Origin of the sequence: Microbacterium panaciterrae, from assembly GCF_039541635.1 — a bacterium.
GTDB classification, from domain to species: domain Bacteria; phylum Actinomycetota; class Actinomycetes; order Actinomycetales; family Microbacteriaceae; genus Microbacterium; species Microbacterium panaciterrae.
Genome location: NZ_BAABGP010000013.1, coordinates 170,718 through 214,203 on the forward strand (window position 1 = coordinate 170,718; position 43,486 = coordinate 214,203).

A 43,486-nucleotide genomic window follows, 5' to 3' on the forward strand; every position below is an offset into this window, starting at 1 on the left:
GCGACTGATCCTGCGAGGATTGAAACGTCGCTGTCCTGGGATGCGGTCACTTATGCGGAGAACAACGCAGCGCCCGCGACACTGCTCGGCGGGCCTCTCGGTCACGCCTGGCGCGAGCTCCGCGCAGGAGGGTCCCTCGAATTGCGCGGTGGAAGCGTCACGAACCTCCGCTCCCTGCACTCAGCTGCGCGGGAGGTGCGCACCCGCACCCTCACCGCACCGGCTCCGCCGAACGCCGAGGTCGTGCTGTTCTGGAATCTGGACCAGGATGACGCAGACGGTAAGGGCTTGCAGGCGCCGCTTGCCGTGCTCTCGACCGACAGCGCCGGCAATCGCAAGATCGTCCTCATTCTCGGAATCGCCAATGCGGGAAACGAGGTCAGGCTTCAGGCCGCTCAGCTCGCACTCGGAGATCCCCGCGTGCTGCTCCTCGACACTGACGACCACGGCCACGGCTGGATCTCCCTTCTCGGGGATGGCACGCTTTTGGTCCAGCGCACGCCGGGTAGCCTGATCGAGCCGGCCACGCTGCAGGCACTGATGAGGCAGCGCACTGGACCGGCCGCGCCGGTCTGGCTCGCACCAGACGGCGTTGTAGCATCAGCCGGTGTCATGCTGCACGCCGGGCGACCGTACCGCGTTCTGAACGGGTACCCGCGGGAGGACGCCGCCGCTCTGGGTACCGAGCTTCCAGTTACAGCCCTTGACTCGCCTGTGAGCGCGATGATCGTCGGAACGGGCGGCACCCCCCGGACACTGCTCGCAGAGACGGTTCGCGGGCGCACACCACCAGGTCCGCCTGCACTGCCCAATAACCCGTCGTCCACACCGGCTCCCAGTCCTCGCGGTCTGCGCCTCGACGGTTGGGGCTCCGGTCCGGACGTCGTCATCCCACGCTACGTCCGGGAAGAGGCGACGTTCGTCCTCTCTGATGGCATCGAGGTTCCTCGGCTGCGCTGGGCGATCAAGACCGCAGCCCCAGTCGGAGCACGCGGCGAGTCATGGGGGGAGACGCATTTCGCCCGCGCGCTAGCCTCGGCCCTCGAGCGCCATGGCCAATACGCGGCCGTCGATGCCCTCCCCGCTCGAGCGCGCCCCTCGTCTGCGTCTGACGATGTGGTGCTCGTCCTTCGCGGACCCCGGCCGCTCCCTTCCCCCGCCGCCAGGCACAGATTGCTCTGGATCATAAGTCACCCCGACGAGATCACCGCCTCCGAGGTCGCCGGGTACGACTTGGTCTATGCGGCATCGACCCGCTGGGCCGGGCGCGCGTCCGCGCGGTTCGGGACGCCACTACGACCGCTGTTGCAGTGCACCGACCCGCAGCGGTTCACCCCCGCGGGTCGAGCGAGGGGAGACGAGCTGTTGTTCGTCGGCACGGCTCGCGGCATCGCACGCCCCTCGGTCGTAGAACCGTTGCGCGCCGGGCGTCGGGTCAGGGTCTACGGACCCGATTGGCGGGGCTTCATACCCGGATCCGCGATCGCGGGGACTTTCGTCCCGAACGATGCGCTGCCTGCACTTTACGAGTCGGCCGGGGCCGTCCTCAACGACCACTGGCCCGCCATGCGCCGCGAAGGGTTCGTCTCAAATCGACTGTTCGACGTGGTGGCCGCCGGCGGTCGAGCGATCAGTGACGAGGTCGAGGGGATCACGGACCTCTTCGGCAGCGCCGTTCGCACATACGCCGACGTGCCTGGTCTGCTCGAACTCACCTCTGCCCCCCTGAGCGACCACTTCGGCAGCGACACGGAGACTGCAGCGATCTCCGAGCAGGTGCGTGCCGAGCATTCGTTCGACGCCCGTGCGCGTTCACTCCTCGAAGACGTCCTCGCGTGCCGCTGAAAGGGAGCGGAAGACGAAAGGAGTCGCGACCGCTCCCTGCTTCGCCATTGCGTCCGCGCTCACCGCACAGTGATCGATCCGGCCACGGGGCCGATCGTCTGCGTCGAACCGATCACCTCGAACGCGGCGCCCGCGCTCAGCGAATGCGCACTAGGGGTGCTCAATCCTACGATGTTGGCGTTCACCAGGTAGCGCCCGGAGCCGAGCCGCGCATCGCTCACGCGCATCTCGATGACACGCTCGCCCTCGATCGGTTCTAGCACCGCGCCAGCAAGATCGGTGTTGGAAGCGAGCACCATGTGACCAGATGCGGTGTCGACGCTGAATCCGAGGGCCCAGGAGTCCATCTTCACATCCGAACGCACGCGGATCCGGACGAGGAAGGGCGCCCCGGCTTCAAGCTCATCCACTTTCTGTCCGGACTCATCGCACACCTCGATGCCGAGGACCTTCATCGCCTGCATCGACAGATCACTCTGTCCATCGCGCTGAGAGCCCTCACGCAGGATCTCCCGGAAGCGCTCGACCGCGGTCTCGGGGATGCCGTCGAAGACGACCTTTCCGTGGTCCAGCAGTAGCACCCGATCGCAGAGCTCCTCGATCTGTCCCAGCGCGTGACTGACGAAGATGATCGAGCGGCCCTCTTTCTGGAACTCCTCGATCTTGTCCATGCACTTCTTCTGGAAGGCCTCGTCGCCGACCGCGAGCACCTCGTCCACGAGAAGGATGTCTGGATCCGTGTGGACCGCGACAGCGAACGCGAGACGGACGTACATGCCGGAGGAGTAGAACTTCACCTGAGTGTCGATGAAGTCGCCGATACCCGAGAAGTCGAGGATCTCCGCGAATCTGGACGCGGTCTCCTCGCGGGTGAGCCCCAGGAGGGAGGCGTTCAGGTAGACGTTCTCGCGTCCAGTCAGATCGGGGTGGAAGCCTGCCCCGAGCTCGAGCAGTGCGGCGACACGTCCGCGCTGCCGCACCTCTCCCGACGTCGGCTGAATGATCCCGCCGATCACCTTGAGAAGGGTGCTCTTGCCGGATCCGTTGTGCCCGATCAGACCGAGAGTGCTTCCTGCGCGGATCTGCACGGACACGTCGTTCAGCGCCCAGTAGTCCTCGCGATGGCGACGCCCCGCGCGCCCGAGCGTGACGATGCGCTCCTTCAGCGAAGAGTCTCGGCGCACCGTGAAGCGCTTCGAGACGTCGGCGACGTCGACCACCACCGGGCGGTCGATCACAGCGGGCACGGTGTTCATCATCTCGTCCATGCCGTCACTCACAGTTCCTGCGCGAAGTTGCCCTGCAAGCGCAGGAACACCCGGTGGCCGAGCACCAGGAGGATAAGCCCCACCACAAGTGCGATGATCTGCCGCAGCAGCAGGTCGTCAGGCTGTGGCAGGGTGTCCCCAGCGACCCAGAAAGCCTTCTGAAACCCGATGACCGCCAGGGTGAGCGGATTGTTCGTGTAGATCTCGAGGATCCAGGGATGCTTGATCAGCCCCTTGACCATCGACCAGGCGTAGACGACGGGCGAGGCCCAGAACAGCAGCATGGTCGCCACCTCGACGAGGTACTGGACGTCGCGTAGATAGACATTGAGGGCACCGAGGAGCAGGGCGAACGCCAGGCCGTAGACGATGATCAGTGCCAGCGAGGGAACCACGTACGCCAGCTGCAGGTGAATCGGCGGCTTGCCTGCGACGACCGTCGCCACCAGCAGGACGAGCAGCTGCACGCCGAAGTTGAACAGCGCCGACCCCGTCGACGCCAGCGGGAACAGCTCGCGCGGGACGTAGACCTTTTTGACGAGGCCCGCGTTGGCGAGGATGGACCCGGTGCCGCCGACCGCGATTTCGGTGAACAGTCCCATCGCCGTGAGGCCGGAGAAGATGAAGATCGCGAAGTCCGGGATACCCCTTGCCGCACCGATGAACTGCCCCAGCACGACGAAGTAGATCAGCAGCTGCACGAGCGGTCGCGCGAGCGACCAGAGGAACCCCAATGCGGAGTCCTTGTAGCGCGACTTCAGGTCACGCTTGACGAGGAGGTCCAGCATCTCGCGGTGCGCGAGGATGTCGCGGATCGATCCCACGAAGCCTTGGGGGGTGAACGGGCGAAGCCCCCCGACTTCGCGGAGGGGAAGGGCGCTCAAGCGCGTGTAGCGCTCCGAGGCCGATCCGGGTTGGGCCACAGACATAGGTGCAGTTTACCGATCTGGTCGTGGAGGATGCGGAGACGGCGGGCGGGCTCAGCCGCGTCGCCAGGAGGAGGGATGGCGGAGCCGCCAGAACAGGCCTCTCGCCCGCTGGGTGCGGTGGTACAGGCCCTTGGCGCGATCACGCAGCTGCGGAAGGTGCAGTGCGACGAACATTCGACCGAGATCACGAGCGGTGCCGTAGTCCCATTCGCCGAGTCGGCGTAGTAGCTGGATCTTGTCCATGGTGGTGCCCGGCATGGTCATGGACAGCTGATCGAGATTGTAGCTGAGCGCCGTGTAACTCATCGAAAGGTACTCGGATCCGGCGATGGTCCGGGTGTGATAGCCGCGCTCACCCGCCGCGTACGACGGCATCCTCTCCAGTACGTGCGCGAGCCCTCCGTCCTGATAGGCGTCGGCGCCGCCGAAGTCCTCGTAGGTCCATGCGTGCTCGACCAGCAGCCGCAGGGCGTCCGGCCGAGCGAAGTACATCGACCCGAACGGCGCGAGCGGCGACCCCTCGTCCAGCGGCACGCGGATCCCGAGGTCTCGGCACCAATCCGCGAAGGGGGGCTTGTTCTCCCACCACCCGTGACCGATAGTGGGATGCCCGAGATGGACCGTCGGCGGGTAAGCCAGCCCGAGACCCGGCTCGTTCTGGAAGAGCGCCACGACGTTGGCCGCGTACCCGGCCGAGTTCAGGAGGTTGCCGAACTGCTGCTCCTTGAAGTGCGCACCGACCGCCGGGCCGTCCTGTGGCGTCTTCTTGGAGTGGATCTTCACCAGCAGCTCGTACCCGCCGTCGAGGATCACGTCGCGGCACCCGACGAGGAAGGCGCCCTGGTCCCTGCCGTTGTTCGACTCCAGGAGGCGGACCTCGACGTCGCCCCGACGAGATCGGTCCGCGACCCGACGACGGATCTCAGCCGCACCGTTCTCATCCGGTGTCGTGATGAGGAGGTCGTACTCGCCCGGCAGGTAGTCTGCGCGATCGAGCATCTCCTCCGTCATCTCCGGGTAGAAGATGTGCGCGATGACGAGCGTGCGCAGCGGCGCCGCAGGGTCGTACGAGACGTCGTCCTCCGGGAGGACGGACATGAGCGCCGCACCGGCGTTCATCACGCGAGGCGCCACGTTCCGCGCCATATCCGCGTAGATCAGGTCGATCGGATAGCCGTACTCTGCCGCGGCGTCCAGAGTCCAGCGACTGACGACGCCTGCCTGATCCAGGTACGGCGGCCACTGGAAGAACGCGCGCCGCTTCAGCGTCGGGCACCCGGCCTCGAGCAGTTGCCGCGCGTACATCACCGGATAGTTCTCCGGCGTGTCGAGAAGCAGCGGGAAGGACACGTCGCCCAGGAACCCGTGCTGCGTGAAGTGCTCGGTGAAGACGCCCTCATGTTTGACGACGGCGTCGGAATACGTCGTCAGCTCCGGCAGGTCGTGCCAATACGCTGCCCACTCCGGCGACAGGAGCATGTCGCGGCGCACCGCGATCCAGTAGGACTGCAGGTGATACGGGAGGTAGCCGGTGTGCGTGAACGGATGCGGCTCCACTCGCGCGTGATCGGTGAGCCCCCAGAAATGCACGGGCCTTTCATCCATGCGCTCGAAGACCTCGGAGAACGAGCGCACGGGACCGTACCAGGTGTCGTTCGCGATCACGACCTCGTCGTAGTCGGCGATGCCGCCGCCCACATGGTCGAGACCGTGCTTGTAGCCCCAGATGTCGTAGCCGCGGTTCTCCCGCTCCACGACCTCATCGCTCACCGCGGAGAGACGCTCCCGACCGCGTGCGGTCAGTGCGCCGTTGACCACGACCAATATGCGGGTCATGTGCCGACGAAGCCCCGTCAACGCATGCAGCACGTAATCCTCGACGTCCCCACGGGGGTCGTAGACGACATAGATCAGCAGTCGTCTTCCGTCGACGGGGAAGGCGTTGGCCGGGCGGGGATGTGCCGGGATCAGCTCGCTCGTCGCCGTCATCGATCTCCCCCGTCGTCTTTGTGCTCGTTGCGCACGGCCGCGAGGACCCGCTGCCCCATCAACCCGGCGTTGCGCGCGGTGCGGTACAGGGGCTGGGTCGCTGCAGCGATTCGCGGATGGTTGAGGTTGATGTACATACGGATGAGGGCCACAACGCCCCCGTATCCGGTCCACCCGGCGCGGCGCAACAGGTGGATCTGCTCCACCGGGTAGCCACGCGTGGTGAACGATAGCTCGTCGAGTTTGAACTCAAGCGCGGTGTGCGATATCTGCGCATGCTCGCGGTTCATCACAGTGCGACAGTGGAAGCCCGCCTCCGCGGCCGCGAGGCCGAGCAGGCGCTCCTGCACACGCGTGAGCTCGACCCAGCGAGCGCGACGGGCGCGATGGTAGTCGCCCACCGTCCAGTCGTGCTCAGCGAAGATCCTCAGCGCGGACGGGCGACCGATCCACATGCCGCCATAGGGCGCGAGCGGCGAGACCTCGTCTAAAGGGACCGCGATCCCGAGCACGCTGGCGAGATCCTCTGCAGGCTCGCGGTACGCGCCCCACCCCCGCCCCATCGTGCCGTAGCCGATGTGGACGATCGGGGGGAACACCATCCCTAGTCCGGGTTCTCCACGGAAGAGATCGAAAATACGCTGCACGTACCCCGGACCGCTCAGCAGGTTCTCCAGCTGATATCGCCGACCGTACTCCCTGACGTTGAGTGACTTGCGCCGCGGCTCCCGACCATGCACCCGGATGATCAGGTCGTAGCGATCGGACAGCAGAATGTCCCGGCACCCGATGAGCAGGGCGCCCATGTCTCGCCCTCCCGGGACCCAGGTGACCCGCACCTCCGCTTTTCGCGCCCAATCGCGGTCGCTCGCCCTCAGGCGTGCCTTCAGCTTCGCAGCCTTGCGCCCGTCGGTCGTCGTGACGATGAGATCGAATGCCCCGGGGATCTGTCGGAGCCGCTCGGCGAGCTCATCTACAAACCCCAGGTGCGGGACGTGCGCGAGGACGACCACACGCAGCGGGGAGCCTTCCGAGGGCTGAGCGTCGATCGCGGGCGGCGTCTCGGGAAGGATCTCGAGCATGCCGGCAAGCGCGTTGAGCGCCGCCGGCGGAGTCGTCCGGGCGACCGCACGCCACAGGAGCTCGACCGGATAGCCGCGCTCTGCCATCTCCGCGATGATGGGGCGCACGAGCACGGCGAATCTGTCGAGAAGCGGCGGGAACTGCGCGAACACGGACCGCAGCAGCACCGGACAGCCGGCATCGAGGAGGATTCCCGGCGCGAGGATCCCCGGATTGCCGCGGGGCCCCAGCTCCGCCGGATACGCCACGGCGCCGCTCGCGCCGCCCCTGATCAGGGCCTCGGCGAAGGCGTCCTCGCCGTCCTGCTTCGATGCGGCCCAGTACTCGCGCCAGGCGGCGGAGCCGACGGTCGCGGTGCGAACCAGGGTCCAGGTCCACGGAGCGAGGGCGCGCGGGAAGCCCTCCGCCGGGAAGGATTCGGGGGTGCGGTCCGTCGTTTCGATGAGCCTCCAGACCTGGGCCGCCGACGACTCCATCCGCGAGAGGACCTCGTCGAAGGCGCCGATCGGGCCGAACCAGCTGTTCCCCGTGAACAGCACCTCGTCGAACGACGTCACGTCGACGGTCTGGAGTGCTGATCGGTACGCGCGCGCATCGACCGCCGCACCGTCGAACCGGACGATCTCGTCGACGAGCCCGTCGACCGCACTGAACTCTTCGGCGGCCAGCCAGGGCTCCACGATCGCCACCAGCCGCATGCCGAGCGGACGCAAGGCGGCGAGCTGATACCTCGTGGCGGCGTCGGCGTCGCCTCGCTCGGAGTGCAGCGCGAAGAGGATGACCCGTCGCGCTCCCGAACGGAGCTCCCCGCCGTCCGGGACCTCGGCGGCGGAGGCCGTCATGCGCTCTGCGCGGGCAGCTGGCGCCCCTGCGCGAGAGCCTTCAGGAGATACGCCCCGTAACCGCTCTTCACCAGGGGCTCGGCGCGCTCTATCAGCTCCTGATCGGTGAGGAAGCCCATGCGCCAGGCGACCTCCTCCGGGCATCCGATGGAGAGCCCCTGACGCTTCTCCACGGTGCGCACGAACTCGGTGGCCTCGGCGAGAGAGTCGAAGGTCCCCGTGTCGAGCCACGCCGTTCCCCGGGTCAGCAGCTGCACCTTCAGCTTGCCCCGCTCGAGGTATTCGCGGTTGACGTCGGTGATCTCGAGCTCGCCGCGGGGCGATGGCTTCAGGCTCTTCGCGATCTCGATCACGTCGTTGTCGTAGAAGTAGAGCCCGGGGACCGCGTAGTTGCTCTTCGGCTGAGCAGGCTTCTCTTCGAGGGAGACGACCCGGCCCGCGTCGTCGAACTCCACGACGCCGTACGCGGTCGCGTCGTCGACCCAATACCCGAAGACGACACCGCCGTCGAGCTCGGTGTACTGGCGCAGCTGCGTGCCCATACCCTGCCCGTAGAAGATGTTGTCGCCGAGCACGAGGGCGGCCGGCTCCGAGCCGATGTGCTCCTCGCCGAGCACGAAAGCCTGGGCGAGTCCGTCGGGCGACGGCTGGGTCTTGTAGGTGATCGAGACGCCGAAGCGGGACCCGTCGCCGAGCAGACGATGGAACGCCTCGGCATCGTGCGGCGTCGTGATCATCAGGATGTCGCGGATGCCCGCCAGGATCAGCGTCGAAAGCGGATAGTAGATCATCGGCTTGTCGTAGACCGGGACGAGCTGCTTCGACGTCCCGAGGGTGATCGGGTGCAGTCGCGAGCCGGTGCCGCCGGCCAGAATGATTCCACGCATGCGTCCATTCTCCCTTATGACCTCGCAGATCCTGTGAATTCGCCGCCGCCAGGGGGCATGACGATAAGAGGCTCACCGCTACCCTGGAAGCCATGCAGAGACTGCTCGTCACCGGCGGCGCCGGCTTCATCGGATCGAACTTCGTGCACCACGTCGTGGAGAACACCGATCACCACGTCACCGTGCTCGACGCCCTCACCTACGCCGGCAACAGGGCGTCGCTCGACGGTCTGCCGGAGGATCGGGTGCGATTCGTGCGGGGCGACATCACTGACGCGGAGCTCGTGGATTCGCTCTTCGCCGAGTCCGACGCGGTTGTGCACTATGCGGCCGAGTCGCATAACGACAACTCCCTGCACAGCCCGCGCCCGTTCCTGGACACGAACATCGTCGGCACGTACACGTTGCTCGAGGCGGCACGCAAGCACGACAGACGCTTGCACCACATCTCGACCGACGAGGTCTACGGCGACCTCGAGCTCGACGACCCGGAGCGGTTCACCGAGAACACGCCGTACAACCCGTCCTCCCCGTACTCGTCGACGAAGGCGGGATCCGACCTGCTCGTGCGCGCCTGGGTGCGCTCCTTCGGTGTGCAGGCGACCATCTCGAACTGCTCCAACAACTACGGTCCGTACCAGCACGTGGAGAAGTTCATCCCCCGCCAGATCACGAATGTGATCCGCGGCATCCGTCCCAAGCTCTACGGCGCGGGCGAGAACGTGCGCGACTGGATCCACGCCAACGACCACTCCTCCGCGGTCCTCACGATCCTGGAGAAGGGCCGGATCGGCGAGACCTACCTGATCGGCGCCGACGGCGAGCGCAACAACAAAGACGTCGTCGAGCTGATCCTCGCGCAGATGGGGCAGCCCCGCGACGCCTACGATCACGTGACCGACCGCGCCGGCCACGACCTGCGCTACGCGATCGATTCCACCAAACTGCGCACCGAGCTCGGCTGGACGCCCCAGTTCGCCGACTTCGAGTCGGGCCTGCAGGCCACGATCGACTGGTACCGAGCGAACGAGGCGTGGTGGGCGCCATCCAAGGACGCGACCGAGGCTTTCTACGCCACGAAGGGGCAGTGATGGCGGTCAAGTTCGGCAAGCAGCTCCAGGTCGTCGAGACCCCGATTCCGGGGATGATCGTGCTCGAGCTGCCAGTGCACGGAGACGCACGCGGCTGGTTCAAGGAGAACTGGCAGCGCGAGAAAATGACTGCTCTGGGCCTTGAGGATTTCGGCCCGGTGCAGAACAACATCTCGTTCAACGATGCCGTCGGCACAACCCGAGGAATACACGCCGAGCCGTGGGACAAGTGGGTCTCGGTCGCCACGGGGCGCATCTTCGGCGCCTGGGTGGACCTTCGCGAGGGCCAGAGCTTCGGCACCGTCTTCACGATCGAGCTGGATCCGTCGCGTGCGATCTTCGTGCCACGCGGGGTCGGCAACTCGTACCAGACCCTTGAGCCGGACACGGCGTACACCTATCTCGTGAACGACCACTGGTCCCCCGATGCGACATACTCCTTCCTGAACCTCGCCGACGAGACGGCGGCGATTGACTGGCCGATCCCGCTGGTCGAGGTGGAGATTTCGGAGAAGGACAAGCACCACCCGCGCCTGGCCGCCGTCATCCCGATCGCCCCGCGCAAGACGCTCGTGCTCGGCGCGAACGGACAGCTCGGGCTCGCCCTGCGTGCAGCGCTCGGCGACGCCGCGCACATCGAGTACGCCACGCGTACCGACCTCGACCTGGCGGACGCGCGACTCGGCACCGCACGCCGGTGGCGCGACTACGGCACGATCATCAACGCCGGCGCTTACACGTCCGTCGACCTCGCAGAGGCCCCTGACGGCCGCCGCGAGGCGTGGGTCGCGAACGCCGAGGGCCCGGCTCGCCTGGCGCGCATCGCCACCGAGAACGGCATCACCCTCGTGCACGTCTCGAGCGACTACGTCTTCGACGGCACAGCCGATCGTCCCTACCGCGAGGAAGACGCCCTGGCGCCGCTGGGAGTCTACGGACAGACCAAGGCCGCCGGCGACGTTGCTGTCGCGACCGCCCCGCGACACTACATCCTGCGTACGTCGTGGGTCATCGGCGAGGGCAAGAACTTCGTACGCACCATGGCAACGCTCGCCGAGCGCGGCATCGATCCGAAGGTCGTGGACGATCAGACCGGTCGCCTCACCTTCACGGACGATATCGCGCGCGCAATCGTGCACCTGCTCGCCTCGGAGGCGCCATTCGGCGTCTACAACGTCACAGGATCCGGCGAGCCTGCGACCTGGGCGGACATCGCGCGCGCCGTGTTCTCCACGATCGGACACGACCCGACCAGGATCACTGGTGTGAGCACTGCCGAGTACTTTGCCGCGGCAACGGCACCCGTGTCCCCGCGCCCCGCAAACAGCATGCTGTCGCTTGACCGGATCCTTGCGACGGGATTCACGCCCTCTGAGCAGTTCGCGGCGCTGCGCGACTACCTCTCCTGAAGTCCGATCTGTTCGGGAAACTCGTCCCGACCGGCTCCGCGACTCGAGACGAACGCGGAGACGCGGCCGCCGACTGTGCGAGCAAACCGTGCGGACGGCTGTTCCACGAAGCGCATGAACAGCCAAGCAACGATGAACGACGAGGCGATTGCGACCGGTAGCGCCCAATACGCCGTTCCTGGGGCGAGGTGCACCGAGGCGATGAGGATCGGAACGTGCACCAGGTAGAGGCTGAAAGAGATCCTTCCGAGGAAGAGCATCGGCGCCGAACCGAAAAGCCGGGCGAGCGGCGATCGTTGCGTGAGCGCCAAGACGATGAGCGCCGCGCCGATCACGACGAGTCCCTGCGTCCCTGCCCGTACCGTCGTCGATACGCCCGGGAGGACGACCCGCACGGCGTCCGGGACGCCCATCAAGAGAAGCCCGCACAGCGCCAGAGCGCCGATGACGACCGGGCGGCGCGGCACCACATCCCGCGATACCAATACCGCGACGACGCCGCCTGCCAGGAACACCGAACCGTAGGTCAGCGCCGGCACTCCGAATGCGTTGCCGACCCCGACAGCCACAGCAGGCACCAGCAACCCCAGCCCCGTCCATCGTCTGATCCACACGACGAGCAGGAAAGCCAGTGGCAGTAGCAGTGAGAACAAGAGCTCCCAACGCAGTGTCCACAAGGGGTTGTTGAGCTTGGTGTCGCCCGTGAGGAAGAAGAACGAGTTGAGCACATCGCCCGCCGACAGCGCTGGGAAGCTGTACGTTTTCCCCCACTCGCTTGGCGCCTGATCCGGACGCTGCGCCGTCAGCACGATCAGGATCACCGCGAACACCATGGCGGCCGCCGACGGCAGCCAGAGCCGGAGGACGCGTCTCGGGTAGTAGCTCCACAGGTTGAGCCCTCGTCCGCCCAGCAACGGAGCGATCAGAACGAAGCCGCTGAGCACGAAGAAGACGATGACCGCTTCGGGGCCCATCACGAAATAGCGGAGTGGCGTGTTCGCAAGCGCGTCGACGAACCGAGAGTCCGGGACGCCACCGCCGAGCACCACCTGAAATCCATTGCCCCATGGGCTCGCCAGCACCGCGTGGTAGAAGACGACGATGACAGCAGCCAGCCCGCGCAACCCGTCCAACGCGGTGAACCGGCCGGTCTGGTCGACCGCTCCGCCGCCCTCACTCAACGCCTCGCCTCCTGGTCCGGCCTGGTCTGACGAACGGCGGTACTGGACGCATCGGCGCCGTCGGACGAGCGCGGCGGATCAGAAGGAGCGGCACGAGAGCAGCGGGTTGGTGCCGGGCGCGTCATTGATCGCATACGCGCATACCGTGTGGCTGGTCGGCCCCGCAGGGATGATCGCAGAAAATCCGTGCAAGGGCCCTGACGAGGGATATGCAGCGCCGACGTCGGCCCGGTCTTGATCAGCGACCTTGGGGACTCCGACGCCATCGATGTAGAAATGCACGGCGATCGGTGCGGAAGTGTCCGGGTCGATCGCCCAGCCGGTGACTTGGACGCCCCCTGCGGTAGCGACCGCCGACTCGAATACGCCGAACGGGGATGCCGACGACACCGGAGCCACGAACTGACAGCCGAGCGTGACATTCCCTCCCTTTCCGTCGTTGATGGCGTACGCGCATACCTGGGCACCACCCGGAGGGATCGGACGCTGAATGGAGAATCCATGCGCAGGTCCGTATCCGGGAAAAGCCGCAGCGATGTCCCACCGATTCTGGTCGGCCACATAGGGGGCGCCACTGCCTCCCATGTACACGTGCACAGCGATCGACGAATTCGTGTCAGGGTCGAGTGCCCAACCTCGAAGCGTCACTTGGTCGCCTGCCACGGTAATGCCGTCCAGCCGACCGATCGGTGTGGTACCCGGGTCTGTGGCAGGAGGTACGAATCGTTGTGCGCAAGGCGCGAGCAACGAATTCGTACCTGTCGACACGTTGATCCCGTAGATGCAAATCGTCTGATTACCCGGGGCCGCGTTGACGGTTGCCTGATAGCCGTGATTGGTGCCGTATTGCGGGATCACCCGGGCGAGATCAGATCGCGAGAGGTTGGCGACCGTCGGGGTGCCCGCCCCTCCGACATAAACATGAACCGCGATCGGATCGGTGGTGTCGGGATCGAAGGCCCAACCGCTGACGCTGACGGTCCCCTTGCCCGCGCTGACGTCGTCGACGGCGCCAAAGGGCGAACCTCCGAACGACGAGGTCGAAACGCACCCTAGCAGTTGATTATTGCCTGCACCCACGTTGATCCCGTATGCGCAGACGCTTACCGTACCCCAGATGGGTGCAGGAACGGTGAAGTCGAAGCCGTGATTGATGCCGAGGCCTGGGTAATGCGTCGACAGATCCGGTCGGGCGAGGTTTGCACTTGTCCGGTACCCGTTCCCGTTTACGTAGACATCGACAGAGATCGAACTCGAGGTATCGGGATCCAACGACCAACCCCTTACCTTGATACTTCCCGGGGTGGACGTGACTGCGTCGACAAATCCGACCGGATTGTTGGCGGACGAGCCGCCCTGTGTCGACCCGAACCAGTCCGTGAAGTAGTTGTAGAAGTTGCGGTTGCCGTACGCTCCGCACGTGTCGCCCTCGCCGTAACCCGCAGCCAATGCGGAGGCGTTGGGCTGATACGGCGTGTAGTAGTACAGCGCCGACGTCGCTTTGTTCGCCACATAGACCGGTGAGCTGCCGCAGGCCGTGTTGGGGTTGTACAGGATGTTCCAGGTGTTGCCGGGGGCGTACCAGGTGAAGTAGCGCCCCGCCATGTAGATCTGCATCTGACGCGCAGCCCCATACACCTGCTGGAAGAATCCCGCAAAGGACGGATCACAGGGCGCCGTGTCCGGACAGGCCTGCCCCATCGCCTGCGCGTACCGCCATGCGCTCGGCCAGGTGTGCGTGACCAGTCCCGATTCCTTCTGCAGCATGACGATCAGCACCTGCGGATTGATCCCGCAGGATTGAGAGACGCGATACACGATGGTGGCGGCGGACTCGCCTCCCGCAGCGGTGTAGCCCTTGCAGTATGCATCCGCGGTCTTGTTCGGCGTGTCCTGGCGAAAGTCCTTGAGGCAGATGATCGGACCGTACTGGTCCGACCCGCCCAGGCAGTTCGGCACCTTCGCGTTGAAGAAGTCCTGGATCTGCGCCGCGGTCATCGTGGAGTTGTTGGTGAACACCGCATCGCTGATGATGTTGCCCGCGTTGAACCCGGCGAGCGTCGTCGGTCGGATCGACGTCGCCGCATCCGCGACGCCGTGCGAGACGCTGACTGCCGGCCGGACGGAGGCCGATGCGGGTGTTGCGTCCGCCACCGCGGGAGTGAGCACCGCAAGTGCGAGGGCGACGATCGCGAGCATGCCGATCGTCCAGCGTCGGGGCGCCTGAGCGCGCGCAGGACCCGGGGCATGTCCAGTCATGTGACCAGTGTGGCGGATGTGGCGGAATATCGCCACAACGACGCGATTCACAGATCCGCGTGCAGCGCCCAGACCCGCTCGGCGGATCCGTTCCACGAGTAGGCGCGCGACCGGTCGGCCGCCAGCACCGACAGCCGCCGGGCTCGCTCCCCCGCGGCCTCGTGCACGGCATCGGTGAAGCCGTCGCCCTCGACGATCAGCCCTCCGTCGGCCAGAAGGTCGCGGTGCACACCGCCCTCGGCCGCGATCACCGGCACGCCGATCGCGAGCGCCTCGAGCATCCGCCACGGCCACGCGACGGCGGGATCCGAAGCCACGAGTGCGATGGCACCACCCAGCAGCGCCGCTCGGTCGTCCACATCGGGTCGCCCGAGCACGTGCACCCGGGGAGCATCCAGCCCGGCCGCGCGCGCGGCCTCGGCGATCGCGGCCGCTGCACCGTCCGGCGCGTCCAGCACAAAGGCATCGGCGTCCGCGGCGATGGCTGCGGCGAACGCAGGTTCCAGCGTGGCCGCGGTTCCGGTGGCGACCAGGTAGCGACCGGGGGCGCCCAGAGCGACCCGGCGCTCCGGCGCGTCGTGCGGGATCGCGAATCCCTCCGGGGCGGCACCGGGGATCACGCGGATCCGGTCGCGCAGCTTGGCGAGATCGCCCAGTCGCTCGGCCATCGCGTGCGTCGGCACGACCACGGCGTCGGCGTGCTTGACGGCGCGCTTGAGCATCGCGCGCTGCCACAGCACGCTCGTGCGCGACAGCTGATCCGGTGCGGTCCAGGCGCGCAGATCCCAGAGCGTGACCACCGTCTGGTCGTTGTCGTGGAGGCGGTCGTGCTTGGCGAGCGGGGCGAACAGCGACGGCGCGTGGATCATGCCTCCGCCGACGCCCGCGATCACGCCGAGCTGCCAGGCCGCACCGACTTCTCGGCGTCCGAGCGCAAGCCGGTGCACCGTGTCGGCCCCGTCGAAGACGGCCGCAGGATCCCCACCGGGCACGATCGCCTCGACCGTGCAGCGGTACGGTGCCGTCGCCGCCAGGCCCACCAGGAGGAAGCGCGCAGCCTCGGCCTGATCGGGATCGACGACGTCCGTCGCCTGATCGAGCACGACGCGCAGCACAGCCATGCTCAGAGCCTAGCCAGCGCGGGTCGCCTGGCCCCTGAGGCGCTCCATAGAGGTCAGGATCGCGTCAGTCGGTCGGCGTGGGCGACGGTGCGGGGTGCAGTGCGGTCTTCACCATCTGGTGGATCTGGTTCCAGTCGGGGTTGAACTCGTCCACGCCCCCGGCCGGCGTCAGCTCGACGGACTGCACCGGCTGCTGCTTCGCCTTCATCATGAGGTCGATGAACTCAGGCAGCTTGTCCTGCGGGATGTCGGTGTCGACCAGTTCGGTGCCCGCCGTCGCCAGCGCGTCGAAATGCGAGAGCACGTTCTGCGGCGTGAACTGCTTGAGGATCGCCTCCTGCAGCTCGCGCTGACGGCGCATGCGGTCGAAGTCGCTGGTGGTGTACCGCGAACGTGCGTACCACTGCGCGGTGTCGCCGTTCATGTGCTGCTGCCCGGGCTCGATCCAGCCGATGGCCCACGTGTCGACGTCATCCGCGCCGGAGCCTGGCGGCGGACCGCCCTCGGGCAGCCTCTCCTTGACGTTGATGTCCACGCCGCCGAGCGCGTCGACGAGCTGGGCGAAGTGGTTCATGTCGAGGAACACGTAGTACGGGACCTTGATCCCGAGCACGCCTTCCGCCGCATCCCTGGTCGCCTCGATCGACGGCGCCCACGGGTGGCCCTTCACCGCCGGGTAGTACGGGGTGCCGGTGTGGCAGTCCTGCACGGCGTTGGTGAGCTGGTTGATGCCGGATCCCCAGCCGCAGGTGTCGTCGGGGTGCGCCTGGAATCCGTTCGGGTAGGCGTCGTGCATCGGCCCGGGCGAGAACGGCACGTTGGGCATGTCGCGCGGGATGCCGAAGATCGTCACCTTGCCGGTCTCGGCGTTCACCGACACCACCGAGATGCTGTCGAAGCGCATGGAGTCTCTGCCCTGGCCGCTATCGGCGCCGAGCAGGAGGACGTTGTAGTACCCGTCGCTGGGCGGCAGGCTCGGTCCGCCGGATCCGAACAGCGTGCTGATCGCGGTGCGGCTGGATCCGACGATGTTCGCCGCCGTGGCCGTCGCGCTGCCGCAGAGCGCGAGCACGAGCACCGCGACGAGGGGGATGGCGATCTTCGCGTAGGTCTTGGTGCGCACGAGCCGCACCAGCCGGAGCGCGTCGATCGTGAGCACGATCCAGAGCGCGACATACGCGAAGCAGAGCACCTGGATCAGCGTCAGCACCAACCAGGACACCCAGCCGCCACCCAGCGTCAGCCAGAGCAGCGCCTGGTGCCAGAGCAGCGCCGTCAGCACGCCGACCACGACCAGGGCCCACATCAGCAGCGTCGCGCCCAGACCGAACCGGCCGAGGCGACGGTTGCCGGCGAGCACCTGTGCGGATCCGGGGATCAGCACGTTCAGCACGACCAGCCACCAGCCGCGGCGGGTCATCACCTCGGGAGACCCGAAGTCGGGGTCGCGCATCGGGCGGGTGCGGATCAGCCGCGCACCTGACGCCGGGCCCCCGCCGGGCCTTGTCAGCAGCTGGGTCACAGGCTGTCCTTCAGCCGTCGGTTCTTCTCCTCGACCTGCGCCTCGAGTTCGCGGGCGTAGGACTCGATGCGGTCGGCGATCGCCGGATCCGAAGTCCCGAGGATCCGCGCGGCGAGGATCCCCGCATTGCGGGCTCCGCCGATCGAGACTGTCGCGACGGGGATGCCGGCGGGCATCTGCACGATCGACAGCAGCGAATCCATGCCGTCCAGGTATGCGAGCGGCACGGGAACGCCGATCACCGGCAGCGCGGTCAGCGAGGCGAGCATGCCGGGCAGGTGCGCGGCGCCCCCGGCCCCGGCGATGATCACCTTGAGCCCGCGCTCCCTGGCCTCACGACCATAGCGGTGCAGCTTCTCCGGAGTGCGGTGCGCGGACACGACCTCGACCTCGTGCGGGATCCCGAAGTCGGTCAGGGCCTGCGAGGCGTCGCTCATCACGCGCCAATCGGAGTCGGATCCCATGACGACGCCGACGAGGGGCGCGGCGGAGGCGTGCAGTGTCCCGGTCACCGGTCCAGGCTACGGGTGACGGCTGGGAGATCCCCGCTGCGCCGCGCCCTCACGGCGTTTTCGGGAATCACCGCGTTTCGTCTCGGTCGTCGCTGGCGCTTCGTCCTCGCTCAACGACCCCGAAGGTGCGGTCAGGCGAAGGCGGCGGCGGCTGCGCGGGCACGGACGCGGGTCGTCTCGAGGTCGGCTCCGGCGACGTTCACATGCCCGACCTTGCGGCCCGGGCGCGGTGCCTTGCCGTAGGTGTGCACCTTCGCATCGGCGCCGGCGGCGAGCGCGGCGGGGATCCGGTCGACCATGGCGGCACCCACGGGTCCGCCGAGGATGTTGACCATGACAGACCAGGGCGCGATCGGCGTCGTCTGGCCCAGCGGAAGATCGGCGACGGCGCGCAGGTGCTGTTCGAACTGGCCGGTCACGGCGCCGTCCTGACTCCAGTGCCCGCTGTTGTGCGGACGCATCGCGAGCTCGTTCACGAGGATCCGCCCGTCGTCGGTCTGGAACAGCTCGACGGCCAGCATGCCGGTGACCCCCAGCCCCTCGGCGATCTCGGCGCCGATCCGGGCGGCCTGCGCCGCGTGCTCCGCGTCGACGCCGGGCGCCGGGGCGATGACCTCCGCGCACACCCCGTCGCGCTGCACCGTCTCCACGACGGGGTAGGCGACGCTCTCGCCGCTGGGGCGCCGTGCGATCTGCTGGGCCAGCTCGCGCACGAACGGCACGAGCTCCTCGACGAGCAGCGCGTCGCCCTCGGCGAGGCCGGAGAACCAGTCCTGCGCCTCCGTAGCGTCCGAGACGACCCGCACGCCCTTGCCGTCGTACCCGCCACGGGGGGTCTTCACGACGCCGCGCCCGCCGTGGGCGTCGAGGAAGCGCTGCAGCTCGACAGTGTCGGCGATGCGCGCCCAGTCCGGCTGCGGCACGCCGAGCTCGGTGAGCCGGGCGCGCATGTCGAGCTTGTCCTGGGCGAAGCGGAGCGCATCCGGTCCCGGGTGCACGGCGACGCCGTCCGCGACGAGCGCACGCAGCACCTCCTGCGGCACGTGCTCGTGATCGAACGTGACGACGTCGACGTCTGCCGCGAACCGGCGCACCGTGTCGAGATCGCGGTAGTCGCCCACGGCGGTCGCGGCGAGCTGCGCCGACATGCCCTCATCCTCGGCGAGCACCCGGATGTCGATCCCGAGCTCCACCGCCGGAGCGATCATCATCCGCGCCAGCTGTCCGCCGCCGATCACACCCACACGCAACGCCATCGGGTCTCCGTTCCTCGCACCCCATTCTTCCGTACGCCGGGTGCGGGCAGCGTCGCTCCCCCGGCCAGGGGTCGGCCCTCGTCGCTCAGTCGCCGAACGGGTTCTGGGCGGACTGCGCATCGCGGTGCGCGAGGATCTGCCCCACCTCGATCTGGTCGGCCAGTGTCTCCTGCACGAGCGCGACGTTGGGCACGTCGCGCAGGCGCAGCGGCGCGTCCACCCCGTTCGAGAGCAGGATCGTCCCCGCACCGACCGTGCGCTGCAGCGGTCCGCGGCGCACCGAGATCGTGTAGCCACGAGCGTGCGACATCTCGGTGCTGCGCCGGGATCCGATCCCATCGCGCACGATCACGCGCCGCGTCGTGATGGTGTACCGGCGCGACAGCCACACGCAATACGGCACGATCACGAACAGCAGCACGACCGCACCGGCCGCCGCCCACAGCATCCAGTCGGTGAACGGCTTCGGCAGGTTCTTCGTGAAGAACCCTGTGGCGCCGGCGACGAGGATCAGGATCAGCGCCGACCAGAACAGGTGCCGTGCGTGCGGATGGAACCGTGCGATCAGGCGCTCCTCGGCGGGCACGCCCGGCGGCGGCATCGTCGGCCGCCCGCCCAGTCCCACCGGTTGCGTCACGCGTCCATTGTGACCCGGATCGGCCACATCCGCGCGCCCGTGACAGGTGTGTCCGCGCGTTGCTCACGCGGGCGGCCCGCTCAGACCACGACGGCGACGGCGAACCCGTCCCAGCCCTTGACTCCGACCGTCTGCAGCGCCGTCGCATCGAAACGCGGATCTCGCCCGAGCATCTCCAGAGCGGCTCTCGTGCCGATCACCTTGGTGTCGGTCGACGCACCGTCGACGATCTCGCCGTCTCGGCCGATGTTGTCCAGGACGACGATTGTGCCGGGATGCCCCAGACGGGCCGCCCAGTCCAGATAGAGCGTGTTCGACTCCTTGTCGGCATCGACGAAGACGAGGTCGAAGGGCTCCCCTCCGTCGAGCGTGGGCAGCACGTCGCCGGCGCGACCGACGCGGATCTCGACGCGATCGCCGATGCCCGCCGCGTCGATGCTGCCGCGCGCCACGGCGGCGTTGCCGGGCTCGGCCTCGATCGTGACGACGCGGCCGCCGTCGCCGACCGCCCGGGCCATCCAGATCGTGGAGTACCCGCCGAGGGTGCCGATCTCGAGGACCCGCCGGGCCCGGGAGATCCGCACCAGCAGGTGCAGCAGCTTGCCGCTGACCGGGGCGACCTCGATCGCGGGCATCCCCGCCGCCCGCTGCGCCGTCAGCGCGGCGTCGAGGGCCGGGTCGTGTCCGACCAGCATCTCGGCGAGGTAGTCGTCGGCGGCGCGCCAGTTCGCAGGGGTCGGATCGGCCATGGGTTCAGCTTCGTCGCTCGGGTCGCCGCGATCAAGACCGTTCCGGATCGGACACCGCCGGCAGCGGCGCGGGAAGCGCGCGCGGGCGGGACGCGGCGAGCGCGGGCTGACGGCGGAACTGGCCGGTCAGCAGCAGCACGACGACCACCAGCGCGCAGGCGATCCAGCCGGACGCGCCCAGCGGGCTCACCAGCCCGAGCTGCGGATGCGGCGGGCTGAGCAGCAGCGACAGCCCCGCGGAGGCGTTCAGCATGCCGTGCGCGAACACGGACGGCCACAGCGATGCGGAGCGCAGCCGCAACCAGCCGAACAGGACGCCCCAGGCCACGCATCCGCCGACCATGAGCAGCACCCCGACGACGTCGCTTCGGCCGAAGTCGTAGCCGAGCAGGATGATCGGCGCGTGCCAGAGCCCCCAGATCGCGCCGCTGATCAGCAGCGCGGGCCAGGTCCCGAGCGGACGCAGCGCCGGGACCAGCCAGCCGCGCCAGCCCAGTTCCTCCCCGAACGCGAAGATCCCGTTGATCAGCGCGCCGATCGGGATCGCGGCGAGCTGCGCACCCACGATGACCCTCACCGGCGGCAGCGCGACCCCGGCCGGCACCGCCTTCGCGAGCTGCTCGGCGATCACCGGGAACGTGAAGTCCGGGTGCAGCCAGCCCAGCATCACCGCGACCCCGAGGGCGAGCAGCACGACCGCGAGCGGCCCGAGCCAGCCGATCACGATGAGCCAGACCACCTGCTTCGCGGGGCGCAGCGGCCACATGCCGAGCGAACGGATCCGCTCCCCCTTGCGCGGGATCCCGGTGACCAGCATCGTGACGACCATCGCGACCGTCGGAGCGAACATCATCGCGGTGATCAGCACCAGGGCGCCGGGCGTGGCGAGACCGTCGCCGAGCCACAGCGGCAGGCAGATCAGCCAGGCCAGCCCCCACGCCAGCGCGGTGAACAGGGAGACGGCGCCCCAGCGCACCCGAGCGGAGCTGCGCGGGCCCTGCCCCGCCTCCCGCGCGGTCATGCTCCCGCGTCGTCCGTCGTCGCCGATGGCGCGCCGGCCCGGTCCAGGTACGCCTGGAGCACGGCGGCGCCGACGTCCGCGCCGTCGACCGTGACGACGAGCGGACGCTTGTCGCGCCGCTCGATCTCGATCGCCGGACCGCGGCGCAGCACGATGCCGGTGCGTCCGTCGAGCCCGAGCCGCCACCCGAAACCGCCGAACTCGCCGAACGGATTGCAGTCCACGGCCCGCACCGACACGATCTCGTCGAGCGGCACGTGCACGCGCGGGAAGCCGGCCTGCGAGCGCACGCTGAGCCCGTCCGGCCCGATCCGCACGCGGAACGAGGCGGAGACCGCGAACGCGCCACCGATCAGCAGCAGCGTCAGCACCGGCACCCAGAGCCGATCCGTGAAGCGGATCGCCATGACCGCCGTGACGCCGACCACGATCACGACGACCACCGAGATCAGGATCAGCGCCACCCGCGACATGGTCGCCGTCGCCAGCCACACCACCCGCTCGCCGCCCGCGATCGACGTCAGGTGCACCCTCTTCAGCGGTGCCCCCGGCACCGGGCGGATGTGCGGCTGCACGAGCCACCCGACCCCGATCAGCGCGACGAACATCCCGAACCCGAGCAGCATGACGCCGCCGAGGTCCTCGACGTGCTTCGCGTCGGCGAGACCGCGCTGCATCCCGACCGCGCCGAGTGTGATGACCGCGCTGAGGCCGGAGATCCCCAGGGCCATCCCGCCGAGCAGCCGGGCGGCGCCACCCCAGTGGTCGCGCACCGCGATGAGAGTGCCGATCGTGAGGACAGCCGGGAGTGCGAAGCCGAGCAGCGCCGTCATCCAGACGAAGGTGACCGGCGGCCCGAACCCGTCGACGCCGGACGGTCCCCAGTGCGTGGCCACCGGCGACGGCAGTTCGGGGAGCCAGGCCAGCACGAGCGCGAGCACGACACCGGACAGCACCAGCGGCACGAGCACGCCGATCAGCAGGGCGATCAGCCGGGCCCGGCGGAGGTCCCGGGGTGGGATCGCGGCCACATCCTGCTCGGCGGCGGATCGATCGTTCATGGTGTCGTCTCCTTCACGAGGGCGGACAGCGTCGCGGGGCTGAGGCCGAGCGCGGCGGCGCGGCGGACGAGCGCGGAGATGTCGTCGGCGAGGTCGGCGAGGGGCGCGGCGGATGCGGAGAGCACGGCGCCCCGGCCCCGGCGCAGTTCCACGAGGCCCTCGTCGCGCAGTTCCTGGTAGGCGCGCAGGACCGTGTGCACGTTGACGTCGATCGCCGCGGAGAGCTCGCGCGCCGCAGGAAGCCGGTCGCCGGGACGCAGCCGCCCGGCGAGCACCTCTGCACGCACGGACGCCGCGATCTGCTCGAACAACGGCCGTGCACTGTCTGCATCGATCCGGATCAGCATCGCATTCACCTCCTGTCTGATTATTCTAGTACAACTAGATCAATTGTGGAAGAGTTCCAGCCGATTCCCGTGCGCCGGGCCGCTCCCGGAAGACTGATGGCATGCGCATCACTCCCCGTCGTCTCGCCCTGGGCATGAGCCTGTGGATCCCGAACCTGTTCAGCGGGATCCGCGTGCGCGGCTTCAGCGCCGACTGGACCCGCGCTCGGGTGGAGCTGCACGTGAACCTGCTCACCCGCAACTACGTCAAGACCGCGTTCGGCGGCTCGATGCAGGCGATGACCGACCCCTACTTCTTCATGCTCGTGATGCACCAGCTGGGCCGGGACTACGTCGTGTGGGACACCCGCGGCGAGATCGAGTTCCTGAAGCCGGGGCGCGGGGTGCTCACCGCCGAGTTCCACGTGCCGCCGGAGCGGATCGCCGCCATCCGCGCACGGGCCGAGGGCGGTGCGAAGGTGCTCGAATGGTTCGAGACCGAGATCACGGATCGGTCGGGCGAGGTCATCGCGCGGGTGCGCCGCGAGGTGTACATCCGCGAGAAGAGGCGCGTCACCGCATCGCGGGCCTGAGTCCGGCGCGGCGCGACGCGCCCGCCGATCACGGGCACGCTCACGGAGCGGAAGGATGGAGGCATGGCCCTCCTCCGCCGGCTGACTCTGCCCGACGCCATCGCGATCGGTCTCGGTTCCATGATCGGCGCGGGCGTGTTCACCGTCTGGGGCCCCGCACTCTCCGCCGCCGGTCCCTGGCTGCTGGTTGCGCTGGTCGCCGCGGGAATCGTGGCGTTCTGCAACGCCACCTCGTCCGCCCAGCTCGCCGCGGTCCATCCCGTATCAGGCGGCACCTACGCGTACGGACGGGCCGAACTGGGCCCGTGGTGGGGTTTCCTCGCCGGCTGGTGCTTCGTGATCGGGAAGCTCGCGAGCTGCGCGGCGATGGCGATGACGGTCGCGGCGTACCTCGCGCCGGCGCCGTGGCAGAAGCCGCTCGCGGTCGCCGTCGTCGTGATCCTGACCGTCGTCACGTGCGTCGGGGTGACGCGGACCGCCCGCGTCACCCAGGTGCTCGTCGCCGTGACCCTGCTCGGCCTGGTCGTCGTCCTCGCGGCGGCGGGAACGTCCGCGTCCTCTACGGCCCCCGCACCGCTGCCTGCCGGATCCGCCTACGGGGTGCTCCAAGCCGCCGGTCTGCTGTTCTTCGCCTTCGCCGGCTACGCGCGGATCGCGACCATGGGCGAGGAGGTGCGGGATCCGTCCCGCACCATCCCGCGGGCGATCGGCATCGCCCTGGCCTGCACGCTCATCGTCTACGCGCTGATCGGCGGTGCGGTGGTCCTGACCCTCGGCGGTGCCGCGGCCGGCTCCTCCGCTCCGCTGATCGACGTGGTGGAGGTCTCCCGCTGGGCTCCCGTCGCACCCGCCGTCCGGATCGCCGCCGCGACCGCGGCGACCGGCGCACTTCTCGCCCTGCTGTCCGGGATCGGGCGCACGTCGCTCGCGATGGCGCGGGAGCGCGACCTCCCGCCGGCTCTCGCCACGATCGATCCTCGGCACGGCGTTCCGCGGAGGGCCCAGCTGACCGCCGGCGCCGTTGTGGTCGCCGTCGTCCTCGTCGCGGATCTCCGCGGCGCGATCGGTTTCTCCTCCTTCGGCGTGCTGCTGTACTACTTCGTCGCCAACGTCTCGGCCTTCGTGCAGAAGCGGTCCGCACGCCGATACCCGAAGCCGTTGCAGGTGCTCGGCGGGCTCGGTTGCGTCGTCCTCGCCGCGTCGCTCCCGCTCCCTGCCGTGCTCAGCGGGACGGTCGTCGTGCTCGCGGGCGTCGCCCTGCGGGCGATCAGGCTCGCCCGGGACCGGCCCCGGCCCGGTACGCGGACGGACTGAAACCGAGCGCGGTGCGGAAGTCGTTCGACAGGTGCGCCTGATCTGCGTATCCGAGCTCGGCGGCGACGGTCGCGAGGTCGGTGGCGGGATCGGAGCGGATCCGCTCCGCCGCCTCCTGCAGGCGCCTCCTGCGGATCATCGCCGCCGGCGACAGCCCGACGTACCGGTGCGCCATGCGCTGCAGAGTGCGCACGGACACGGCAAGACGCGCGGCCGCCTGCTCGGGTGTGCGCACGGACGGATCCGCCATCAGCAGCTCGGACATGGCGTTCGCGTGCCGCGCGGGCGCCGAGACGGGCCCGACGCGCTCGCGCAGCCAGTCGCACAGCGCACCCGCGGCGCGTTCGCGATGCCCCTCCCCCGTGGCCATGGCTGTCGCGACGGCGCTCTGCAGCTCGGGCGCGCCGACCGCCTCCACGCGGTCGAGCAGAGCGCCCGGCGTGTCGGTGAGCGCGGCGACGGCTGCCGGGCGCAGCAACGCTCCCACGCCCCAGCCACGGCCGGACAGGTCGCGGTGGCTCACCCGCGTGGTGGCACCTGCCAGCACGACACCGGATCCTCCGACACCTTCGCCTCCCTCCACGACGAGGTTCAGCGCCGGGAACGACACGAGCTCCTGGCGAGAAGACCGGCCCGGCTCGATGTCCCACTCCGGGATCCAGCACCAGACGACCAGGTCGGCGGCCTCGGCCGGCGGCGGGAGCCGATGGAACTGCGGAAGACGCGCCGGATACAGCACGCCGCGCGTCGGAATCACCATCTGCTGAGCGTAGGCCGCGGCACCGACACGGCGCGGGCGCATCTGCGCCGATGCAGGATGGCGCGAATCTTCAAGACCGTGCCGGTGGCACGCGCCTAGCGTCGTGCCCATGAGCGAAGACATCTCCCCCACCGGCGTCACCGGCCGGTACACGACGAACGGCCGCCCGAACGCGGCGACCTCCCTCACCCCGTTCCTGGCGATCCCCGACTCCCGCGGCGCGATCGAGTTCTACCGCGACATCTTCGGCGCCCGCGTGATCGAGATCACCGAGTTCGGCGGCGTGGTCGCGCACGCCGACCTCGACTTCGGACTCGGCGTGCTGCAGCTCGGCGACCCGAATCCGGAGTACGGGCTGATCGCCGCCCCGTCCGGCGATGCCGACTGCTATTCGATGGGCCTCTATGTGCCGGACGTCGACACGGTCGTGGCCCGCGCCGTCGCCGCGGGCGCGACCGTGCGCGAGGCGCCGTCGACGTTCGTCTCGGGCGACCGGTACGCGAGCATCCGGGATCCGTGGGGCGTGCGCTGGTCGGTGATGACCCGGGTGGAGGATCTCTCCGAGGAGGAGAGCAGCGCCCGGATCGCCGAATGGGCGGCGTCCTTCAGCCCTCCGGAGGGCGCTCCGGAGAGTGTCCCCGAGAGCTGAGACTGGTCGCCGCGAAGGCGGGTGCTCCCGGCCCCATCGCGGCGAGCGCCTCCTCGGCCGCCGCCGCCACCGCCGGGAGCAGCGCATCCGCGGTGCGGCGGTAGCCGAGCGCGCTCGGATGGAAGCGGTCCAGGCTGAACATCTCCTCCGGCTCGTCGAAGAACATCGGGCCGACGGCACGGCGCAGATCCACCGCGGTGGCCCCGCGCTCGATCGCCGTCTGCGCCTGCGCTGCCGCGAGTCGCCGGGAGAGCCGGGAGGCGATCGCACGCAGCGGCTGCGGCACCGGCCGCAGCGCCCCGAGGTCTGGGCAGGTGCCGACCACGACGCCGGCGCCGAGCGCGTGCAGCCAGCCGATCGCCTCCTCCAGGTGCTGCACCGAGACGGAGACCGGGATCCGGTGCGTGACGTCGTTGCCGCCGACCACGATCACCGCGACGTGCGGCAGATAGCCGATCGGAAGCGCGGCGAGCTGAGCGTCCAGATCCGGCGACTCAGACCCCCCGATCGCCGCGGTCCGCAACCGCACCGGCCGGTGCAGGCGACGCGCCAGCCCTTTCGCCAGCCGGCCGCCCAGCGTGTCCTTGCGCCGCTCGGCGCCGAGCCCGGCCGCGAGCGAGTCGCCGAGCACGAGCAGCTCGACCGGCGGACCCTCGTGCCGGCGGCGCCAGATCCGATCCGCGTCCACCGCGTCCTCGCCGAGCGGCTTGCCGATGCGCTGCCGGGCGATCCCGGCCTGCCGCGCGAGGGCCAGTCGCGCCGCGACGGCGGATCCGAGGATCGCGACGCCCACGGCACCGGCGAGGATCATCGTGGGGCTGATCCGATCGACGTCGCGCGCGTCCATGCGCCGATCAGACCGCATCGACATGAACGGCGAGTGACCGGCCGCGGACGATCCGGCGGCGGGATCAGGACAGCGGCTTGACCTCGAGCGCCTCCGCCGCGTCTCCTGCGCGCACCGCCGCGAAGGCCGTGTAGCCGTCGGCGGCGGCACGCTCGAGAAGGCCCTTGAAGTTCTTCGTGCGCCGCTCCAGCCGCACCCTGGCACCGCCGGCGATGAGCGCCGCCTTGTGCGCGACCAGCTCGGCGACCGGCACGTCGGCGTCGTGCACGAGCACCACGGATCGGGCCGTGGCATCCTCCGCCGACTCGAGCAGATCGACGATCCGCTCGAAGCCGATCGAGAAGCCGACCGCCGGCACCTGCTGACCGAGGAACCGGCCGATCATGCCGTCGTAGCGGCCGCCACCGCCCAGCGAATAACCGACCGACGGGTGCGCGAGCTCCATGATCGTGCCGGTGTAGTACCCCATGCCGCGCACGAGGAACGGATCGAACTGCAGCGGAATCGGGTCGATGCCCTCGGCGGCGGGGCGGGCCGCGGCGACGGCCTCGCCGAGCCCCACCAGGTGCGCGACGAGCTCGTCCGGCGCGTTCTCGGGCAGCGCCTTGCGGATCTGCTTCTCGCCGTACGCGTTGTACTCGAGCGTCTGCGGGCGCCGCAGGAACGCCGCGAACGCCTCCACAGCAGGGGCCGTGGCACCGCGCTCGCGGAGTTCGGCCACGATGCCGTCCGCACCGATCTTGTCGAGCTTGTCGATCGTGATGAGCACGCCGGGGCGCTCCTGCTCGGTGAACCCGAAGGAGTCCAGCATCCAGTCCAGCGCCCGCCGGTCGTTCACCCGCACGACGCCACCGGTGAGTCCGAGCGCGTCGATCGTGTCGAGCGAGGCGACGATGAGCTCGGCTTCGGCGCGCGCCGAGTCGTCGCCGATGATGTCGATGTCGCACTGCACGAACTGGCGGTAGCGACCCTTCTGCGGACGCTCGGCGCGCCAGACCGGCCCGATCTGGATCGAGCGGAACACCGTCGGCAGCTGGCCGCGGTTGGTCGCATAGAAGCGCGCCAGGGGCACGGTCAGGTCGTAGCGCAGGCCCAGGTCGCTGAGTGCGGCCGGATCCTCGGCGCCGGCGCGGATCGCATCGGCGTCCAGACCGCGACGGACGATGTTGAACGAGAGCTTCTCGTTGTCGCCGCCGATCCCCGCGTGCAGCCGGTCGTATTCCTCGACGACGGGCGTCTCGATCTCGTCGAACCCGTGCGCGCGGTAGCGCTCGCGGATGACGGAGAGCACACGCTCACGACGCGCCTTGTCGGCGGGGAGGAAGTCGCGCATCCCGCGCGGAGGATTGACCGTTGCCACGGGCCCATTCTTCCAGGTCCATCCGGTATGACTTCAGGTATCCTCGATGTATGACTCTCACGACGATCAAAGTGACTCGCGAGGTGCGCGATCTCCTCAAGGAGCAGGCCGCCGCCGAGCACCGCACGCTGGGTGAGCAGATCGAGTACCTCGTCGAACGCGGCGAGCGCGAGCGGCGCTTCGAGCGTCTACGACAGGAGATCGCGGCGACACCGCCCGAGCTGCTGGCCTCGTATCGCGAGGAGACGGCCTGGTGGGACACGCTCGAGAATGGCTGAGCTGAACCCCGGCGACGTCATCTGGGCGTTCCTGGACCCGACGGCGGGTCGGGAGCAGTCCGGTCGCAGGCCGGTCGTCGTGGTCTCGGGCACGGCGCATCTGATGCTCGCGGACACACTGGTGGCAGTCGTTCCGGTGACGTCCGTCGATCGCGGGTGGTCGAATCACGTGCCCCTGCACGAGATCGGACTGCCTCGCGACTCCTGGGCGATGACCGAACAGATCCGCACCGTCTCGCGCGAGCGGATCGCCGATCGCATCGGCCGTATCGACCCGTGGACATTGCGTGCGATCCGAGGCTGGATCAGCGACTTCCTTGACCTCTGAGGCGACGCGCTCAGCCGGCGGGCGCCTCGGTCGCGCGGATCTCGTCCTCCAGGATCCGGATCCGCTCGCGCAGCGCGCGCTCGGCGTCCCAGCCGTTCGCGCGCGCGGTCGCGACCAGGCCGAGCAGCGCATCGCCGAGCTCTGCCTCGGAGGCCAGAGCGGCCGCGGGCCCTTCGACAGGCTCAGGGATCGGAGGGGGCACAGGGGCCGGATGTGCGCGGCCGAGCACCTTCTGCGCGAGCGCCAGAGCGGGCATCCCGGGCGGGATGCCGTCCAGGACGCTGCGACGCTCGTGCTTCTCCGCGGCCTTGGCCGCGTTCCAGTGCACCAGCACCTCTTCCGGCGTGCGGGCGATCGCGTCGCCGAACACGTGCGGGTGCCGTCGGGTCATCTTCTCGGCCAGCGCGCGGGCGACGTCGTCGATGTCGAACGGGTCATCCGGATCCTGCGCGGCGATCGCGGCGTGGAACAGCACCTGCCAGAGCAGATCGCCGAGTTCCTCGCGCAGCTCGGCGCGATCATCGCGCTCGACCGCGTCGATGAGTTCGTACGACTCCTCGACGAGATAGGGCAGCAGCGCGCGGTGCGTCATCGCCTGCGACCACACGCAGCGCTCGCGCACCTGGCGCATGACCTCGGCGGCGGAGCGGAGCGGATCGATCGCAGCGCCGACCTCGTCCGGATCCTCAGCGTTCATCCCAGCCCTCCTCGCCCTCATCCTCGCCGCCGACCTCGAACGCTCCTTCGTCCAGGTCCTCCTCCGGGTCGCCCGCAGCACGGTGCCGCCGCGCCCGCCACGAGACCAGCACCGCCGAGAGCACGAGCGCGATCATCGAACCGAGCAGCACCGCGAGGATCGCCTCGTCGCGCACTCCGGCGTCGGCGAACGCGAGCTTCGCGAGCAGCAGCGAGACCGTGAACCCGATGCCGCCGAGCGCGCCCGCCGCGAGCAGGTCGGGGAAGCGGATCGCGGGCGCGGTGCCCCGCGGTCGGATCCGCATCGCGAGTGCCCCGAACGCGGCGATCCCGACGATCTTGCCGACAGGGAGCGCGATGAGGATCCCGAAGAATGCGGGCGACAGCGCATCGAGCGGCACCTGCGGGATCACCACGAACGCGGCGACGAACGCGAACAGCGGCAGCACGAGGCCGTTCACCCACGGCTCCAGAGCATGCCGCGTGCGATCCGCGGGCCGCGGAGCCATCACGAGACCGAGCAGCACCCCGGCGATCGTCGCGTGCACCCCGGAGGCGGCGAACAGGCCCCACGCGATCACGCCGACGAGCACCATCAGCACGACGATGACAGGGCGGCTGCGCCGCCCGCGGGGTCCCTGAGCCTGTCGAAGGGTCCGGCTGAGCACGGCGAACACGGCCACGGCGACGAGGCCGAGCACGAGCAGCAGCACGTTCAGCCCGTGCGCGAACAGCACGGCGATGAACACGATCCCGACGATGTCGTCGAGGATCGCGAGCGCGAGCAGGAAGGCGCGCACGGCCGTGGGCAGCCCGCGCCCGAACACGGCGAGGACGCCGAGGGCGAACGCGATGTCGGTCGCCGTCGGCACCGGCCAGCCGGTGGCGCTCGACCCGGAGCCCGTCGAGGAGCCCGCGATCGCGAGGTAGATCGCGATCGGCACCAGGATCCCGCCCGCGGCGGCGATCGCCGGCTGGATCGCGGCGCGCACGCTGCGCAGGTCTCCGCGGGTCAGCTCGTACTGCAGCTCCAGCGCCACCACGAAGAAGAAGATCGCGAGCACGCCGTCCGACACCCAGTGCGACACCGACAGATCGAGGCCGGTACCGGGGACGGCGAGGTGCGCATCGAGCACCCCCGCGAGCGCGTCGTGCGTGGGCAGGTTCGCCAACAGCAGCCCGAGCCCGGCGGCGGCCAGGAGCAGGATCGCGGGGAACTGCGCGGATCGGAGAGGGCGAGTCATGCGGCTCATCCCCTTCACCGTATCGCGGTGGGATGGACGCGGATATGCCGACCGTGAGAAGCGCCGTCTCAGGTCGTCCCGCGACGTCACGCGTTCCTCCGGTACGCGACGCCCGGTCTACTCTCGAACGGTGACCCCCGACACGACCCCTACCGAAGCCATCCGCATCGCCGAGCGATTCGAAGCAGGGCGCGAGCTGCCCGAGGCGATGCGCGCCGACGTGCGCATGCTCGGCGCGCTGCTCGGCCAGGTGCTGCGCGAATCCGGCGGAGAGGACCTGTTCGACGGCGTCGAGAGCCTCCGCCAGGCCACGATCGAGGCCTACGCCGATGAATCGGCCGAAGCTTTCGAGCGTGCCACCCGCATCGCCGACGAGTTCACGGTGCAGCGCGCCGACGAGGTCGCGCGCGCGTTCACCGCCTACTTCCACCTCGTGAACCTCGCCGAGGAGCACCAGCGCGTGCGGGTCCTGCGCGAACGGCCGGACCCTTCGAGAGCCTCGGGGACCGAACCGCGAGCCGACACCCTCGCCGGGGCGTTCGCGCAGCTCACCGCCGAGGTCGGCGAGGAGGAGGCTCGCCACCGCCTCGGCGCACTGCGCTTCCATCCCGTCTTCACCGCGCACCCGACGGAGGCGCGCCGTCGGGCGGTCTCGTCGAGCATCCGCCGGCTGGCCGAACTGCTCAGCGAGCACGACGCCGCCGTCCCCGGCGGCGCCGACGCGCACCGCGCCCGCCGCCGCATGCTCGAAGAGGTCGACACGCTGTGGCGCACCGCCCCGCTGCGGGCGCAGAAGCCGGCGCCGACCGATGAGGTCCGCACGGTCATGAGCGTGTTCGACGAGACGCTGTTCACGACGGTCCCGCATGTCTACCGGCGCATCGACGACGCGCTGCGCGGCGAGGAGTCGGGATCCTCGGCGCCGATCGTCCCCGCGTTCGTGCGGATCGGATCCTGGGTCGGCGGAGACCGGGACGGCAATCCGTTCGTCACCGCCGCCGTGACCCGCGAGGCTTCCGGGATCGCGGCCGACCACGTGCTGCGCGGACTGGAGCGCTCGCTGGAGCGGATCGGGCGCACGCTGACGCTCGACGCCGAGGGCACCCCGCCGTCGGCGGACGTGCTGACGCTCTGGGACGCGCTGAGCGCGGCCTTCCCGGACGACGCCGCCGACGCGGCGACCCGCTCCCCCTCGGAGCCGCACCGCCGCGTGGTGCTGCTGCTCGCGCACCGCGTCGCCGCCACCCGGCGCGGCGAGGAGAGCGGCTACACGGATCCGGAGCAGCTGCTCGCCGACCTGCGCACCGTGCAGGCCTCGCTCGCCGCCGCAGGCGCCCGCCGGCATGCGTTCGGCGGCGTGCAGCACCTCATCTGGCAGGTGGAGACGTACGGGTTCCACCTCGCCGAGCTGGAGGTGCGCCAGCACTCCCAGGTGCACCGGCGCGCCCTGGCCGAACTCGACGCCGGCGGGCCGATGAGTGCGGAGACCGAGGAGGTCCTCGCGGTGTTCCGCACCGTCCGGGAGATCCAGCGCACCTATGGTCCGCGCGCCGCGGGCCGGTATGTCGTCTCGTTCACGCAGTCCGCGCAGGATCTCGCGAACGTGCATCGCCTCGCACAGTACGCGTGCGACGGCGAGCCTCCGGTGCTCGACGTGGTGCCGCTGTTCGAGACGTTCGCCGATCTGCAGGCGGCTCCCCGGATCCTCGCCGAGATCGTCGAGGACGCGGCGTTCACCGCGCGCCTGGCCGCGACCGGCCGGCGCCTGGAGGTCATGCTCGGCTACTCCGATTCGTCGAAGGACGTCGGGCCCGTCGCCGCCAACCTCGCCCTCTACGAGGCGCAGGCCGAGATCGCGGCGTGGGCACAACGGGAGCACATCGAGCTCACTCTGTTCCACGGCCGCGGCGGCGCGCTCGGCCGCGGTGGCGGCCCCGCGAACTCCGCGATCCTGGCGCAGCCGCCGCACTCCGTCGACGGCCGGTTCAAGCTCACCGAGCAGGGCGAGGTCATCTTCGCGCGCTACGGCGAGCCCGCGATCGCGATGCGGCACATCGACCAGGTGGCCGCCGCCACGCTGCTCGCCTCCTCCCCCGGCGTCGAGCAGCGCAACAGCGCCGCCGCCGCACGATACGCCGAGGTGGCCTCGGTCATGGACCGCGCGTCGAGGGAGTGCTTCTTCTCGCTCGTGAAGGCGGACGGCTTCGCGCCCTGGTTCGCCCGGGTGACTCCGATGGAGGAGATCGGGCTGCTCGCCCTGGGCTCGCGCCCCGCGCGCCGCGGCCTGTCCGTGGAGTCCCTGGAGGATCTCCGTGCGATCCCGTGGGTGTTCGCCTGGACCCAGGCGCGGATCAACCTCGCCGGCTGGTTCGGCCTCGGCACGGCGCTCGAGGCGGTCGGCGACGAGGAGCTGCTGCGCACCGCCTACCGCGAGTGGCCACTGCTGCGCACGATGATCGACAACGTCGCCATGAGCCTGGCGAAGACGGATCCGCGCATCGCTCGCCGCTACCTCGCGCTCGGCGACCGCGACGACCTCGCCGCCCTCGTGCTGGACGAGCTGGAGCGCACCCGCTCCTGGGTGATCCGGATCACCGGCGGCGAGCGCCTGCTGCAGAACAAGCCGATCCTGCAGCGCGCGGTCGCGATGCGCAGCCCGTACGTCGACGCCCTGTCGCTGCTGCAGCTCCGGGCCCTGCGCGCCCTCCGCGCCGCGGACGAGAACGCCCCCTCCCCCGACCCCGATCTGCAGCGCCTGCTGCTGCTTTCCGTGAGCGGCGTCGCGGCCGGGCTGCAGAACACCGGCTGATCCGCTCCGGAGCCCTGCCGTTAGAGTGGGGAATTCCGCCGCATCCGGCGCACCGCGCACGACACGATCGCCCGCGCCCCCTTGTCATCCTCGTCCTGAAAGCATCCCCGCGTGACCGAAAACGACACCTCCGACTTCCATCCCCTCTCCGTGCTCGCCCAGCCGATCTTCGACGACGTGCGGGCGTGGAACCCGAACGAGCCCGAGTTTCATCAGGCCGTGCACGAGGTGCTGCACTCCATCGGTCCGGTACTCGAACGCCGCCCGGACTACGTCGACGCCGGCGTGCTGGAGCGCCTCGTCGAGCCCGAGCGCCAGGTGATCTTCCGGGTGCCGTGGGTCGACGACAGCGGCAAGCTCCGCGTCAACCGCGGCTACCGTGTGCAGTACTCGTCGGTGCTGGGTCCGTACAAGGGCGGTCTGCGCTTCCACCCCTCGGTGAACATCTCGATCATCAAGTTCCTCGGCTTCGAGCAGATCTTCAAGAACGCGCTCACCGGCCAGGGCATCGGCGGCGGCAAGGGCGGGTCCAACTTCGACCCGCACGGCAGGAGCGACGCCGAAGTCATGCGCTTCTGCCAGTCGTTCATGAACGAGCTGTACCGTCACCTCGGCGAGCACACCGACGTCCCCGCGGGCGACATCGGGGTGGGCGGCCGCGAGATCGGCTACCTGTTCGGCCAGTACCGCAAGATCACCAACCGCCACGAGTCGGGGATGTTCACCGGCAAGGGCATCGGCTGGGGTGGTGCGCAGGTGCGCACCGAGGCCACCGGCTACGGGGCGGTGTTCTTCGCGCAGGAGATGCTCGCCGTGCACGGCGAGTCCCTCGAGGGCAAGCGCGTCGGCGTGTCCGGATCCGGCAACGTCGCGATCTACGCGATCCAGAAGGCCGCCCAGCTGGGTGCGACGGCGGTGACCGCGTCGGACTCCTCCGGCTACGTCGTCGACGACGCAGGGATCGACGTCGACCTGCTCCGCCAGATCAAGGAGGTCGAGCGCGGTCGCATCGTCGAGTACGCGAAGCGCCGGCCGAGTGCTCGCTTCGTCGAGGGGGGCAGCGTCTGGGAGGTCCCGGTGGACATCGCGGTGCCGTCCGCCACGCAGAACGAGGTGAGCGGGGCGGACGCCGAAGCTCTCATCGCCAACGGGGTGCGCGCCGTCTCCGAGGGCGCCAACATGCCCTGCGTGCCGGCGGCCGTCGCCGCGTTCCAGCAGAGCGACGTGCTGTTCGCACCGGGCAAGGCCGCGAACGCGGGCGGCGTGGCCACCTCGGCCCTCGAGATGAGCCAGAACGCCGCACGGCAGCGCTGGGGGTTCGATGACAGCGAGCGCCGGCTGCGCGACATCATGAGCGACATCCATCACGCGGCCTTCGACGCCGCCGAGCGCTACGGGGCGCCGGGCGACTACGTGGCGGGGGCGAACATCGCGGGCTTCGAACGCGTCGCCAACGCTATGCTCGCCCAGGGCGTCATCTGACCTTCTGAACGAGGGCCCCGACCGGATCGCTTCGGACGGGGCCCTCGCCGCGCGGCGCGTTCACCAGCCTTCGGTGAGGACCCGGTCGAGCGCGGCGACGACGGCATCGGCGCTGTCCGCGGTGAGGCACAGCGGCGGCTTGATCTTGAGCACGTTCGAGCGCTCCGACGTGGTCAGCACGATGACTCCCAGCTCGCGCAGCCGCTCGCAGATCGCCGCGGCCTCGGCGGCCGCCGGCTCCATGCTGTCCCGATCCCGCACGAGTTCGACGCCGAGATACAGGCCCTCGCCGTGCACCGGGCCGATCAGGGGGTGCCGCGCGGCCAGGTCGCGGAAGCCGCGGACGAGGCGGGCGCCGATGACGCGCGCGTTCTCCTGCAGCCCCTCCGCCGCCATCGCGTCGAGCACGGCGATCCCGACGCGGCAGCTGAGCGGGTTCCCGCCCGCGGACGAGAAGAACTGCCCCTGCGTCGCGAGGGCATCCGCGATGCGCCGCGAGGTGATCACGCCGCCGATCGGGAAGCCGTTGCCCATCGGCTTGGCGATCGTGATGATGTCCGGGACCACCCCCGACTGCTCGAAACCCCAGAAGCTCGATCCCATCCGTCCGAACCCGACCTGCACCTCGTCCGCGATGCAGAGCCCGCCCGCCGCGCGGACCCGCGCGTACGCGTCGGCGAGGTAGCCGTCCGGCAGCAGCACGCCGCCGGCGTTGCCGAGCACCGATTCGCACAGGAACGCCGCCGCAGGGCGCCCCTGGGCCGCGAGCCGGTCGAGGTCTGCCCCGAGGTCGGCGGCATAGCGCGGCCCCGTGTGCTCGCCGCGGTAGGTGCCGCGGAACCGGTTCGGCACATCCGCGACGTGCACCCAGTCCGGGCGGGTCGCGAGGGCGTCGGGGTTGTCGTAGGCGCTCGTCGTCACCGCATCGCTCGCCATGGTCCAGCCGTGATAGGCCTCACGCAGCGCGACCACGGTCTTCCGCCCCGTCGCGACCTGCGCGAGCCTCAGGGCGAGGTCGACCGCCTCGGATCCGCTGTTCACCAGCAGCACCGTGTCGAGAGGCTCGCCCGGCTCGTCCGGACGGCGCGGTGGGAGCAGGGCGAGCAGCCGCTCACTGTACTCGGCGAGCGCGCGGTACAGGAACCGCGAGTTCGTGTTCAGGATCCGGATCTGCCGGTCCACGGCGTCCGCGACACCCGGGTGCCCGTGCCCCAGCCCGCTCACGTTGTTGACCATGTCGATGTAGGCGCGGCCGGTCGTGTCGACGAGGTGGTGCCGCCACCCGCGCTCGATCTGCGGCGGGCGCTCGTAATAGCGCTCCTGCGCCCGCGAGAAGATGCGCTCACGCCGGGCGAGCTCGACGGAGGCCTCGTCCGACCCGGCCCGCGAGACGAGCCCGAGCCACTGCGCGGGGTCGGCGCTGAATCGACGCCAGGCCGGGACCTGCTCCGGTGAGACGAGCGGCGCGTCGAGGTCATCGACCCGAGGCGCCGGCGCTCCTGTCGCCACGACCTGCACCACGATCGTGCGCGGATCATCGCTGGCCGACACGACCCCGATCTCCGCTCCGGCTCCGACGTCGACGCCGCCCGCGTGCGGGCCGTCCACTCCCGCGACCTCGAGCAGCCACGCCTCAGACAGTGCGATCCTGACGCGCCCGGGTTCGGCGTCCCGCACCCGGCCCGCCGCGGGAGCCGTGACCGGCAGTGCCGCTCCCGCGGGCAGATGGATCGCGGTCCCGGTCGGCCAGGTCGCCGCCGCCTCGGCGCTGTCGATCCTGGTCCGGGTGAGCCGAGAGACCCCATACGGCATGACCGCAGCAGCGGCCCCTGCAGCCATCGCGATCTCGACGAGGCGCCGCTCGGCGTCGGGCTCGAGCCAGGCGCCTGCGGCGAGCGCGGCGGATTCCACCCCGGGATCGAGGATCACCACGTCGCCCACGAGGCTCGGCAGGAGGGAGGCGAGCGGGGCCGGATCCTCGCCGCTCAACGGCTCCGGCGCGGCCGGGACGGTCGACTCGAATCCGAGCCTGTCCAGCACGAGCTCGGTCGCGATCACGGGGTCGACCCGGGTGGCGGCGTCGAAGATCGCCTGCTCGCCCGCGATCCGCTCCCGGGCGTAGTCGTTGCCTCCGTCGATCTCGAGCTGACGCCAGCCGCTCGCCACGAGCAGCGCCGCACGCAGCACGATGAGCGGCCAGACCGCGCGCGCCTCCGCCGCACTGAGCGGCGCCGCGGCATGGAACGCGGCAATGGTCTCGAGCACCCGCAGGGGACGCTCCGGCTCATGGTGCAGCATCGAGGAGGCGCACACGGCGAGCTCGGCGACGCGCCAGCCCAGCGCGAGATCGCCGAGGTCGAGCACGACATGCGGATGCAGCCGGGCGTCGGCGCCGCGCACGCCCGTGACATTGTCATCGGTGAGGTCGCCGTGGATCGGCTGGACCGGAAGCCGCTCCGCGACCGCAGACAGCATCAGCGCGGCGTCCTCCGTACGTGCGAGCACCTGTGCGCGGAGGGCCGGATCCGCGATCGACGGGGCCAGGCGCCGCACCTCATCGGCAGCGACCCGCATGTCCCACATCTGCGGACGGTCCAGACCCGGATGGGCGAGCCCGGCGAGCGCGTTCACCGAGGCTGCGGCGAGGGATCCGAACTCCGCGAGCACGACCGGTGCGAAGTAGCCGACGTCCACCATCGGGTCGCCCTCGGCGAAGGCGCTGCGGCGCACCGCGAACCCGTTCCAGCGCTGGGTGAGCGCACCGTCGAGCCCCGGCAGCACGGCCGGCACCGCGACACCCGCGGACCGATAGGCGTCGAGGGCCGCATGCTGGGCCTCGCGCGCGCTGTCGGGGAACACCGGATTGTCCACGCGCAGCACGCTGCGGGATCCGTCCGGCTCCATGAGCACGAAGTTGCGGTCCTGGTTGCTGCCCAGCTCGGCGGCCGTCGCGACGATCCCGTAGCGCTCGAACGCGATCTCGGCGGCTTCCTCGGCGGAGACGTCGGGGCGCACGAGTCCCCCGGATGGCTGCTCGGACACGGAGGCCCCTCCTGCGGTCGGTCTGTGGTGGGCGCGTCAGAGCGCGTGGTCGTCGAAATGCCGCGCCAGCGACCGCGCATACCGCTCGGTCAGCTGCACCATCAGATCGGGCGTCGAGCGATCCACCCCGAAGACGTAGCCCGGGAAATCGAGTTCGTGCTGCGCCTCCCAGATCTCCTCGTGCCGCTCGGGCGACAGGATCAGCACGGGATCGCCCACCGCCACCCAGCCGATCGGCACCACGGTCTCCGGCGGCAGCGTGGTGCGCAGATGCACGACCGCGTTGATGCGCACCTCGCTGCGCTCCCCGATGCGGGCGCCGTTGAAGATCCTGGTCCCGGTGGCGAGGAAGACCTCGTCGGCGATCGTCGCCCCGGAGATGCTCGCCATCGGGCCGACCAGGACATGGTCGCCGATGTGCACGGGGTTCGCCGCCGTCGCCCGGATGAGCGCGTTCTCCATCACGATCACGTGCTCGCCGAGCGTGATCGGGCCGCCCTCGGCGGTGATCACCGCGCCGTGCAGCACCTGGCAGTTCGGGCCGATCGTGACGTCGCCGGAGATCACGGCGGACGGCGCGACGACCGCGGTGTCGTCGATGCGGGGCCGAGCCCCGAGGTGCTCGTAGATCATGTGATGAGCGTAGTGCCGGCGACCGCCGCTCAGGCCCCGACGGGCGGTAGCAGACCCTTCGCGGCGGCCATCATGCGTGCCACGAGCAGCGCGGAATCCAGGATCTCGCCCTCCGCGATGAGGCGATCCAGCTCCGCGAGCGGCATGCGCACGAGCCGCACCTGCTCGGCCGGATCGTCGAGCGACGCGTGTCCGCGCCGTACCTCCGTCGAGAAGAACAGGTGCGTCGGCCACACCGCGCGCCCGGGGTTCAGGGAGAACGTGTGCAGCGGGATCAGGTCTTCGGCGACGAGCCCGAGCTCCTCCTCGAGCTCGCGGCGGGCGGCGTCCTCGGGCGACTCCGTGAGGCTGCCGCCCCCGCCCGGAAGATCCAGGATCCAGCGGTCGATCGCGTAGCGGTACTGCCGGCTCAGCAGCACCTCGTCACCGAGCACCACGAGGGCGGCCACCGAGTACGGCACGCTGCGGTCGACCTCGTAGGTGAGGCGCTCTCCCCCGGGCAGCTCGACCTCGTCGGCGTCGATTCGGACCCGCCCGCGATGCCGCTCGCGGGTGGACAGCCAGCGCCAGCGCTGCTCGGGAGCGCTCACCGGGCAGCCTCCGCCGGCACGTCCGCGGCTGCGGCTGCGGCAACAGGCTCCGGGAACAGCGCCGTGAGCAGCTGGGTCGTCCACTCGAGCGGATCCGCCCTGTCCGCACCCGGCATCGGCACCACGAGCGCGTCCCCGCCGCCGATGAGCTTCGCCTGCGGATAGAGCCGCTGCACGCGCACCTTCATCGAGTCCTCGAATCGCGCGGGCGCGACGCGCAGGTTCGAGCCCATCGCGACGACATCGGTGAGCCCGGCGCGCGCGGCGCGACGACGCAGTCGGGCGATCGACACGAGACCGGCGACCTCGTCCGGCGGCGTGCCGTAGCGGTCTGTGAGCTCCTCGACGACGTGGTCGATGGCATCCTCGGCCGCCGTCGCCGTCGCCGCGGAGGACAGCTTCTGATACGCCTCCAGACGCAGGCGTTCGCTGTCGATGTACGAATCGGGGATCCGTGCGTCCACCGGCAGCTCCAGGCGCAGCTCGGCGCCTGTCTCGGTCTCCTCGCCGCGGAAGGTCGCGACCGCCTCGCCGATCATCCGCAGGTACAGGTCGAAACCGACTCCGGCAATGTGTCCGGCCTGTTCCGCGCCGAGCATGTTGCCGGCGCCGCGCAGCTCGAGATCCTTCAGCGCCACCTGCATGCCGGATCCGAGATCGTTGTTCACCGCGATCGTCTGCAGCCGGTCGGCGGCCGTCTCCGAGAGCGGCTTCATCTCGTCGTACAGGAAGTAGGCGTAGGCGCGTTCGCGGCCACGGCCTACCCGCCCGCGCAGCTGGTGCAGCTGCGACAAGCCGTACCGATCAGCCCGGTCGATGATGATCGTGTTGGCGTTCGAGATGTCGAGGCCGGTCTCGATGATGGTCGTCGAGACGAGCACGTCGAATTTGCGCTCCCAGAAGTCGTCCACCACCTGCTCCAGCTGGTGCTCGCCCATCTGGCCGTGCGCGACCGCGATCCGCGCCTCCGGCACGAGTTCGGCGAGCTCGGCGGCCGCCCGCTGGATCGACTGCACCCGGTTGTGCACGTAGAAGATCTGGCCCTCGCGCAGGATCTCCCGCCGGATCGCGGCGGCGAGCTGCTTGTCGCTCTTCGGGCCGACGAAGGAGAGGATCGGGTGCCGGTCTTCCGGCGGGGTCTGCAGGGTCGACATCTCGCGGATGCCGGTGACCGCCATCTCGAGCGTGCGCGGGATGGGGGTCGCGCTCATGGCGAGGATGTCGACGTTGGTCTTCATCTTCTTGAGCGTGTCTTTGTGCTCGACGCCGAAGCGCTGCTCCTCGTCGATGATCATGAGCCCCAGGTCCTTGAAGATCACCTGGTCGGTGAGGATCCGGTGCGTGCCGATCACCATGTCGACGGATCCGTCGGTCAGACCGTCGAGGGTGAGCCGCGCTTCCTTGTCGGTCTGGAAACGCGACAGCGGGCGCACCTTCACCGGGAAGCCCGCGAAGCGCTCGCTGAACGTCTCGAGGTGCTGCTTGACCAGCAGCGTGGTCGGCACCAGCATCGCGACCTGCTTGCCGTCCTGGATCGCCTTGAACGCCGCCCGCACGGCCACCTCGGTCTTGCCGAAGCCGACATCGCCGCTGAGCAGGCGATCCATCGGGATCGGCCGCTCCATGTCGGCCTTGATCTCGTCGATCGTCTGCAGCTGGTCGGGCGTCTCCGCGAACGGGAACGCCTCCTCCAGCTCGCGCTGCCAGGGCGTGTCCGGTCCGAACGCGTAGCCCTTCGCCGACATCCGCGCCGAGTACAGCTTGACCAGCTCGACGGCGATGTCGCGCACGGCCTTGCGCGCCTTGCCCTTGGCCGCGGACCAGTCGCTGCCGCCCATCTTCGACAGGGTGGGCGCCTCGCCGCCGACGTACTTCGAGAGCAGGTCGAGCTGGTCGGTCGGGACGTAGAGTTTGTCGCCCGGGTAGCCGCGCTTGGACGGCGCGTACTCCAGCACCAGGTAGTCGCGCGTGGTCTTCACGGGATTGCGCCCGCCGGAGGACACCTCGCGCTGGGTCATCTCGACGAAACGGGCGATGCCGTGCGTCTGATGCACGACGAAATCGCCGGATTTCAGCTGCATCGGATCGACGACGTTCTTGCGCCGGGACGCGAGCCTCTTCACGACACGGGTGTCACCGCCGATCGTGCGGCCGTAGAACTCGTTCTCGGTGATGACGACGATCTTCGCGTCGGCGATCTGGAAGCCGGCCTCGATCGACCCGGTGACGAGCGTGGCGACTCCGGAATCGGGGATCTCGGGAAGGGCGTCCACGACGCGCGCGGCGACACCGCGATCGGCGAGCACGTCGCGCGCCCGGTCGACGAGTCCGGGTCCGGAGGCGACCACCACGACACGCCAGCCGTCGGCGACGCGGGCGGCGGTGAAGTCGATGGCGCCGTCCACGTTGCCGTGGAACGACGGGATGGGAGCGGCGGAGACGCCGTCGGTCCCCTGCTCGAAGGACACATCATCGGATCCGGCGTCGAAGGCGCTCAGCCGCCACCACACGCCGCCGCGGTCGTGCACGGCCTCGCGCAGCTCGCCCACGGAGAGGAAGTCGCCCGTCTGCAGATCGATCGGCGCGGACGCCCCCGCGGTCGCGGCGCTCCACGCCGCGTCGAGGAACTCGCGGTTCGTCTCGCCGAGACTCGCCGCACGGGCGCTGGAACGCTCCGGATCCACCAGAGCGACGGCGGAGTTCTCCGGCAAGTAGTCGGTCAGCGGCACCACGGGCCCGGCGACGACGGGAAGGAGCGACTCCATGCCCTCCACCGGGATCCCCTCGGACATCTTCTGCAGCATCCCGGAGATCCCCGGGAAGGCGGAGACGAGGGCGCCCGCGCGCGCTCGCACCTCGGCGGTCAACAGCAGCTCACGGCTCGCCGGCAGCGCCACCGCCGTGATCTCCGTGGGCAGGGAGCGCTGATCCGCGACCGAGAACAGCCGGATCTGATCCACCTCGTCGCCGAAGAACTCCACCCGGGAGGGATGTTCGGCGGTGGGCGGGAAGACGTCGAGGATGCCGCCGCGCAGGGCGAACTCGCCCCGCCGCGAGACCATGTCCACGCGTGAATAGGCCCGCTCGACGAGGGAGGCGGAGACGCTGTCGAGGTCGTAGCCCCGCCCGCCGACGGCGAGTTCGAGCGGCTCGACGTCGCCGAGGCCCGCGGCGACGGGCTGCAGCGCCGCACGCACCGAGGCGACGACCACGAGCGGGCGCTTCCCGGTCCAGATCCGCATCCGGCGCAGCACCTCGAGGCGGCGGCCGACCGTGTCGGGGCTCGGGCTGAGCCGCTCGTGCGGCAGCGTCTCCCACGCCGGGAAGGACAGGATCTCGGCGGCGGGCATGTAGGAGCCGAGCGCTGCGGCGAGGGATTCGGCCCGTCGGCCGGTCGGCGCGATGACGAGAAGAGTGGCCGGTCGGCCTGCGGCGGCACGACGTTCCAGGAGGCCGGCGACGGTCGGCGCGTCCATCCCGCTGCTCGCGAGCAGGTCGGCGTCGGTCTGCGCCCAGCTCAGCGCGTCGCGGAATCCGGACGCCTCCTCTTCCAGAGCGCGGATGATCCCCTGCACAGTCACCGGACGAGTCTATGCGCCGCCGCCGACACCGGGCTTGCAGGGCGGCTCACGGTCCTGGTGGTCCGAGTGCGTCGGCGAGCGTTTCAGCTGCGGGTCTTGCCGCGCCGTGGTGTCGGGGTCTGCGCCACGCGTGGTAGGGGTCCCACCAGTGGGGTCCGCGGATCTCGGGGACACCGTGTCGCATGCGGATGGCCCATCCGGACGTGTCGAGGGTGCGATGGTGGTGCCAACAGAGGCTCACACCGTTGCTGGTGTGGGTGGGGCCGCCGTCGGCCCATTCCCGTACGTGGTG

The 43,486-nt window shown here is 69.8% G+C and carries 35 protein-coding genes (1 of these 35 running past the window's edge); 10 read left to right on the forward strand and 25 right to left on the reverse strand.

Annotated elements, in window-relative coordinates; genetic code table 11:
- Positions 1 to 1,845, forward strand: the 3' portion of a protein-coding gene (locus ABD882_RS09860; protein ID WP_345186492.1) for a glycosyltransferase family protein. It extends 297 nt beyond the left edge of the window; 1,845 of the gene's 2,142 nt are visible here — the last part of the coding sequence; the start codon falls outside the window, past its left edge; its stop codon occupies positions 1,843 to 1,845.
- 59 nt (positions 1,846 to 1,904) lie between these two features.
- Here the strand turns inward: ABD882_RS09860 and ABD882_RS09865 are convergent, their stop codons facing one another.
- Genes ABD882_RS09865 through rfbA form a run of 5 tightly spaced genes read right to left on the reverse strand, consistent with a single transcriptional unit; the run spans position 1,905 to position 8,843 of the window.
- Complete coding sequence (locus tag ABD882_RS09865; RefSeq protein WP_425563353.1) at positions 1,905 to 3,113, reverse strand: ABC transporter ATP-binding protein; 1,209 nt, start codon at positions 3,111 to 3,113, stop codon at positions 1,905 to 1,907.
- Between the two features lie 8 nt (positions 3,114 to 3,121).
- Positions 3,122 to 4,042, reverse strand: coding sequence for an ABC transporter permease (locus ABD882_RS09870; protein WP_345186493.1), 921 nt, complete (start codon positions 4,040 to 4,042; stop codon positions 3,122 to 3,124).
- Between the two features lie 51 nt (positions 4,043 to 4,093).
- Entirely contained in the window at positions 4,094 to 6,031 is a 1,938-nt protein-coding gene (locus ABD882_RS09875; protein ID WP_345186495.1) for a rhamnan synthesis F family protein, read from the reverse strand.
- Complete coding sequence (locus tag ABD882_RS09880; protein WP_345186497.1) at positions 6,028 to 7,956, reverse strand: rhamnan synthesis F family protein; 1,929 nt, start codon at positions 7,954 to 7,956, stop codon at positions 6,028 to 6,030. Before ABD882_RS09880 ends, ABD882_RS09875 begins: the two co-directional genes overlap by 4 nt.
- Positions 7,953 to 8,843 carry a glucose-1-phosphate thymidylyltransferase RfbA gene (rfbA, locus tag ABD882_RS09885; RefSeq protein ID WP_345186498.1) on the reverse strand — a complete coding sequence of 297 codons (891 nt, stop codon included), beginning with the start codon at positions 8,841 to 8,843 and terminating at the stop codon, positions 7,953 to 7,955. Before rfbA ends, ABD882_RS09880 begins: the two co-directional genes overlap by 4 nt.
- A gap of 92 nt (positions 8,844 to 8,935) precedes the next feature.
- On the opposite strand from rfbA, the gene rfbB reads away from it, so the two are divergent.
- Together rfbB and ABD882_RS09895 are read left to right on the forward strand one after the other, a co-directional pair.
- Positions 8,936 to 9,934 carry a dTDP-glucose 4,6-dehydratase gene (rfbB, locus tag ABD882_RS09890; protein WP_345186500.1) on the forward strand — a complete coding sequence of 333 codons (999 nt, stop codon included), beginning with the start codon at positions 8,936 to 8,938 and terminating at the stop codon, positions 9,932 to 9,934.
- Positions 9,934 to 11,343 (forward strand): sugar nucleotide-binding protein, encoded by a 1,410-nt coding sequence (locus ABD882_RS09895; RefSeq protein ID WP_345186501.1) that lies wholly within the window; start codon positions 9,934 to 9,936, stop codon positions 11,341 to 11,343. The genes rfbB and ABD882_RS09895 overlap by 1 nt, the downstream gene beginning before the upstream one ends.
- On the opposite strand, the gene ABD882_RS09900 is transcribed toward ABD882_RS09895, so the two are convergent.
- The 11 genes from ABD882_RS09900 to ABD882_RS09950 form a co-directional block, all read right to left on the reverse strand.
- Entirely contained in the window at positions 11,331 to 12,524 is a 1,194-nt protein-coding gene (locus ABD882_RS09900) for an acyltransferase family protein (RefSeq protein ID WP_345186503.1), read from the reverse strand. The genes ABD882_RS09895 and ABD882_RS09900 overlap by 13 nt on opposite strands.
- A gap of 78 nt (positions 12,525 to 12,602) precedes the next feature.
- Positions 12,603 to 14,723 (reverse strand): hypothetical protein, encoded by a 2,121-nt coding sequence (locus tag ABD882_RS09905; RefSeq protein WP_345186505.1) that lies wholly within the window; start codon positions 14,721 to 14,723, stop codon positions 12,603 to 12,605.
- A 107-nt stretch (positions 14,724 to 14,830) separates the two neighbouring features.
- Positions 14,831 to 15,904 carry a glycosyltransferase family protein gene (locus ABD882_RS09910; RefSeq protein ID WP_345186507.1) on the reverse strand — a complete coding sequence of 358 codons (1,074 nt, stop codon included), beginning with the start codon at positions 15,902 to 15,904 and terminating at the stop codon, positions 14,831 to 14,833.
- A 64-nt stretch (positions 15,905 to 15,968) separates the two neighbouring features.
- Positions 15,969 to 17,426, reverse strand: coding sequence for an LCP family protein (locus tag ABD882_RS09915; protein WP_345186509.1), 1,458 nt, complete (start codon positions 17,424 to 17,426; stop codon positions 15,969 to 15,971).
- The gene (gene purE / locus ABD882_RS09920) at positions 17,423 to 17,890 is read right to left on the reverse strand and encodes a 5-(carboxyamino)imidazole ribonucleotide mutase (RefSeq protein ID WP_345186560.1); all 468 of its coding nucleotides are present in this window, start codon (positions 17,888 to 17,890) and stop codon (positions 17,423 to 17,425) included. Before purE ends, ABD882_RS09915 begins: the two co-directional genes overlap by 4 nt.
- A gap of 179 nt (positions 17,891 to 18,069) precedes the next feature.
- A complete protein-coding gene (locus ABD882_RS09925) occupies positions 18,070 to 19,194 on the reverse strand; it encodes a 5-(carboxyamino)imidazole ribonucleotide synthase (protein WP_345186511.1) in 1,125 nt (374 codons plus the stop codon).
- Between the two features lie 85 nt (positions 19,195 to 19,279).
- Positions 19,280 to 19,795 carry a PH domain-containing protein gene (locus ABD882_RS09930; protein ID WP_425563357.1) on the reverse strand — a complete coding sequence of 172 codons (516 nt, stop codon included), beginning with the start codon at positions 19,793 to 19,795 and terminating at the stop codon, positions 19,280 to 19,282.
- Between the two features lie 116 nt (positions 19,796 to 19,911).
- Positions 19,912 to 20,580, reverse strand: a complete 669-nt coding sequence (locus ABD882_RS09935) for an O-methyltransferase (protein WP_345186513.1) — start codon at positions 20,578 to 20,580, stop codon at positions 19,912 to 19,914.
- Positions 20,581 to 20,611: 31 nt separating this feature from the next.
- Positions 20,612 to 21,601, reverse strand: a complete 990-nt coding sequence (locus tag ABD882_RS09940; RefSeq protein WP_345186516.1) for a CPBP family intramembrane glutamic endopeptidase — start codon at positions 21,599 to 21,601, stop codon at positions 20,612 to 20,614.
- The gene (locus ABD882_RS09945; RefSeq protein ID WP_345186517.1) at positions 21,598 to 22,662 is read right to left on the reverse strand and encodes a DUF1648 domain-containing protein; all 1,065 of its coding nucleotides are present in this window, start codon (positions 22,660 to 22,662) and stop codon (positions 21,598 to 21,600) included. The genes ABD882_RS09940 and ABD882_RS09945 overlap by 4 nt, the downstream gene beginning before the upstream one ends.
- Positions 22,659 to 23,009, reverse strand: coding sequence for a GntR family transcriptional regulator (locus ABD882_RS09950; RefSeq protein ID WP_345186562.1), 351 nt, complete (start codon positions 23,007 to 23,009; stop codon positions 22,659 to 22,661). The genes ABD882_RS09945 and ABD882_RS09950 overlap by 4 nt, the downstream gene beginning before the upstream one ends.
- A 101-nt stretch (positions 23,010 to 23,110) precedes the next feature.
- Here ABD882_RS09950 and ABD882_RS09955 point away from each other — a divergent pair, with 101 nt between their 5' ends.
- Both ABD882_RS09955 and ABD882_RS09960 read left to right on the forward strand, forming a co-directional pair.
- On the forward strand, positions 23,111 to 23,581 hold the full coding sequence (locus ABD882_RS09955) for a DUF4442 domain-containing protein (protein ID WP_345186518.1): 471 nt from the start codon (positions 23,111 to 23,113) through the stop codon (positions 23,579 to 23,581).
- A gap of 63 nt (positions 23,582 to 23,644) precedes the next feature.
- On the forward strand, positions 23,645 to 24,895 hold the full coding sequence (locus ABD882_RS09960; protein WP_345186519.1) for an APC family permease: 1,251 nt from the start codon (positions 23,645 to 23,647) through the stop codon (positions 24,893 to 24,895).
- On the opposite strand, the gene ABD882_RS09965 is transcribed toward ABD882_RS09960, so the two are convergent.
- The gene (locus ABD882_RS09965) at positions 24,849 to 25,655 is read right to left on the reverse strand and encodes a helix-turn-helix domain-containing protein (RefSeq protein WP_345186520.1); all 807 of its coding nucleotides are present in this window, start codon (positions 25,653 to 25,655) and stop codon (positions 24,849 to 24,851) included. The two genes, ABD882_RS09960 and ABD882_RS09965, sit on opposite strands and share 47 nt — an antisense overlap.
- Before the next feature lie 109 nt (positions 25,656 to 25,764).
- Here ABD882_RS09965 and ABD882_RS09970 point away from each other — a divergent pair, with 109 nt between their 5' ends.
- The gene (locus ABD882_RS09970; RefSeq protein ID WP_345186522.1) at positions 25,765 to 26,304 is read left to right on the forward strand and encodes a VOC family protein; all 540 of its coding nucleotides are present in this window, start codon (positions 25,765 to 25,767) and stop codon (positions 26,302 to 26,304) included.
- Here ABD882_RS09970 and ABD882_RS09975 read toward each other — a convergent pair.
- Together ABD882_RS09975 and hisS are read right to left on the reverse strand one after the other, a co-directional pair.
- Positions 26,261 to 27,151, reverse strand: a complete 891-nt coding sequence (locus ABD882_RS09975) for an SGNH/GDSL hydrolase family protein (protein ID WP_345186523.1) — start codon at positions 27,149 to 27,151, stop codon at positions 26,261 to 26,263. The genes ABD882_RS09970 and ABD882_RS09975 overlap by 44 nt on opposite strands.
- A gap of 64 nt (positions 27,152 to 27,215) precedes the next feature.
- Positions 27,216 to 28,484, reverse strand: coding sequence for a histidine--tRNA ligase (gene hisS, locus ABD882_RS09980; protein WP_345186564.1), 1,269 nt, complete (start codon positions 28,482 to 28,484; stop codon positions 27,216 to 27,218).
- 77 nt (positions 28,485 to 28,561) lie between these two features.
- On the opposite strand from hisS, the gene ABD882_RS09985 reads away from it, so the two are divergent.
- The gene (locus tag ABD882_RS09985) at positions 28,562 to 28,789 is read left to right on the forward strand and encodes a hypothetical protein (protein ID WP_345186524.1); all 228 of its coding nucleotides are present in this window, start codon (positions 28,562 to 28,564) and stop codon (positions 28,787 to 28,789) included.
- Complete coding sequence (locus ABD882_RS09990; RefSeq protein ID WP_345186526.1) at positions 28,782 to 29,117, forward strand: type II toxin-antitoxin system PemK/MazF family toxin; 336 nt, start codon at positions 28,782 to 28,784, stop codon at positions 29,115 to 29,117. Before ABD882_RS09985 ends, ABD882_RS09990 begins: the two co-directional genes overlap by 8 nt.
- A gap of 10 nt (positions 29,118 to 29,127) precedes the next feature.
- Here the strand turns inward: ABD882_RS09990 and ABD882_RS09995 are convergent, their stop codons facing one another.
- A complete protein-coding gene (locus ABD882_RS09995; RefSeq protein WP_345186528.1) occupies positions 29,128 to 29,814 on the reverse strand; it encodes a nucleoside triphosphate pyrophosphohydrolase in 687 nt (228 codons plus the stop codon).
- Positions 29,804 to 31,057, reverse strand: a complete 1,254-nt coding sequence (locus ABD882_RS10000; protein ID WP_345186530.1) for a Na+/H+ antiporter NhaA — start codon at positions 31,055 to 31,057, stop codon at positions 29,804 to 29,806. Before ABD882_RS10000 ends, ABD882_RS09995 begins: the two co-directional genes overlap by 11 nt.
- A 208-nt stretch (positions 31,058 to 31,265) precedes the next feature.
- Between ABD882_RS10000 and ABD882_RS10005 the strand changes: the two genes are divergently transcribed.
- Both ABD882_RS10005 and gdhA read left to right on the forward strand, forming a co-directional pair.
- The gene (locus ABD882_RS10005; RefSeq protein WP_345186566.1) at positions 31,266 to 33,866 is read left to right on the forward strand and encodes a phosphoenolpyruvate carboxylase; all 2,601 of its coding nucleotides are present in this window, start codon (positions 31,266 to 31,268) and stop codon (positions 33,864 to 33,866) included.
- 150 nt (positions 33,867 to 34,016) lie between these two features.
- Positions 34,017 to 35,348 (forward strand): NADP-specific glutamate dehydrogenase, encoded by a 1,332-nt coding sequence (gene gdhA / locus ABD882_RS10010; RefSeq protein ID WP_425563358.1) that lies wholly within the window; start codon positions 34,017 to 34,019, stop codon positions 35,346 to 35,348.
- A 60-nt stretch (positions 35,349 to 35,408) separates the two neighbouring features.
- Here gdhA and ABD882_RS10015 read toward each other — a convergent pair whose 3' ends face one another.
- Genes ABD882_RS10015 through mfd form a run of 4 tightly spaced genes read right to left on the reverse strand, consistent with a single transcriptional unit; the run spans position 35,409 to position 43,194 of the window.
- Positions 35,409 to 38,390: an aminotransferase gene (locus ABD882_RS10015; protein WP_345186533.1), complete on the reverse strand. Its 2,982-nt coding sequence runs from the start codon at positions 38,388 to 38,390 to the stop codon at positions 35,409 to 35,411.
- 36 nt (positions 38,391 to 38,426) lie between these two features.
- The gene (locus tag ABD882_RS10020; protein ID WP_345186535.1) at positions 38,427 to 39,023 is read right to left on the reverse strand and encodes a gamma carbonic anhydrase family protein; all 597 of its coding nucleotides are present in this window, start codon (positions 39,021 to 39,023) and stop codon (positions 38,427 to 38,429) included.
- Between the two features lie 29 nt (positions 39,024 to 39,052).
- Positions 39,053 to 39,613 carry an NUDIX hydrolase gene (locus tag ABD882_RS10025; RefSeq protein WP_345186537.1) on the reverse strand — a complete coding sequence of 187 codons (561 nt, stop codon included), beginning with the start codon at positions 39,611 to 39,613 and terminating at the stop codon, positions 39,053 to 39,055.
- A complete protein-coding gene (gene mfd / locus ABD882_RS10030) occupies positions 39,610 to 43,194 on the reverse strand; it encodes a transcription-repair coupling factor (protein ID WP_345186540.1) in 3,585 nt (1,194 codons plus the stop codon). The genes ABD882_RS10025 and mfd overlap by 4 nt, the downstream gene beginning before the upstream one ends.
- Positions 43,195 to 43,486 lie beyond the last annotated feature (292 nt).

Coding starts and splice junctions, on each gene's coding strand:
- ABD882_RS09865 (WP_425563353.1), bottom strand. CDS start 3,113: ATGGACGAGATGATGAACACCGTGCCCGCTGTGATCGACCGCCCGGTG.
- ABD882_RS09870 (WP_345186493.1), bottom strand. CDS start 4,042: ATGTCTGTGGCCCAACCCGGATCGGCCTCGGAGCGCTACACGCGCTTG.
- ABD882_RS09875 (WP_345186495.1), bottom strand. CDS start 6,031: ATGACGGCGACGAGCGAGCTGATCCCGGCACATCCCCGCCCGGCCAAC.
- ABD882_RS09880 (WP_345186497.1), bottom strand. CDS start 7,956: ATGACGGCCTCCGCCGCCGAGGTCCCGGACGGCGGGGAGCTCCGTTCG.
- rfbA (WP_345186498.1), bottom strand. CDS start 8,843: ATGCGTGGAATCATTCTGGCCGGCGGCACCGGCTCGCGACTGCACCCG.
- rfbB (WP_345186500.1), top strand. CDS start 8,936: ATGCAGAGACTGCTCGTCACCGGCGGCGCCGGCTTCATCGGATCGAAC.
- ABD882_RS09895 (WP_345186501.1), top strand. CDS start 9,934: ATGGCGGTCAAGTTCGGCAAGCAGCTCCAGGTCGTCGAGACCCCGATT.
- ABD882_RS09905 (WP_345186505.1), bottom strand. CDS start 14,723: ATGCTCGCGATCGTCGCCCTCGCACTTGCGGTGCTCACTCCCGCGGTG.
- ABD882_RS09910 (WP_345186507.1), bottom strand. CDS start 15,904: ATGGCTGTGCTGCGCGTCGTGCTCGATCAGGCGACGGACGTCGTCGAT.
- purE (WP_345186560.1), bottom strand. CDS start 17,890: ATGGGATCCGACTCCGATTGGCGCGTGATGAGCGACGCCTCGCAGGCC.
- ABD882_RS09925 (WP_345186511.1), bottom strand. CDS start 19,194: ATGGCGTTGCGTGTGGGTGTGATCGGCGGCGGACAGCTGGCGCGGATG.
- ABD882_RS09930 (WP_425563357.1), bottom strand. CDS start 19,795: ATGCCGCCGCCGGGCGTGCCCGCCGAGGAGCGCCTGATCGCACGGTTC.
- ABD882_RS09935 (WP_345186513.1), bottom strand. CDS start 20,580: ATGGCCGATCCGACCCCTGCGAACTGGCGCGCCGCCGACGACTACCTC.
- ABD882_RS09940 (WP_345186516.1), bottom strand. CDS start 21,601: ATGACCGCGCGGGAGGCGGGGCAGGGCCCGCGCAGCTCCGCTCGGGTG.
- ABD882_RS09945 (WP_345186517.1), bottom strand. CDS start 22,662: ATGAACGATCGATCCGCCGCCGAGCAGGATGTGGCCGCGATCCCACCC.
- ABD882_RS09950 (WP_345186562.1), bottom strand. CDS start 23,009: ATGCTGATCCGGATCGATGCAGACAGTGCACGGCCGTTGTTCGAGCAG.
- ABD882_RS09955 (WP_345186518.1), top strand. CDS start 23,111: ATGCGCATCACTCCCCGTCGTCTCGCCCTGGGCATGAGCCTGTGGATC.
- ABD882_RS09960 (WP_345186519.1), top strand. CDS start 23,645: ATGGCCCTCCTCCGCCGGCTGACTCTGCCCGACGCCATCGCGATCGGT.
- ABD882_RS09965 (WP_345186520.1), bottom strand. CDS start 25,655: ATGGTGATTCCGACGCGCGGCGTGCTGTATCCGGCGCGTCTTCCGCAG.
- ABD882_RS09970 (WP_345186522.1), top strand. CDS start 25,765: ATGAGCGAAGACATCTCCCCCACCGGCGTCACCGGCCGGTACACGACG.
- ABD882_RS09975 (WP_345186523.1), bottom strand. CDS start 27,151: ATGGACGCGCGCGACGTCGATCGGATCAGCCCCACGATGATCCTCGCC.
- hisS (WP_345186564.1), bottom strand. CDS start 28,484: ATGCGCGACTTCCTCCCCGCCGACAAGGCGCGTCGTGAGCGTGTGCTC.
- ABD882_RS09985 (WP_345186524.1), top strand. CDS start 28,562: ATGACTCTCACGACGATCAAAGTGACTCGCGAGGTGCGCGATCTCCTC.
- ABD882_RS09990 (WP_345186526.1), top strand. CDS start 28,782: ATGGCTGAGCTGAACCCCGGCGACGTCATCTGGGCGTTCCTGGACCCG.
- ABD882_RS09995 (WP_345186528.1), bottom strand. CDS start 29,814: ATGAACGCTGAGGATCCGGACGAGGTCGGCGCTGCGATCGATCCGCTC.
- ABD882_RS10000 (WP_345186530.1), bottom strand. CDS start 31,057: ATGACTCGCCCTCTCCGATCCGCGCAGTTCCCCGCGATCCTGCTCCTG.
- ABD882_RS10005 (WP_345186566.1), top strand. CDS start 31,266: ATGCGCGCCGACGTGCGCATGCTCGGCGCGCTGCTCGGCCAGGTGCTG.
- ABD882_RS10020 (WP_345186535.1), bottom strand. CDS start 39,023: ATGATCTACGAGCACCTCGGGGCTCGGCCCCGCATCGACGACACCGCG.